58 protein-coding genes, 1 tRNA gene and 2 pseudogenes (2 of these 61 only partly in view) are annotated in these 56,856 nt (G+C 43.0%); 51 read left to right on the top strand and 10 right to left on the bottom strand.

The features are described from left to right. Together HMPREF9378_RS09960 and gloA2 are read left to right on the top strand one after the other, a co-directional pair. A protein-coding gene (locus HMPREF9378_RS09960) for a DNA translocase FtsK (protein ID WP_002913320.1) crosses the window boundary here: on the top strand, positions 1–514 show its 3' portion. It extends 1,793 nt beyond the left edge of the window; 514 of the gene's 2,307 nt are visible here — the last part of the coding sequence; the start codon falls outside the window, past its left edge; it ends in the stop codon at positions 512–514. Between the two features lie 113 nt (positions 515–627). Further along, positions 628–1,014, top strand: a complete 387-nt coding sequence (gloA2, locus tag HMPREF9378_RS09955) for an SMU1112c/YaeR family gloxylase I-like metalloprotein (protein ID WP_032908113.1) — start codon at positions 628–630, stop codon at positions 1,012–1,014. A gap of 109 nt (positions 1,015–1,123) precedes the next feature. On the opposite strand, the gene HMPREF9378_RS09950 is transcribed toward gloA2, so the two are convergent. Then, complete coding sequence (locus tag HMPREF9378_RS09950; RefSeq protein WP_002897148.1) at positions 1,124–1,471, bottom strand: DUF3397 domain-containing protein; 348 nt, start codon at positions 1,469–1,471, stop codon at positions 1,124–1,126. 151 nt (positions 1,472–1,622) lie between these two features. Here HMPREF9378_RS09950 and rplK point away from each other — a divergent pair, with 151 nt between their 5' ends. The 8 genes from rplK to HMPREF9378_RS09910 all read left to right on the top strand — a co-directional run bounded on the left by rplK (position 1,623) and on the right by HMPREF9378_RS09910 (position 8,234). Continuing rightward, a complete protein-coding gene (rplK, locus tag HMPREF9378_RS09945) occupies positions 1,623–2,048 on the top strand; it encodes a 50S ribosomal protein L11 (protein WP_002894851.1) in 426 nt (141 codons plus the stop codon). A gap of 101 nt (positions 2,049–2,149) precedes the next feature. After that, complete coding sequence (gene rplA, locus HMPREF9378_RS09940) at positions 2,150–2,839, top strand: 50S ribosomal protein L1 (protein ID WP_002894855.1); 690 nt, start codon at positions 2,150–2,152, stop codon at positions 2,837–2,839. 128 nt (positions 2,840–2,967) lie between these two features. Beyond that, a complete protein-coding gene (locus HMPREF9378_RS09935; RefSeq protein WP_002899880.1) occupies positions 2,968–4,419 on the top strand; it encodes an APC family permease in 1,452 nt (483 codons plus the stop codon). Positions 4,420–4,608: 189 nt separating this feature from the next. Beyond that, entirely contained in the window at positions 4,609–5,334 is a 726-nt protein-coding gene (gene pyrH / locus HMPREF9378_RS09930; RefSeq protein ID WP_002894857.1) for a UMP kinase, read from the top strand. A 19-nt stretch (positions 5,335–5,353) separates the two neighbouring features. Beyond that, positions 5,354–5,911: a ribosome recycling factor gene (frr, locus tag HMPREF9378_RS09925; RefSeq protein WP_002894858.1), complete on the top strand. Its 558-nt coding sequence runs from the start codon at positions 5,354–5,356 to the stop codon at positions 5,909–5,911. 104 nt (positions 5,912–6,015) lie between these two features. Beyond that, positions 6,016–6,870: an RNA-binding virulence regulatory protein CvfB gene (cvfB, locus tag HMPREF9378_RS09920; RefSeq protein WP_002899881.1), complete on the top strand. Its 855-nt coding sequence runs from the start codon at positions 6,016–6,018 to the stop codon at positions 6,868–6,870. A 68-nt stretch (positions 6,871–6,938) separates the two neighbouring features. After that, the gene (locus HMPREF9378_RS09915; protein ID WP_002894860.1) at positions 6,939–7,154 is read left to right on the top strand and encodes a YozE family protein; all 216 of its coding nucleotides are present in this window, start codon (positions 6,939–6,941) and stop codon (positions 7,152–7,154) included. Positions 7,155–7,244: 90 nt separating this feature from the next. Then, positions 7,245–8,234, top strand: a complete 990-nt coding sequence (locus HMPREF9378_RS09910) for a PhoH family protein (RefSeq protein ID WP_002913322.1) — start codon at positions 7,245–7,247, stop codon at positions 8,232–8,234. A gap of 67 nt (positions 8,235–8,301) precedes the next feature. Here HMPREF9378_RS09910 and ald read toward each other — a convergent pair whose 3' ends face one another. Continuing rightward, complete coding sequence (gene ald / locus HMPREF9378_RS09905; RefSeq protein ID WP_002899883.1) at positions 8,302–9,414, bottom strand: alanine dehydrogenase; 1,113 nt, start codon at positions 9,412–9,414, stop codon at positions 8,302–8,304. Between the two features lie 130 nt (positions 9,415–9,544). Between ald and HMPREF9378_RS09900 the strand changes: the two genes are divergently transcribed. The 21 genes and pseudogenes from HMPREF9378_RS09900 (at position 9,545) to HMPREF9378_RS09810 (ending at position 29,173) form a co-directional block, all read left to right on the top strand. Beyond that, positions 9,545–10,114, top strand: a complete 570-nt coding sequence (locus HMPREF9378_RS09900) for a GNAT family N-acetyltransferase (protein ID WP_002899884.1) — start codon at positions 9,545–9,547, stop codon at positions 10,112–10,114. A gap of 48 nt (positions 10,115–10,162) precedes the next feature. Further along, positions 10,163–10,235: transfer RNA gene (locus tag HMPREF9378_RS09895), tRNA-Thr, on the top strand. 224 nt (positions 10,236–10,459) lie between these two features. Continuing rightward, entirely contained in the window at positions 10,460–10,957 is a 498-nt protein-coding gene (gene ybeY / locus HMPREF9378_RS09890) for an rRNA maturation RNase YbeY (RefSeq protein WP_002899885.1), read from the top strand. Then, on the top strand, positions 10,938–11,336 hold the full coding sequence (locus tag HMPREF9378_RS09885; protein ID WP_002894866.1) for a diacylglycerol kinase family protein: 399 nt from the start codon (positions 10,938–10,940) through the stop codon (positions 11,334–11,336). Before ybeY ends, HMPREF9378_RS09885 begins: the two co-directional genes overlap by 20 nt. Before the next feature lie 66 nt (positions 11,337–11,402). Beyond that, entirely contained in the window at positions 11,403–12,302 is a 900-nt protein-coding gene (era, locus tag HMPREF9378_RS09880; RefSeq protein WP_002899886.1) for a GTPase Era, read from the top strand. Between the two features lie 26 nt (positions 12,303–12,328). Then, the gene (locus HMPREF9378_RS09875) at positions 12,329–13,111 is read left to right on the top strand and encodes an alpha/beta fold hydrolase (RefSeq protein WP_002899887.1); all 783 of its coding nucleotides are present in this window, start codon (positions 12,329–12,331) and stop codon (positions 13,109–13,111) included. A gap of 1 nt (position 13,112) precedes the next feature. Further along, positions 13,113–13,583 (top strand): NUDIX hydrolase, encoded by a 471-nt coding sequence (locus HMPREF9378_RS09870; protein WP_002899888.1) that lies wholly within the window; start codon positions 13,113–13,115, stop codon positions 13,581–13,583. 27 nt (positions 13,584–13,610) lie between these two features. Then, complete coding sequence (gene mutM, locus HMPREF9378_RS09865) at positions 13,611–14,435, top strand: DNA-formamidopyrimidine glycosylase (protein WP_002913323.1); 825 nt, start codon at positions 13,611–13,613, stop codon at positions 14,433–14,435. A gap of 5 nt (positions 14,436–14,440) precedes the next feature. Beyond that, complete coding sequence (gene coaE / locus HMPREF9378_RS09860; RefSeq protein ID WP_002913324.1) at positions 14,441–15,037, top strand: dephospho-CoA kinase; 597 nt, start codon at positions 14,441–14,443, stop codon at positions 15,035–15,037. Between the two features lie 3 nt (positions 15,038–15,040). Continuing rightward, positions 15,041–16,243, top strand: a complete 1,203-nt coding sequence (locus HMPREF9378_RS09855) for a multidrug efflux MFS transporter (RefSeq protein WP_277612459.1) — start codon at positions 15,041–15,043, stop codon at positions 16,241–16,243. Beyond that, the gene (gene rpmG, locus HMPREF9378_RS11035) at positions 16,243–16,392 is read left to right on the top strand and encodes a 50S ribosomal protein L33 (RefSeq protein WP_072074309.1); all 150 of its coding nucleotides are present in this window, start codon (positions 16,243–16,245) and stop codon (positions 16,390–16,392) included. Before HMPREF9378_RS09855 ends, rpmG begins: the two co-directional genes overlap by 1 nt. A gap of 42 nt (positions 16,393–16,434) precedes the next feature. Further along, positions 16,435–16,668 (top strand): preprotein translocase subunit SecG, encoded by a 234-nt coding sequence (secG, locus tag HMPREF9378_RS09850; RefSeq protein ID WP_002894878.1) that lies wholly within the window; start codon positions 16,435–16,437, stop codon positions 16,666–16,668. A gap of 89 nt (positions 16,669–16,757) precedes the next feature. After that, on the top strand, positions 16,758–19,106 hold the full coding sequence (gene rnr, locus HMPREF9378_RS09845) for a ribonuclease R (protein ID WP_002913326.1): 2,349 nt from the start codon (positions 16,758–16,760) through the stop codon (positions 19,104–19,106). Then, the gene (smpB, locus tag HMPREF9378_RS09840) at positions 19,069–19,536 is read left to right on the top strand and encodes an SsrA-binding protein SmpB (RefSeq protein WP_002894882.1); all 468 of its coding nucleotides are present in this window, start codon (positions 19,069–19,071) and stop codon (positions 19,534–19,536) included. Before rnr ends, smpB begins: the two co-directional genes overlap by 38 nt. 156 nt (positions 19,537–19,692) lie before the next feature. Then, positions 19,693–20,619 (top strand): hypothetical protein, encoded by a 927-nt coding sequence (locus HMPREF9378_RS09835; RefSeq protein WP_002913327.1) that lies wholly within the window; start codon positions 19,693–19,695, stop codon positions 20,617–20,619. A gap of 228 nt (positions 20,620–20,847) precedes the next feature. Next, the gene (locus HMPREF9378_RS09830) at positions 20,848–21,810 is read left to right on the top strand and encodes a hypothetical protein (protein WP_032908935.1); all 963 of its coding nucleotides are present in this window, start codon (positions 20,848–20,850) and stop codon (positions 21,808–21,810) included. 43 nt (positions 21,811–21,853) lie between these two features. Further along, positions 21,854–21,931 (top strand): annotated as a pseudogene (locus HMPREF9378_RS11490) (SsrA-binding protein); the annotation flags it as partial. 143 nt (positions 21,932–22,074) lie between these two features. After that, positions 22,075–23,067 carry a hypothetical protein gene (locus HMPREF9378_RS09825; protein ID WP_002913329.1) on the top strand — a complete coding sequence of 331 codons (993 nt, stop codon included), beginning with the start codon at positions 22,075–22,077 and terminating at the stop codon, positions 23,065–23,067. Positions 23,068–23,443: 376 nt separating this feature from the next. Then, positions 23,444–24,307: an SAM-dependent methyltransferase TehB gene (gene tehB / locus HMPREF9378_RS09820; RefSeq protein ID WP_002913331.1), complete on the top strand. Its 864-nt coding sequence runs from the start codon at positions 23,444–23,446 to the stop codon at positions 24,305–24,307. Positions 24,308–24,732: 425 nt separating this feature from the next. Then, positions 24,733–26,802 carry a M13-type metalloendopeptidase gene (locus HMPREF9378_RS09815; RefSeq protein ID WP_002913332.1) on the top strand — a complete coding sequence of 690 codons (2,070 nt, stop codon included), beginning with the start codon at positions 24,733–24,735 and terminating at the stop codon, positions 26,800–26,802. A gap of 319 nt (positions 26,803–27,121) precedes the next feature. Next, entirely contained in the window at positions 27,122–29,173 is a 2,052-nt protein-coding gene (locus tag HMPREF9378_RS09810; protein ID WP_002913333.1) for a C69 family dipeptidase, read from the top strand. 90 nt (positions 29,174–29,263) lie between these two features. Here HMPREF9378_RS09810 and HMPREF9378_RS09805 read toward each other — a convergent pair whose 3' ends face one another. Continuing rightward, positions 29,264–29,824, bottom strand: a complete 561-nt coding sequence (locus HMPREF9378_RS09805) for a TetR/AcrR family transcriptional regulator (RefSeq protein ID WP_002913334.1) — start codon at positions 29,822–29,824, stop codon at positions 29,264–29,266. A gap of 142 nt (positions 29,825–29,966) precedes the next feature. On the opposite strand from HMPREF9378_RS09805, the gene HMPREF9378_RS09800 reads away from it, so the two are divergent. The 6 genes and pseudogenes from HMPREF9378_RS09800 to HMPREF9378_RS09780 all read left to right on the top strand — a co-directional run bounded on the left by HMPREF9378_RS09800 (position 29,967) and on the right by HMPREF9378_RS09780 (position 36,489). Next, on the top strand, positions 29,967–30,668 hold the full coding sequence (locus HMPREF9378_RS09800; RefSeq protein WP_002913343.1) for an ABC transporter ATP-binding protein: 702 nt from the start codon (positions 29,967–29,969) through the stop codon (positions 30,666–30,668). Position 30,669: 1 nt separating this feature from the next. After that, entirely contained in the window at positions 30,670–33,393 is a 2,724-nt protein-coding gene (locus HMPREF9378_RS09795; protein WP_002913345.1) for an ABC transporter permease, read from the top strand. A 95-nt stretch (positions 33,394–33,488) separates the two neighbouring features. After that, entirely contained in the window at positions 33,489–34,337 is an 849-nt protein-coding gene (locus tag HMPREF9378_RS09790; RefSeq protein WP_002913347.1) for a metallophosphoesterase family protein, read from the top strand. A 55-nt stretch (positions 34,338–34,392) separates the two neighbouring features. Further along, a pseudogene (locus tag HMPREF9378_RS0110825) lies at positions 34,393–34,841 on the top strand (Rrf2 family transcriptional regulator). 230 nt (positions 34,842–35,071) lie between these two features. Further along, positions 35,072–35,929 carry a VOC family protein gene (locus HMPREF9378_RS09785; RefSeq protein WP_002913350.1) on the top strand — a complete coding sequence of 286 codons (858 nt, stop codon included), beginning with the start codon at positions 35,072–35,074 and terminating at the stop codon, positions 35,927–35,929. Between the two features lie 35 nt (positions 35,930–35,964). Next, a complete protein-coding gene (locus tag HMPREF9378_RS09780; RefSeq protein WP_002913351.1) occupies positions 35,965–36,489 on the top strand; it encodes a methylated-DNA--[protein]-cysteine S-methyltransferase in 525 nt (174 codons plus the stop codon). A 22-nt stretch (positions 36,490–36,511) separates the two neighbouring features. Here HMPREF9378_RS09780 and HMPREF9378_RS11730 read toward each other — a convergent pair whose 3' ends face one another. Further along, positions 36,512–36,808 carry a hypothetical protein gene (locus tag HMPREF9378_RS11730; RefSeq protein WP_223330908.1) on the bottom strand — a complete coding sequence of 99 codons (297 nt, stop codon included), beginning with the start codon at positions 36,806–36,808 and terminating at the stop codon, positions 36,512–36,514. Positions 36,809–36,952: 144 nt separating this feature from the next. Between HMPREF9378_RS11730 and HMPREF9378_RS09775 the strand changes: the two genes are divergently transcribed. Genes HMPREF9378_RS09775 through dcm form a run of 3 tightly spaced genes read left to right on the top strand, consistent with a single transcriptional unit; the run spans position 36,953 to position 40,448 of the window. Next, positions 36,953–38,008 (top strand): DNA cytosine methyltransferase, encoded by a 1,056-nt coding sequence (locus HMPREF9378_RS09775; RefSeq protein WP_002913353.1) that lies wholly within the window; start codon positions 36,953–36,955, stop codon positions 38,006–38,008. 2 nt (positions 38,009–38,010) lie between these two features. After that, positions 38,011–39,411 carry a protein NO VEIN domain-containing protein gene (locus HMPREF9378_RS09770; protein WP_002913354.1) on the top strand — a complete coding sequence of 467 codons (1,401 nt, stop codon included), beginning with the start codon at positions 38,011–38,013 and terminating at the stop codon, positions 39,409–39,411. After that, positions 39,408–40,448 carry a DNA (cytosine-5-)-methyltransferase gene (dcm, locus tag HMPREF9378_RS09765; RefSeq protein WP_002913356.1) on the top strand — a complete coding sequence of 347 codons (1,041 nt, stop codon included), beginning with the start codon at positions 39,408–39,410 and terminating at the stop codon, positions 40,446–40,448. Before HMPREF9378_RS09770 ends, dcm begins: the two co-directional genes overlap by 4 nt. Positions 40,449–40,860: 412 nt before the next feature. Here the strand turns inward: dcm and HMPREF9378_RS09760 are convergent, their stop codons facing one another. Continuing rightward, entirely contained in the window at positions 40,861–41,943 is a 1,083-nt protein-coding gene (locus tag HMPREF9378_RS09760; protein ID WP_002913357.1) for a M24 family metallopeptidase, read from the bottom strand. A gap of 162 nt (positions 41,944–42,105) precedes the next feature. On the opposite strand from HMPREF9378_RS09760, the gene ccpA reads away from it, so the two are divergent. The 6 genes from ccpA to thrS all read left to right on the top strand — a co-directional run bounded on the left by ccpA (position 42,106) and on the right by thrS (position 48,944). Then, entirely contained in the window at positions 42,106–43,110 is a 1,005-nt protein-coding gene (gene ccpA / locus HMPREF9378_RS09755; RefSeq protein ID WP_002894913.1) for a catabolite control protein A, read from the top strand. Between the two features lie 246 nt (positions 43,111–43,356). Next, positions 43,357–44,355, top strand: coding sequence for an LTA glycolipid anchor biosynthesis glycosyltransferase, IagA/BgsA family (locus HMPREF9378_RS09750; RefSeq protein WP_002904961.1), 999 nt, complete (start codon positions 43,357–43,359; stop codon positions 44,353–44,355). 1 nt (position 44,356) lies between these two features. Beyond that, positions 44,357–45,679, top strand: a complete 1,323-nt coding sequence (locus HMPREF9378_RS09745) for a glycosyltransferase family 4 protein (RefSeq protein ID WP_002913364.1) — start codon at positions 44,357–44,359, stop codon at positions 45,677–45,679. A 68-nt stretch (positions 45,680–45,747) separates the two neighbouring features. After that, positions 45,748–46,230 (top strand): hypothetical protein, encoded by a 483-nt coding sequence (locus HMPREF9378_RS09740; RefSeq protein WP_002913365.1) that lies wholly within the window; start codon positions 45,748–45,750, stop codon positions 46,228–46,230. A gap of 335 nt (positions 46,231–46,565) precedes the next feature. Beyond that, a complete protein-coding gene (locus tag HMPREF9378_RS09735; protein ID WP_002899927.1) occupies positions 46,566–46,967 on the top strand; it encodes a hypothetical protein in 402 nt (133 codons plus the stop codon). Positions 46,968–47,000: 33 nt separating this feature from the next. Then, positions 47,001–48,944, top strand: coding sequence for a threonine--tRNA ligase (gene thrS, locus HMPREF9378_RS09730; RefSeq protein WP_002913371.1), 1,944 nt, complete (start codon positions 47,001–47,003; stop codon positions 48,942–48,944). A gap of 102 nt (positions 48,945–49,046) precedes the next feature. Here the strand turns inward: thrS and HMPREF9378_RS09725 are convergent, their stop codons facing one another. From HMPREF9378_RS09725 to HMPREF9378_RS09705, 5 genes are all read right to left on the bottom strand, one after another. Beyond that, positions 49,047–49,445 carry a hypothetical protein gene (locus HMPREF9378_RS09725; RefSeq protein ID WP_002913375.1) on the bottom strand — a complete coding sequence of 133 codons (399 nt, stop codon included), beginning with the start codon at positions 49,443–49,445 and terminating at the stop codon, positions 49,047–49,049. A 108-nt stretch (positions 49,446–49,553) separates the two neighbouring features. After that, positions 49,554–50,213 carry an amino acid ABC transporter permease gene (locus tag HMPREF9378_RS09720; RefSeq protein ID WP_002906089.1) on the bottom strand — a complete coding sequence of 220 codons (660 nt, stop codon included), beginning with the start codon at positions 50,211–50,213 and terminating at the stop codon, positions 49,554–49,556. Positions 50,214–50,223: 10 nt separating this feature from the next. After that, positions 50,224–50,904 carry an amino acid ABC transporter permease gene (locus tag HMPREF9378_RS09715; protein WP_002913378.1) on the bottom strand — a complete coding sequence of 227 codons (681 nt, stop codon included), beginning with the start codon at positions 50,902–50,904 and terminating at the stop codon, positions 50,224–50,226. 12 nt (positions 50,905–50,916) lie between these two features. Further along, entirely contained in the window at positions 50,917–51,729 is an 813-nt protein-coding gene (locus HMPREF9378_RS09710) for a transporter substrate-binding domain-containing protein (protein WP_002913380.1), read from the bottom strand. A gap of 14 nt (positions 51,730–51,743) precedes the next feature. After that, positions 51,744–52,505: an amino acid ABC transporter ATP-binding protein gene (locus tag HMPREF9378_RS09705; protein ID WP_002913381.1), complete on the bottom strand. Its 762-nt coding sequence runs from the start codon at positions 52,503–52,505 to the stop codon at positions 51,744–51,746. 336 nt (positions 52,506–52,841) lie between these two features. Here HMPREF9378_RS09705 and yycF point away from each other — a divergent pair, with 336 nt between their 5' ends. The 5 genes from yycF to rnc all read left to right on the top strand — a co-directional run. Further along, complete coding sequence (gene yycF, locus HMPREF9378_RS09700; protein ID WP_002894937.1) at positions 52,842–53,543, top strand: response regulator YycF; 702 nt, start codon at positions 52,842–52,844, stop codon at positions 53,541–53,543. After that, positions 53,536–54,885 (top strand): cell wall metabolism sensor histidine kinase VicK, encoded by a 1,350-nt coding sequence (gene vicK / locus HMPREF9378_RS09695; RefSeq protein ID WP_002899938.1) that lies wholly within the window; start codon positions 53,536–53,538, stop codon positions 54,883–54,885. Before yycF ends, vicK begins: the two co-directional genes overlap by 8 nt. Positions 54,886–54,894: 9 nt before the next feature. Then, the gene (locus HMPREF9378_RS09690; RefSeq protein ID WP_002913382.1) at positions 54,895–55,695 is read left to right on the top strand and encodes an MBL fold metallo-hydrolase; all 801 of its coding nucleotides are present in this window, start codon (positions 54,895–54,897) and stop codon (positions 55,693–55,695) included. A 91-nt stretch (positions 55,696–55,786) separates the two neighbouring features. Then, complete coding sequence (locus HMPREF9378_RS09685; protein ID WP_002906095.1) at positions 55,787–56,146, top strand: YbaN family protein; 360 nt, start codon at positions 55,787–55,789, stop codon at positions 56,144–56,146. A 121-nt stretch (positions 56,147–56,267) separates the two neighbouring features. Further along, on the top strand, positions 56,268–56,856 hold the 5' portion of the coding sequence (gene rnc / locus HMPREF9378_RS09680; RefSeq protein ID WP_002913383.1) for a ribonuclease III. It continues 110 nt past the right edge of the window; 589 of the gene's 699 nt are visible here — the first part of the coding sequence; the start codon lies at positions 56,268–56,270; its stop codon lies off the right edge, out of view.

Below are 56,856 nucleotides of genomic sequence, written 5' to 3' on the forward strand. Positions count from 1 at the left end.
CCAGCGACCATCAGTAGATGTTATCTCCGGTCTGATCAAGGCCAATGTGCCATCTCGGATTGCCTTTGCCGTGTCCAGCGGGACAGATAGTCGTACCATTCTAGATGAAAATGGAGCAGAGAAGCTCTTGGGGCGTGGGGATATGCTCTTTAAGCCCATTGATGAAAACCATCCGGTTCGTCTGCAGGGCTCCTTTATCTCAGATGAAGATGTTGAGCGAATCGTAGCCTTTGTCAAAAATCAAGCTGAAGCTGATTATGATGATAGCTTTGATCCTGGTGAAGTATCTGAAAGTGATTTAGATACTGGTGGGGGCGATGATGAAGGCGATCCTCTCTTTGAAGAAGCCAAGGCCTTGGTTATCGAGACTCAGAAAGCCAGCGCATCTATGATTCAGCGGCGACTCTCGGTCGGCTTTAACCGGGCTACTCGTCTTATGGAAGAACTTGAAGCGGCAGGCGTTATCGGACCAGCCGAGGGAACCAAGCCGAGAAAGGTTTTGCAGACGAATTGATCCTAATTTCACTAGTCTGCTAGCAAGATAATCATTTGATAAAAACAAATCTGCCAGCAGTCAGCCGGCAGATTTTCTCTACTTACACATTGCCAAGGAAAGGAAAAGAAGGTATGAAACTAGATACCATTCACCATATAGCCATCATTGGCCATGATTATGCCAAGACTAGGGAGTTTTATGTGGACAAGCTGGGCTTTGAGCAGCTGGATGAGCACCATCGGCTGGACAAGCAGGATATTCTCTTTAATGTTCGCAAGGGAAATCTAACTCTGGAAATTTTTATCAAGGAAGAAGCTCCCAAGCGGCCAGCCCTGCCTGCTCCAGAGCATACGGGTCTGCGGCATCTGGCCTTCCGAGTGACAAATGTCGAAGAAACGCTAGCGGAATTTGACCGTTTGGAGATTCCTCATACCGAGCTGCGCTATGACGACTTTGACGGCCGTAAGATGGCTTTCTTCTTTGATCCGGATGGCCTGCCTCTGGAGATTCATGAATAAGACTAGGAGCATCGTAAGGTTCTTCTTTCACGGCAAAAGAACGACTTGTAAGTCCCGCATATGAAAACCCATCGGCTATCTTATAACCGATGGGTTTTATTTTACATTGTTACAAAAAGAGTCCGATGACCATGGCTAGGTACATGAAGAAGGTCAGAAGAAAACCTGCCCGCCAGAAGAACTTAAAGAACTTAGGATAGTAGAAACTCCTTTTTTTCTTTAGAAAATAGATGGTTATTGCGATAGCGAGAACTGAGAGAGCTAGGGTCAGCTGGGGCAGCAAGCTGTGGTAGTAGGCCTTGTCTGAAATGATATAAAATTCCACAACAAAAAGCGGAAAAGCCAAGTCCGCAAAGTTTAAACCGTATTTTCTTAATTGAAAAACTCGCACAGTAATAGTGGTTAAAATCAAAGTTAAAAAGATAAATAAAATCGAAGCAATCTTTAATAGTGTCATAAGATTATTTTACCACAAAAAATTCAAAAAAGAAGATAAAATTCCTTGCATTTAACAAAGTTTAGTGTATAATAGAAAGGTATGCGAAAAGCATACTTGTGGGAGGTAAAAATCTTTATTTACCGCCAAAACCACAAAGGAGGATTTAAAAATGGCTAAAAAAGTCGAAAAACTTGTAAAATTGCAAATCCCTGCTGGTAAAGCTACTCCAGCTCCACCAGTTGGTCCTGCGCTTGGTCAAGCCGGTATCAACATCATGGGATTCACTAAGGAGTTCAACGCTCGTACAGCTGATCAAGCTGGTATGATTATTCCAGTTGTTATCTCAGTATACGAAGACAAATCATTCACTTTCGTGACTAAGACTCCGCCAGCTGCTGTTCTTTTGAAGAAAGCTGCAGGTGTTGAAAAAGGTTCTGGTGAGCCAAACAAAACGAAAGTTGCAACAGTTACTCGTGCGCAAGTACAAGAAATTGCTGAAACTAAGATGCCAGATTTGAACGCTGCAAACATCGAGTCTGCAATGCGTATGATTGAAGGTACTGCTCGTTCTATGGGATTCACTGTTGTTGACTAATCAATAACGCTCGTCCCATTTGCCCGCACTACACTTGATCAGATTGACGAGTGACGTGGGAGATGAAAATCGATTGAACCACTTACAAGGAGAAAGATAAAATGGCTAAAAAAAGCAAACAACTTCGTGCTGCTCTTGAAAAAATCGACAGCACAAAAGCATACAGCGTAGAAGAAGCTGTAGCACTTGCAAAAGAAACTAACTTTGCAAAATTCGACGCAACTGTAGAAGTTGCTTACAACTTGAACATCGACGTTAAAAAAGCTGACCAACAAATCCGTGGCGCAATGGTATTGCCAAACGGAACTGGTAAAACTTCACGCGTTCTTGTTTTCGCACGTGGTGCTAAAGCAGAAGAAGCGAAAGCTGCTGGCGCAGACTTCGTTGGTGAAGATGACCTCGTTGCAAAAATCAACGACGGTTGGTTGGACTTTGACGTAGTAATCGCTACACCTGATATGATGGCACTTGTAGGTCGCCTTGGACGTGTCCTTGGACCTCGTAACTTGATGCCAAACCCTAAGACTGGTACTGTAACAATGGACGTTGCAAAAGCAGTTGAAGAGTCTAAAGGTGGTAAGATTACTTACCGTGCAGACCGTGCAGGTAACGTACAAGCTATCATTGGTAAAGTTTCATTTGAAGCTGACAAGTTGGTTGAAAACTTCAAAGCTTTCAACGACACAATCCAAAAAGCGAAACCAGCTACTGCTAAAGGTACTTACGTAACTAACCTGACTATCACTACTACACAAGGTGTTGGTATCAAGGTTGACGTAAACTCACTTTAAGAATTAATTGAACTGCCTTTGGGTAGTTCTTTTTTTGAAATAAAAACGCTGATAGCGATTACAAACTCATAGAAACATGTTATAATAATATCCAATCAATTTATTTTATAACAAAAGGAGACGGTGTCATGAAAAAAGATCAGAACCAGCTAACCTGGCTGATGGTATCTCTGATTGCTTTTAATATGGTCTGGGGTCTGGGGAATGTGGTTAATAACTACTCTCAGCAGGGCATTTCAGTGATTGTTTCTTGGATTCTTATCCTGGCTATTTACTTTATTCCCTATGCCCTCATCGTGGGACAGTTAGGCTCTACTTTTAAGGAGAGCGGAGGCGGTGTCAGCGACTGGGTGGAGAAAACCTCTACCAAGCGACTGGCTTATTTTGCGGCCTGGACTTACTGGGTGGTGCACATTCCCTATCTGGCTCAGAAGCCGCAGGGAGTTTTGATTCCGCTGGGCTGGGCTATTCAGGGGAATGGTGACTTTTTGAGCAGCCTTGATATTCATTGGATTGTTATTCTTAGCTTGCTGATTTTCGGTGCCTTTCTCTATTTGTCCACCAAGGGGCTGTCCACGCTCAAGGTGATTGGGGGCTTGGCAGGAAGTGCCATGCTGATTATGTCTTTCCTCTTTGTCCTCTTAGCAGTCGGGGCACCTTTTATCAAACCTGACATGCTGTTTGCGACGGCTAATATGGATAAGCTTAGCACTTACATTCCCAACTTTGACTTCTCTTATTTCACGACTATCTCCCTCTTAGTCTTTGCGGTCGGCGGGGCTGAGAAAATCTCGCCTTACGTTAACCAAACACGCAATCCAGCCAAGGAATTTCCAAAGGGGATGATTGTCATGGCTGTCATGGTTGGTGCATCTGCTATTCTAGGCTCTATTGCTATGGGCATGCTTTTTGATGGCAGCAATATTCCTGAGGATCTGATGCGAAACGGTGCTTACCAAGCTTTTCAAATGCTGGGCAACTACTGGGGTGTAGGCAATGTACTAGTAGTCATCTATGCCCTGACCAATATGGTTGGACAGATTGCTGCACTGGCTTTCTCTATTGACGCACCTCTGCAAATCATGCTCAATAATGCAGATGAAGAGTTTGTCCCAAGTTGGCTGCGCAAGCGGACATCAAAAGGAGTCCTAATTAACGGTTACATCCTGACTGGGATTTTGGTTAGCTTACTAATTATTCTGCCTATCTTTGGAATCAAAGAAATTGACGGCCTGGTCAAATGGATGACCAATCTCAATTCCATCGTTATGCCCATGCGTTATCTCTGGGTATTCCTGGCCTACATGATGTTGAACAAGGCCTGGAAGAAGTACAAGGATGCCGAGTACAAGTTTACCAAAAATCCTAAAGTTGGCTTTGCTATCGGAGCTTGGTGCTTCCTCTTTACAGCCTTTGCCTGCATTTTAGGGATGGTTCCGAAAGTGGACTTTGCCAAAGACCCAGCAGGCTGGCAATTCTCTCTCTTGACAAATATCCTGACCCCAATCGTCTTGATCAGTCTGGGTGTCATCCTGCCGCTCTTAGCTAAGCATGAAAGAAAACAGTCGCTCAAGCAGTGAGTAGACCTTGTAAAAGATGATTGAAGTATTTATTCCCAGTTCTATCTGATGATGGGGCTGGTTTTTCTGTGAAATGAGCTTGTCTGCTCTGCTATTTTACAAAAAGGAAAAAGAAAAATTTCAGTGATTTAACTATATAAAAATCACAAAATGTGGTAAAATAGTACAGATAAAATAAGGAGTAAAAAAATGGTAGAACCTAAGTATAAGCGTATTTTGATTAAGTTGTCGGGTGAAGCTCTTGCCGGTGAAAAAGGCGTTGGTATTGATATTCAAACCGTTCAGAAGATGGCGGAAGAAATCAAAGAAGTTCATGATTTGGGAGTTCAGATCGCTCTGGTTATCGGAGGTGGAAACCTATGGCGGGGTGAGCCGGCAGCAGAAGCGGGTATGGATCGTGTGCAGGCCGATTATACTGGTATGTTGGGCACTGTCATGAATGCGCTGGTAATGGCGGATTCGCTGCAGCAAGTCGGTGTAGATACGCGCGTGCAGACTGCGATTGCTATGCAGCAGGTTGCTGAACCTTACATCCGAGGTCGGGCCCTTCGTCATTTGGAAAAAGGCCGTATCGTCATTTTCGGTGCAGGTATTGGTTCTCCTTATTTTTCAACCGATACAACCGCTGCATTGCGCTCAGCAGAGATTGAAGCAGATGCGATTCTCATGGCCAAAAATGGCGTAGATGGTGTTTACAATGCCGATCCTAAGAAAGACAAGACCGCTGTTAAGTTTGATGAGCTGACTCACCGAGATGTCATCAGCAAGGGACTGCGGATTATGGACTCAACGGCTTCGACCCTGTCTATGGACAATGACATTGACTTGGTTGTCTTTAATATGAATGAGCCGGGCAATATCAAACGCGTTGTTATCGGTGAGCAAATCGGAACAACAGTATCAAATAATTTATAAGAACGGAGATTAGAAACTCATGGCAAATGCAATTGTAGAAAAAGCAAAAGAAAGAATGACCCACTCGCACCAAAGTTTGGCTCGTGAATTTGGCAGCATCCGTGCAGGCCGCGCCAATGCCAGCCTTTTGGACCGCATCCATGTGGAGTACTATGGAGTAGAAACTCCGCTCAATCAAATCGCTTCGATTACGATTCCGGAAGCGCGTGTTCTTTTGGTGACACCTTTTGACAAGTCTTCTATCAAGGACATTGAGCGTGCGCTTAATGCTTCTGACCTCGGGATTACTCCAGCCAGCGATGGCTCTGTGATTCGTCTGGTCATTCCAGCCCTGACAGAGGAAACCCGTCGTGACTTGGCTAAAGAAGTGAAAAAGGTCGGTGAAAATGCTAAAGTTGCCATCCGTAACATCCGCCGCGATGCTATGGACGAAGCTAAGAAGCAGGAAAAAGCCAAAGAAATCACTGAAGACGAATTGAAGACCTTGGAAAAGGATATTCAAAAAGTAACGGATGATGCTGTCAAACATATCGACGAGATGACAGCAAATAAAGAAAAAGAACTTTTAGAAGTTTAACATTTTTATCAGAATCAAAACTCAGTTGGCTTTGGCTGACTGAGTTGTTTTAACATCAAAAATCCTTGCCCGGTTTGAAGAAGCAAGGTAGAAAATAGGTCTATATGAATACAAATCTTGCCAGCTTCATCGTGGGTATCATCACGGATGAAAATGATCGCTTTTACTTTGTTCAAAAGGATGGTCAGGTTTACGCTCTTTCTAAGGAAGAGGGGGCGCATGAGCTGGGGCAGTCTGTCAAAGGCTTTGCCTACAGCGATATGAAGCAGAAGCTTCGCCTGACAACTCTTGAAGTTACAGCTACTCAAGACCAGTTTGGCTGGGGAACAGTAACGGAGGTCCGAAAGGATCTAGGTGTCTTTGTCGATACCGGTCTGCCGGATAAACAAATCGTTGTGTCACTTGACATCTTGCCAGAAATCAAGGAACTCTGGCCAAAAAAGGGTGACCTCCTTTATATCCGTCTGGAAGTAGATAAGAAAGACCGCATCTGGGGCCAACTGGCTTATCAGGAGGATTTCCAGCGTCTGGCTCGTCCTGCCTATAATAACATGCAGAACCAAAACTGGCCAGCCATCGTTTATCGGCTCAAGCTTTCTGGTACCTTTGTCTACCTGCCGGAGAATAATATGCTGGGCTTCATTCATCCGAGTGAGCGCTATGCAGAGCCACGTCTTGGTCAGGTCTTGGACGCGCGGGTAATTGGCTTCCGTGAAGTAGACCGCACTCTTAACCTCTCTCTCAAGCCTCGCTCCTTTGAAATGTTGGAAAACGATGCCCAGATGATTCTGACCTATCTGGAGAGCAATGGCGGTTTTATGACTTTGAACGATAAATCTTCACCAGACGACATCAAGGCTACATTTGGCATTTCCAAAGGCCAGTTTAAAAAAGCTCTGGGTGGGCTGATGAAAGCTGGTAAAATCAAGCAGGACCCGACTGGAACGGAGTTGGTGTGAGGATAAAGAATCACGTATCTAGAGCTGATGCTTGGAAGGATACTGTCTTAAAGAAATGAAAGGAACCCATGAGAAAATCTTTTTACAGCTGGCTGATGACAGAGCGCAATCCTAAGAGCAAGGAGCCCAAGGCTATTTTGGCGGATTTGGCTTTTCAGGATACGGCCTTTCCAAAGCATACGGATGATTTTGATGAGGTCAGTCGTTTTCTGGAGGAGCATGCAAATTTTTCCTTTAACTTGGGCGAGTTCGATGCTATTTGGGAAGAATATCAGGCACATTGAGTAGATAGTGGCTAGGGATAGTCATTTTCTGCTTGCTTTGATATAATAAAGATAATTCATTCAAAAAAATAAATTAGAGAGGTTCTTTGTTTGCAGGAACATTCAGTAGAATTGAAACTGGGCCATCCAGATGATGCCTTTCATCTCTTTGGCTCTAATGAACGCCATCTGCGCCTAATGGAGCAGGAATTGAAGGTAACCATTCATGCCCGAACCGAGATTGTGCAGATTTTGGGTACGGAGGCTGCCTGCGAGGAGACTCGACAGGTCATTCAAGCACTGTTGGTCTTGGTCAATCGTGGCATGATTATCGGTACTCCCGATGTTGTGACAGCCATTACCATGGTCAAAAATGACGAAATTGATAAGTTTGTAGCTCTTTACGAAGAAGAGATTATCAAGGACAGTTATGGCAAGCCAATTCGGGTCAAGACACTTGGCCAGAAAATTTATGTGGATAGTGTTAAAAATCATGATATTGTCTTTGGGATTGGTCCAGCCGGGACAGGGAAGACATTTCTGGCGGTGACCTTGGCCGTGACTGCTCTTAAGCGTGGTCAGGTCAAGCGAATTATTCTGACACGGCCAGCGGTTGAAGCTGGTGAGAGTTTGGGCTTTCTGCCTGGTGACCTTAAGGAAAAGGTTGATCCATATCTGCGTCCGGTCTATGATGCCTTGTATCAGATTTTGGGTAAGGACCAGACGACGCGCCTCATGGAGCGAGAAATCATTGAGATTGCACCCTTAGCCTATATGCGGGGGCGGACGCTGGATGATGCCTTTGTGATTCTGGACGAGGCACAGAATACCACCATCATGCAGATGAAGATGTTTCTGACACGCCTTGGTTTTCAGTCCAAGATGATTGTCAATGGAGACATCAGCCAGATTGATCTGCCTCGCAATGTTAAATCAGGACTCATTGATGCTCAGGAGAAATTGAAGAGCATCTCCCAGATCGATTTTGTGCATTTCTCAGCTAAGGATGTCGTTCGTCATCCAGTGGTGGCGCAGATTATCAGGGCTTATGAACCAGCTCCTGTTAAAGAGGCTGCAACTGAGCCAGAAGAAATGGAATAACATACGAAAAGAGCAGATTTATTCCTGCTCTTTTTTGTGAGATTGATTTTAAAGTTGAAATAATCAACTAAACGAGTTCGTCAATAGATGTGTAGTCCTTGTTGAGGCCCTCTGCAACTGGCAGGCTGGTGATATGACCTTGGTAAGTTGTTACACCTTGGCGCAGTCCTTGGTCATCTGTAATGGCTTGCTTGAAGCCTTTCTCTGCCAAGGCTTCAATATAAGGAAGGGTGACATTTGTCAAGGCGATGGTAGAAGTGCGGGCTACGGCACCAGGGATATTAGCAACTGCATAATGGAGGACACCGTGTTTTTCATAGACAGGCTCGGTGTGAGTCGTTACGCGGTCGGCTGTTTCGATGACACCGCCCTGGTCAACGGCTACGTCTACAATGACAGAGCCTGGACGCATTTGCTTAACCATATCATCTGTCACCAGTTTCGGAGCCTTCGCACCTGGAATGAGGACGGCACCGATCACGACATCTGCTTCTCGAACGCTAGCTTCGATATTGAACGGATTAGACATGAGGGTCTGGATTTGATGGCCAAAGACATCTTCTAGGACAGACAGACGCTTAGCGCTGATATCCAGAATAGTCACTTGAGCGCCTAGTCCTAGAGCAATACGAGCGGCATGGGTCCCTACGACACCGCCACCGATGATGGTTACTTTCCCTTTCGGAACGCCCGGTACGCCACCGAGAAGTACGCCAGATCCACCTTCGCGCTTAGTCAGGAAGTGGGCTCCGATTTGGACAGCCATCCGTCCAGCTACCTCACTCATAGGTACCAAGAGTGGCAGTTGTCCATCTTGATCGCGGACAGTTTCATAGGCCAGACCAGTCGTCTTGGCACTGGTCATAGCATCTGCAAGCTCAGGAGCGGCAGCCATGTGCAGGTAGGTAAAGAGCAAGAGGTCATCACGCAGGAATCCATATTCAGCTGCCAGAGGTTCTTTGACCTTGACCACTAGCTCAGCTGCCCAAGCTTCTGCAGCAGTAGGGACGATTTTTGCACCTTGCTTTTCATAGTCTGCATCTGTAAAACCAGATCCCAGCCCTGCATTTGTCTCAATCAGCACTTCATGTCCTTTACCAACGAGGCTTTGAACACCAGCTGGTGTCAGAGCGACACGATTTTCATTGTTTTTGATTTCTTTTGGAATACCGATTAACATAAAAAATATGCTCCTTTTTTAAGATGTTTTTATTGTATATGAAAACGCTTTAAAAATCAAGAAAAAATCGGAGCGGTTTGCTTTCATTAGTGAATTGTGCTATTCTGTTAAGAAAAACTAGGAGGTCCTGATGGAAAATATCTATGTCAAATTGGCTCGTCATACCAGACTGGAAACTGAGCGGTTGATTCTGCGTCCAGTGACCTTGGAAGATGCCCCAGCGATGTTTGAGTACGCTTCGGATGAGGAAAATACTCGCTATACCTTTGAGACTAACAAAAGCCTGGAAGAAACACGCAATAATATCGCTCTCTTTTATCTGGCCAATCCTCTGGGGCGCTGGGGAATAGAAGTGAAGGAAAGCGGCAAATTCATTGGGACTATTGACCTGCATAAGATCAGGCTGGACTTGAAAACAGCGGCTATCGGCTATGTAATCAATAAAAAATACTGGAATCAGGGTTATACGACAGAGGCCAATCGCGCAGTCATCAAGCTGGCTTTTGAGGAAATCGGGATGAACAAACTTGTAGCGCTGCACGATGTCGATAATCCAGCATCTGGCCGGGTTATGGTCAAGTCTGGTATGAAATATTCCCACGAAGAGCCTTATGCATCACTAGACAAGCATGAGCAAGGCCGCATTGTGACACGGGTTCATTACTATCTGACTAGGGAAGATTATTTTGCAAAAAAATGAGAAAGGATATTGACAAGCACCTATCTACATGATATATTAGATAGGTACGCTGATTTAGCTCAGTTGGCAGAGCGCATCCATGGTAAGGATGAGGTCGCCGGTTCGATCCCGGCAATTAGCATCTTGTAGGACAAGGTTGGGTTTTCCCAGCCTTTTCTTTTTGTCAATGATAGTAGGTAGTGAAAGGCAAAGTTTCGGGAAAGAACATAATAAAAATAGCTGCTTTTGTCTTTACAGTGAGAGGTTGACAAATCTGCTCTGCTATTTTCCAAAACCCTGCCCTCGGCTCCCTAAAGTGAGTCAAAATATGATATAATAAGGTAATACTAGCAAAGCGGGTAAGATATGTATATCGAAATGGTAGATGAGACGGGTCAGGTTTCGGAAGAGATTCTTAAACAGACTCAGGAAATTTTGGAGTTTGCGGCCCAGAAAACGGGCAAGGAAAAGAAGGAAATGGCTGTGACTTTTGTCAGCAATGAGCGCAGTCATGAACTCAACTTAGAATATAGAGATACGGATCGGCCAACGGATGTGATTAGCTTGGAGTATAAGCCTGAGCTGGACGTCTCTGTTGACGAGGAGGATTTGCTGGACCATCCTGAGCTAGCTGAGATGCTGGAGGATTTTGACGCCTATATCGGCGAGCTGTTCATTTCAGTGGACAAGGCGCGTGAGCAGGCAGAGGAATACGGCCACAGCTTTGAGCGGGAGATGGGCTTTTTGGCAGTGCATGGTTTTCTGCATATCAATGGCTATGATCACTATACGCCGGAAGAAGAAGCAGAAATGTTTGGTTTACAGGAAGAAATTTTAACTGCTTATGGACTCACAAGGAAATAACAAACGCAAATGGAAAAATCGAGATGTGGTCTCGAGTCTGGAATTTGCTTTAACCGGTATTTTTACAGCCTTTAAAGAGGAGCGCAATCTGCGCAAGCATGTCCTTTCGGCTTTGGCAGTGATAGTTGCGGGACTGATTTTTGACTTGTCCGCTATAGAATGGCTCTTTCTCTTTTTGAGCATTTTTCTGGTCATTGCCTTTGAGATTGTCAATTCTGCCATTGAAAATGTCGTGGATCTGGCCAGCGATTACCACTTTTCTATGCGGGCCAAGAATGCCAAGGATATGGCAGCGGGAGCTGTTCTGGTCGTGTCTGGCTTTGCTGTTGTGACAGGGCTGATTATTTTTGTTCCCAAAATTTGGGACTGGATTTTTTAAAGATTTGAAAATCGGGGGAGACTGCCGATTTTCTGCTGTTTTAATGGAAATAATAGAGGTGAAAGAATGACTTTTAAATCAGGTTTTGTAGCTATTTTAGGACGTCCTAATGTTGGGAAATCAACCTTTTTGAATCATGTTATGGGGCAAAAGATTGCCATCATGAGTGATAAGGCTCAGACCACACGCAATAAGATTATGGGAATTTACACGACGGATAAGGAGCAGATTGTCTTTATCGATACGCCGGGAATCCACAAGCCAAAGACGGCTCTAGGTGATTTTATGGTTGAAGCGGCCTATAGCACTCTGCGTGAGGTGGATACCGTCCTCTTCATGGTGCCAGCTGATGAGCCGCGTGGCAAGGGCGATGACATGATTATCGAGCGCCTGAAAGCGGCTAAGGTGCCAGTTATTTTGGTGGTTAATAAGATTGATAAAGTCCATCCAGATCAGCTTTTAGCGCAAATTGATGATTTCCGTCAGCAGATGGACTTCAAAGAAATTGTGCCGATTTCAGCCCTGCAGGGCAATAATGTGTCCTATCTTATTGATATTCTCAGTGAGAATCTGGAGGAAGGCTTCCAGTATTTCCCAGAAGACCAGATTACCGACCATCCGGAGCGCTTTCTGGTGTCTGAGATGATTCGGGAGAAAGTGTTGATGTTGACGCGGGAGGAAATTCCCCACTCAGTGGCAGTGGTTGTTGACAGCATGAAGCGAGACGAAGAGACGGACAAGGTCCATATCCGAGCAACTATCATGGTGGAGCGTGACAGCCAAAAAGGCATTATCATCGGTAAAGGTGGATCCATGCTGAAGAAAATCGGATCCATGGCTCGGCGCGATATTGAGCTCATGCTGGGGGACAAGGTCTTCCTAGAAACTTGGGTCAAGGTCAAGAAAAATTGGCGGGACAAGAAGCTGGACTTGGCGGATTTTGGCTATAATAAGAAGGAGTATTGAGGCTTTCTAAGCCAGTAAGTGAGGTGATGGAGATGTCGTCGTTATTCATTGATGAAAGAGGGGAGCAAAATCCAAAAAGTATTATCTTTTTGCATGCTTTAGGCTCTAGCAGTCAGATGTGGCGACACCATGTTGCTGCGCTTGAGCAAGATTTTCATTGCATTCTTGTGGATTTACCTAGTCACGGAGCCAGTCATAATATTGAGTGGACAAACTTTGATGATGTCGTGGAAATGATTGTGGCTGTCATTAAAAGCAAAGCACATGGCAAGCCGCACTTAGTCGGGCTTTCATTAGGCGGTTCACTCATTCTTAAGTTGTTGGAAAAACATTCTAGTCTTATAGATAGAGTCATTGTGGATGGGGCAAGCCCTCAGCCAATTAAGGGCTATCGCAAGATCATTGCCATTGTCTATCTGATGTCTTTCTTGAAAAATACTAAATTTGTAGCCAATCTCCTGACAAAAATGATGCAAGAGGACGGAGCACCTGCCCAAGACGTTCAGCGCTTTGTTGCAGATTTCCAAAGAGCTGAACGGCTCTCATTTCGACGTGCGATGTCACAGGCAAATCTGCTGAGACTTGACTTGCAGTTTGATAATCCTGCTTTCTTTATCTCAGGTGGGAAAGAAGCCGAAACCATTCATGACTGGCACCGCAGGTTGGCGCAGAAAAATGCTAGGTCTGAATGCGCCTATTATCCTGACAAAGGGCATGCTTGGCTTTTTAGTGATGTGGATACGCATATTCAGCTGCTGCGCTATTTCTTTCAAAACGCTGCCTTTCCAGAGAAATTGAAAGGATTTTGATATGGACTATATTTCCTATATTCGCTCCAAGGTGGGGCATGATAAGGTTATTCTGAATTTTGCTGGTGGGATTCTGGCAGACGAGGATGGTCGAGTGCTTCTGCAGTTGCGAGGTGATAAAAAAACATGGGCGATTCCTGGTGGAGCTATGGAGCTTGGGGAAACTTCTATGCAAGCAGCCGTGCGCGAATTTTACGAAGAGACAGGCATTGCTGTTGAAGCCAAGCGCTTGCTGAATGTTTACACTAATTTTGATGAATCTTATCCTAATGGTGACAAAGTGCAGACGGTTGTCTTTCTGTATGAATTGCAGGCACTAGAGAATGTTGATATTTCCAATTTTCACAATGAGGAAACACTGCGGTTAGGCTTTTTTTCTAAAGAAGAAATAGCAGAGCTGGAAAATGTATCGGATAAACACCGCCTGATGCTGGATGAGTATTTTTCGGACAGCTTTGCTATGGGGCTTTGATATTAAGAATAATAAGAAAGGAGCTTTATGCCTGAATTACCTGAAGTGGAGACGGTTCGGCGCGGTTTGGAGCGTCTGGTTGTTGGCAAGACGATTGGGCAGGTGCGGGTCCGCTATGCTAAGATGATTGGTACGGGAGTGGATAGCTTTGTCCATGACTTGCCAAGTCAGACCATTGAAAGGATTGGCCGTCGGGGCAAGTATTTGCTTTTTTACCTGACGGGTGGAGTGCTGATTTCCCATCTGCGAATGGAAGGCAAGTATCTTTTTTATCCTGATGCAGTGCCTGAGCGCAAGCATGCCCATGTCTTTTTCGAGATGACGGATGGTGGGACGCTTGTTTATGAGGATGTCCGCAAGTTTGGAACCATGGAGCTGTTGAATAAGGATCAGCTGGAGTTTTATTTTGCTGCTAGAAAGCTTGGTCCTGAGCCGACAGATGCGGACTTTCTTTTGTCGCCTTTTGCCGCAGCTTTGAGTCGTTCCAAGAAGCTCATCAAACCCTATTTGCTAGAGCAGACCTTGGTCGTTGGTCTAGGCAATATCTATGTAGATGAGGCCCTTTGGCGGGCACGGCTTCATCCGGCCAGGCCATCAGCTAGTCTGAAGCCTGCTGAAGTGAAGCGGCTGCGTGAGCAGATTATAGAAGTTTTGCAGCTTGGGATTGAGAAAAGGGGATCGACCATTCGGACCTATCGCAATGCTTTGGGTGAAGATGGCACGATGCAGGATTTTCTGCAGGTCTATGGAAAGACTGGTCACCCCTGTGCTAGATGCGGCAGCCCGATTGAGAAAATTAAGCTGAGCGGACGCGGTACCCATCTCTGTCCTCGCTGTCAGAAAGCGAGGTAGCTGTCATGGTAAGAATTATTGGTATCACTGGCGGCATTGCCTCAGGTAAGTCAACAGTGACAGAGTTTTTGAGGCAGCAGGGCTACCAAGTCATTGATGCAGATCAAGTGGTGCATGAGCTGCAGGAGCCGGGGGGGCGGCTTTATCAAGCTCTTTTATCTGCTTTTGGCCCAGCTATCTTACAGGAAGATGGGCGCTTGGACCGGCCCAAGCTGGGAGCTATGATTTTTGGGAATACCGAACTTCTGGCGCAGTCCAGTCAAATACAAAACCGTATTATTCGCGAGGAACTGGCTGGCAGGCGAGATATGCTGGCAGAGACGGAAGACATCTTTTTTATGGATCTTCCCTTGCTGTTTGAGTTACAATATGAGGACTGGTTTGACCAGATCTGGCTGGTGGACGTGACGGTGGAAACTCAGCTCAGTCGTCTTATGACTCGAAATGCTCTCAGTCAGGATGAAGCAGAGAAACGCATAGCAGCTCAGTTATCTTTACAAGAAAAACGAAAGAGGGCGGACGTGCTCATTGATAATAATGGCTCGCTTGAGGAAACTCGACAGCAGATTCGCAATGCTTTGCAGAAATTAGAAAGAAGATGATTTATCACGACACAAGTAAATTGGAAACATAACCTGAAAGTCGCTTGGTTTGGGAACTTCCTGACAGGTGCCAGCATTTCTCTGGTGACGCCTTTTATGCCACTTTTCGTGGAGCAGCTGGGTGCCAGAGGTCATGAGGTGGAGTATTACGCTGGGCTAGGGATTTCTCTCTCTGCAATCTCAGCGGCCCTGCTTTCTCCAGTTTGGGGAAGTCTGGCCGATCGGTATGGCCGTAAGCCTATGATGATACGTGCAGCTACTGCCATGGTTTTCACGATGGGCGGCATTGCCTTTGTGCCCAATATTTTCTGGCTTTTACTCCTACGCTTTCTAAACGGTGTTTTTGCTGGTTATGTTCCCAACAGCACAGCTCTGATTGCCAGTCAGGCTCCCAAGGAAAAAACGGGTTATGCTCTGGGAACTCTCTCGACCGGTGTTGTTGCGGGTAATCTTATGGGGCCATTTATTGGTGGTCTGATTGCGGAGATGTTCGGCATTCGCAATGTCTTTCTCCTGATTGGCGGCTTCTTTCTAGTGGCAGCCTTAATGACCTTTTATTTGATTCGGGAGGATTTTGTGCCAGTGACCCGACAAGAAGAGGTAGGCTTTAGGGAATTGCTGCGTCAACTCAGGTATCCTAAGATGCTGATGAATCTCTTTCTGACCAGCTTTGTTATCCAGTTTGCAGCTCAATCTATCAGTCCTATCCTTGCCCTCTATGTCAGAGAGCTGGGGCAAAAGGACAATCTGATTTTTGTTTCGGGTCTCATCGTTTCTAGCATGGGACTTTCCAGCATGATGAGCTCCAGTATTCTGGGGCGGTTAGGAGACCGTATCGGCAATCATCGGCTTCTGGTGCTGGCTCAGTTCTATTCAATCCTGATTTATCTGCTCTGTGCCAATGCTGGCTCCCCTATGCAGCTGGGCTTTTATCGCTTTTTATTTGGCCTAGGAACAGGGGCGCTGATACCAGGTGTCAATGCTCTGCTAAGTAAGATAACACCCAAGTTTGGAATCTCTAGAATTTTCAGCTATAATCAGATTTTCTTTTATCTGGGTGGAGTGGTCGGCCCTATGTCTGGTTCGGTCATTGCGGCAGCCTATGGCTATCATTCAGTTTTTTATGCAACAGCAGGGTTGGTTGCTGTTAGTATGCTGGCCAATCTCTTTAGTTTTCGAAATTTATTTAAAAAGAAGGATATCTAGTGCGAGTTAAAATAAATTTAAAATGTTCCAGCTGCGGCAGTCAGAACTATCTGACCAGCAAAAATACTAAAACGCATCCGGAAAAAATTGAGGTTTTAAAGTATTGTCCCAAGGAAAGAAAAGTTACTTTACATCTTGAATCCAAGTAGATTTTATGATAAAATAGATAGGATTTTAAGGAGTTTTTATTTATGTACAACCTATTATTAACCATTTTAGTCATTTTATCAGCTATTATTGTCATTGCAATTTTCATGCAACCAACCAAAAATCAGTCTAGCAACGTCTTTGATGCCAGTGCCAACGATTTGTTTGAACGTCCTAAGGCACGCGGTTTTGAAGCTGTGATGCAGCGTATGACGGGAATCATGATTTTCTTCTGGCTACTGATTGCATTGGTATTAGCAGTATTATCAAGTAAATAAAATGGGCTCTGACTTCGTCTTGGCCTATTTTTTAAGTTTTAAAGAGATTTAAAAGAGATGAAGAAAACGCTCATCAAGAGAAGAGGAATATGAAATCAGAAATCATTGAATATTTAAAAGAAAGACAGCAGGCCAGCGTGGATGAGCTGGCGGCTGCTTTGGGGAAAGGGTCTTCCAAGGACTTTAGTAGCATGGTCAAGACCATCTCCCAGATGGAAAGAAAGCATCAGATTCGCTTTGATGACAAGGGGCGGATTGAGCTTTATGAGAAGAAAAAGCAGGAGCGTCTGACGCTCAAGGGTGTTTTTCATGCCCACAAGAATGGCTTTGGCTTTGTTACCCTGAATGAAGAAGAGGATGATCTCTTTGTCGGCCGTAATGATGTCAATCATGCCATTGATGGCGATACGGTAGAAGTAGTCATTACCAAGGTGGCAGACCGTATCAAGGGAACATCAGCTGAGGCTAAGATTATCGATATTTTAGAGCACAGTCTGACGGCAGCAGTAGGCCAGCTGGTTCTGGATGAGGAAAAGCCCAAGTACGCGGGCTATATCCGCTCGAAAAATCAGAAAATCCGTCAGCCTATTTATATCAAAAAGCCAGCCATGGTTCTTGATGGTACAGAGGTGCTCAAGGTCGCTATTGACAAATATCCGACTAAGAAACACGATTTCTTCGTGGCCAGTCTGGTCGATGTGGTCGGTTATGTCAATGATCCAGGCATTGATGTACTGGAAGTGCTGGAGTCGATGGACATTGTCTCTGAATTTCCAGAAAAGGTCTTGCAAGAGGCCGAGCGAGTTCCAGATGCACCGACAAAGAGTGATTTAGAAGGACGTTTGGACCTGCGCGATGAGATTACCTTTACCATCGATGGAGAGGATGCCAAGGACTTGGACGATGCTGTCCATATCAAGCTCCTGAAAAATGGCAACTTTGAGCTGGGCGTCCACATCGCAGATGTGTCCTACTATGTCAAAGAAGGCTCTGAGCTGGACAAGGAAGCCCTCAATCGGGCGACTTCAGTCTATGTGACCGACCGAGTAGTGCCTATGTTGCCGGAGCGCCTGTCCAACGGTATCTGCTCCCTCAATCCAAATGTGGACCGGCTGACCCAGTCGGCTATCATGGAGATAGATGCTAAGGGGCGCGTGATCAAGCATACCATCACCCAGACTGTTATCAAGACGACCTTTCGCATGACCTACAGTGATGTCAACGACATCATTGCTGGAAATCAGGAAAAAGCTGAGCAGTTCAAGGAAATTGTGCCTAGTATTGACAGTATGGTCCAGCTACATGAGATTCTGGAAAGCATGCGCTTTAAACGCGGTGCGCTTAACTTTGACACCAACGAAGCCAAAATCATGGTCAATAAAGAAGGCCGGCCGGTGAACATTGTCCTGCGTCAGCGAGGAATTGCCGAGCGCATGATTGAGTCCTTTATGCTGGTGGCGAATGAGACGGTGGCTGAGCATTTTGCTAAGCTAAATCTGCCCTTCATCTATCGGATCCACGAGGAGCCTAAGGCGGAGAAGGTGCAGAAGTTTATCGACTACGCCTCTAGCTTTGGGATTCGGATATACGGGACGGCTAACTCTATGAGTCAGCAGGCTCTGCAGGATATTATGGAATCGGTCAAAGACCAGCCTTATGAGGATGTCCTATCCATGATGCTTCTGCGCTCCATGCAGCAGGCTCGCTACTCTGAGCACAATCACGGCCACTATGGTCTGGCAGCGGAGTTTTATACGCATTTCACCAGTCCGATTCGCCGCTATCCAGACCTTCTGGTTCACCGGATGGTACGGGATTATGGACATTCTAAAGAAATAGCAGAGCATTTTGAGCAAGTGATTCCAGAGATTGCCAGTCAGTCTTCCAGCCGAGAGCGTCGGGCTATTGAGGCCGAGCGTGAAGTTGAAGCTATGAAGAAGGCTGAGTACATGGAAGAATTTGTTGGGGAAGAGTTTGACGGCGTGGTTTCAAGCGTGGTCAAGTTTGGACTCTTCGTTGAACTGCCCAATACGGTCGAAGGCTTGATTCATGTTACCAACCTGCCAGAGTTTTACAGCTACAATGAGCGGACGATGACCCTGCAAGGAGAAAAGTCTGGTGTGGTCTTCAAGGTCGGTCAGCAGATTCGTATCAAGCTGGTCCGAGCGGATAAGGCTACAGGCGAGATTGACTTTGAATACCTGCCTAGTGAATTTGACCTGGTAGAAAAGACTAGCAAGAGTGGCAGAGGCAAGTCAGGTAGAAAGAGACGCCGTGAGGATGACAAGCGCAGCCATTCTTCCAAAGAAAAAGGCTACAGAGATAAGAAAGATAAGAAGTCCAAGAAAGGCAAGAGCCAGAAGGCATTTTACAAGGAACTAGTCAAGAAAGGAGCCAAGCATGGCAAAGGGAGAAGGAAAGGTCGTCGCGCAAAATAAAAAGGCCAGACACGACTACACCATCGTGGATACCATCGAGGCCGGCATGGTGCTGACCGGTACGGAAATCAAGAGTGTTCGCGCTGCTCGTATCAATCTCAAAGACGGCTTTGCCCAGATCAAGAACGGTGAGGCTTGGCTCAGCAATGTCCATATCGCTCCTTATGAAGAGGGCAATATCTGGAACCAAGAGCCTGAGCGCCGCAGAAAACTGCTGCTGCATAAGAAGCAGATCCAAAAGCTGGAGCAGGAGACCAAGGGAACTGGCATGACGCTGGTGCCACTCAAGGTCTATCTCAAGGATGGCTATGCCAAGCTGCTCCTAGGCCTAGCCAAAGGGAAGCACGACTACGACAAGCGCGAGTCCATCAAACGCCGCGAGCAAAACCGCGATATCGCAAGACAGATGAAGAACTTTAATACAAGATGAAAGACTGGGCGACCGGTCTTTTTTGGTATCCAACTCTGACTTTTGATTTATGCTATAATGGAAAGGATGAGGAATGTAATTCGGAAGCTATCTTACAGACAGATAGAATATATAAATATGCAATGAATTCTTCAGTAAAATACTTGAGGTTAAGAAATGAAAGTTCTAAAATCAAAAAAGAATATCTTCTTCATTATTATTTTTGTAGCTTTACTTGTAGCTCTGTTTCTCTATCAAAATTCACCGGTGGAAGAGGAGCGTTTTGCATCGGGAAATGCGGTATCTGTTGAAAAACTCAGTTTTGAGCAGTTGGAAGATGAAAAACTTGTATTTGTGACAACTAAGGATTCTGAAAAGAGATTTCAAGGATTAAGAGTTGGACAAAATAAATTTTATATACAAGATTGGAGGTTCGATTATAGTAAAGAAAATGGAGCTGATAGTCGTCAGAATGAAGGAGAGTATTATTTTATTAATGTGTATGATCTAAAGACGAAGAAGTTTGAGAAAAGATTGGATATTTTTGAAATTGTTCGACATTATGATGCTTCGTTGGGGGTTGATTTATCTGGCGATATTCTAAACATTCAAGGTCAGGATTATATTTATATTAGATTAGTAAAAGAAAACAGCTCAAAGAGGTTTAAAGAGATCCTCTTTAATGTAGATACAGAAGAGGTAATTGATTATTCTAAAGAGTTTATTAAATATAAGTTACAGTTTGATGAAGCGTCCATTACAAGTGGCTTGTCGGCTTATCTCACTGACTCATACGGTATTGGCTCACACTTTACTGATCTTGAACCTTCGAAAAGAGAAGGAAAAGAAATACCTAGCAATCTAAATATTTCGCAACTTTACCCTGAGGTTGTTAAAAAAATGAATTCTTTTGAGGGAAAGATTTTTACTCGTCAAGGCAATATTAGCTCAGAGGAATGGTATAATACACTAATGCACTGGTTTGCTCCAGTAGGGCAAGATAAGCTTTCTCTTTCTATAACTGATAAGGAAACTAGTGAAGTAACACCTATTAATTCTTATGAAGATTTTTTAAAGTGGAAAGAGTCTCATCAAAATGATTGAGCTGGGCAAAGAAGTGAATAGTAGCCACAGGGGAAGATGACTAATGACATTAAAAGACTGGGCGACCGGTCTTTTTTAGTATTCAATTCTGACTTTTGATTTATGCTATAATGGAAAGGATGAGGTTTGAGGATGACCACTTTTGGTGAATGATTGATGAAAAAGTGGATTGACTCCGAGGACTATCAAAATAAATGGCTAGATGAATTAAAAAGTGGTGGTAAGCAAATGAAACTCAATAAAAAGCTATTCATATTTATATTCTGTTTGATTCTGACTTCCGTGGCTTCACTGACTTTTTTTCTAGGTGGGAAGAAGAAAGAATATGCTAAGAGTGAATATTGTGTTGAAGGAATACAGCTATTTAATAAAGAAAAATATGTTTTGGTTGGCAGTAAAGAAAATGATTCTTTTCGCTATAGTCAAAATTATATAACGGATTTTAAATACAACAGTTTGGATGAATATGACAGTGTAAGTTCATCTAAAGTAAATAAAGAGGAATATTTCAAAATCAAGATTTATGATTTACACGATTCCACCAAAATAACTAGCAAAGAAGTCGATATCTATAGTTTGTTAGGACGAGAGAATACATATAGGCTCAAGCAGATTCAGGAGCAGTTCTCAAAGGATGGAAAAGAGTATTTATCCTTTAGCATGTATTCGAACGAAGGCGGTAAGATAGAAAAAACTATATACGTAATTCTGTCGTTGGATACGGGAAAAATCGAAAAGAAGATGTCAGAAAATGAGTTCAATGAATTTTTAAGTAAAGAGGATATCACAATTTTTCCTGTGGAGGCTTCTTCGCCTATGGCTACCAATTGGAAAAAAGGAGGTATAGAGAGTCAGATTAGTTCTTCAACATCAAATTATCACTTAGGATATGGACCAGGTTACTTAGTAGCTTCTTATGATAAAGGTAATTTAGAACTTTCAGGTACTAATTTTGCAAAACTTTATCCAGAAATTGGGACAAATATAAAAGAAGGCAATAAAATTTATTTCCGTCCTAATCAGTATAATGAAGAAGAATGGTTTAATGATTTAATTCATTGGTTTGCTCCCGAAGGTCAGGATGTAATGGAACTTTATGCCACAGATGAAACAACTGGAGAGAAAACACAGATTCGATCTTTTAGTGATTTCAAGCAATGGATCGAAAACCATCCACAAAAAGAAAACTAGAGTCTACAGGAAAACGATAAAACTACTGACAAATAACTCTTGCGACAAGCGCGAGTCCATCAAACGCCGCGAGCAAAACCTCGACATCGCAAGACAGATGAAAAATTTTAATACAAGATGAAAGACTGGGCGACCGGTCTTTTTGAGTATTCAACTCTGACTTTTGATTTATGCTATAATGGAAAGGATGAAGTTTGAGGATAAATTTATTTATAAAAAGCAGATCTTTTAAGACAAACTATATACTGGATTAAGGAGCAGAAGATGAAAAAGACAAATAAAAAATGGTTGAACCGATTACTGTTGTTTGTATCTGTTCTCGGATTGATAGGGGGAAGTTTATTCCTCTATCAATGGTATCTGTCGGAGAAATATACAGGCTACCAGTATTACACTGGTAAAGCGAAAATTGACTCTTATCAAATTATTGCGGATGGCAAAGGAGCGATAGTACATTGGGATGTAGTTCAGTCAGAGGAAGCAGAATTGCGCAAGTATAATAAACAATTATTCACTGAATGGCATAATCCCACATCTCAAAACTATATTCTCAGGGATAATATGAAATTACCAAAGCACCCTTCGGCTATCCATGAATCAGTTGGGAAGGATACTTATTGGACTTTATCAATTTACAAGGTAGAAGGGAATAAACTAAAAGAAGAACCTGAAATTGACTTACTGGCTACAGTGGACGAATATAAGAAGGGGTATATTGCGATTTATATTGGCCCAGTCTATTCTTATAAAGGTAATGATTTGTTGGCGCTTTACATTAGACCCTTAGAGGAATCTAGAGCAAAGAAACAGGTATTTTTAAATCTCCAAACAAGAAAAATAGAAGAAGTAAAAGCTATTGAGGACATAAAAACTTCGTTGCCTAAAGCTGAAGTAGATGTTAGGGATTTTCCTCAGTTGGGCATAAAAAAATCTGTGATAGATATCAACCAATTCACAATTAATCGAGAAAGCTTAAAAGTGGCACCTATAAGTAGTGACAAAAAATCGATGTCTATTCTTGAAAAAAAAGATGCTCAAGTTATTGTTTTAAATAATGAAAATAGCATTGATATTGGGGAGCGTCTTATTTCAGTATATTCATTATTTTTCCCTAAAAGTTATACTTTAAAAGAATTATGGTATATTCCTAAAGAGCTTTCGGTGGATGGTCAGGAACATGTCATGGGAAGCAAAGAAGAGTTTGACCAATATTATGATATTGAAAAAGCCAAAAATCTTTATCATCTGAATGATTAGAATGTTGGTAGACGGTTTATTTTCTATCTTCGGCAATATATTATCTGAAAGAGCACACTTTGATTTTGGTTACTGAGCGCGGACCGATAAGGGAAACAGTGATATATTTTTTCTTGATGTTCTCATATTTTTTGAATTGAACGATCAAAGATATGCTGCTGGCTGCAGTATTAGGCTTCTTTGGCTATAAGCAAGTTAGCAAGAAAAAAGAAGAATAGTAGTAAACTTCCTATGTGAGAAAGAACTGGCTGATTGGTCAGTTCTTTCTTTTTACAGGGAAGGCCGTTCAATTTGCCACTTGTCAAGTCGGTTCTTTTCGAGTATGATAAAGACAGTTAGATTATTTGTAGCTTAGCTTTTAGAGAAAGGATTTTTTATGACAGAAGAATTGCTAGCTTATAAACGTATGCCGCTGTGGACGACTGATACAATGCCAGAAGCGGTAAAGAGAAAGCACAATACCAAAGAGGGAACTTGGGGTAAAATCACTGTTCTCAAGGGACGTCTTAAGTTTGTCGAGATGTCAGAGGAGGGTGAGGAGCTGGCTGAGCACATCTTTGGAGCTGGTCAGGACAATCCTTTTGCCCAGCCCCAAGCTTGGCATCGGGTTGAAGCCTTGACAGATGATCTGGAGTGGTATTTGGAGTTTTACTGTCGGCCTGAGGATTATTTCCCTAAGAAATACGGCAGCAATCCAGTGCACTCAGAGGTTTTGGAAGCCATGCAGACAGTCCGACCAGGGCGGGCTTTAGATCTAGGCTGTGGTCAAGGTCGCAATGCTCTCTTTCTAGCTAAGCAGGGCTTTGAAGTGACAGCTGTAGATCAGAATGAGCTGGCGCTGGAGATCTTACGTAGCATTGTGGAGCAGGAGGATTTAGATTTGCCAGTGGGTGCCTACGATATCAACTCAGCTAGTCTGACTCAGACTTATGATTTGATTGTTTCAACCGTTGTCCTTATGTTCCTGCAGGCGGAGCGGATTCCGGATATTATCCGCAATATGCAAGAGCACACAGCGCTTGGTGGCTACAATCTCATCGTCTGTGCTATGGATACAGAAGACTTCCCATGCTCTGTTCCCTTTCCTTTTACTTTTAAGGAAGGCGAGCTTGCCGAGTATTACAAGGACTGGGAGCTGGTTAAGTACAATGAAAATCCTGGTCACCTCCATCGCCGGGATGAAAACGGCAATCGAATTCAGCTGCGCTTTGCGACGATGCTGGCTAAAAAGGTTCAGTAGAAGACAGTAGGACAGAAGTTGATTTTTTAAAATTTAGCTTGGCTCACTTATTTTGAGGTTCTGGTTTAAAAGGTCTGGGAGACAATTTAAATTGTCTCAGATTCAATATTTTTTGAACATAATAAAGCTAGACTGAGGCATTTTTGTCTCAGTCTTTTTTTATTTTAGTAAAAAACTTTAGAAATATTTTAGAATTTCTTTAGAAATATCTGAAGTTTGGAGGCTATACTAGAAAGTGCAAGGAGGAGAGAAAAGAGCTGGAAGCAACAGGACAGCTGATAGAAACTTTAGTTTTTCTTTAAGTGTGACTCTAGACCAAATCACTTTTAAAAGCAGACTAAAAGACCATATTTTCTCCTCTTGCGGCAATTTTTTCCAGACATTCAGTTTTCTGTTGACGAGGAAAAAAGAATATGTTAAAGTAAATGAGTAAAATAAAAAAGTCAATTATATTTTACTTAATATACAAGGAGGAACTCATGAAGAAAAGAACGAAAATCATTCTAACTTCTACGTTGACTGTGACCGGCCTAATCTTGGCTGCCGGTGGCTACTGGGCTTATAAGACCTTTGTCCCTCAGGAGACACCGATCGATAAGAATGCCACAGTGAGAACCAATTACTATCAAGCCATCAATAAAAAATGGCTGGAAAAGGCAGAGATTCCTAGCGACCAGCCGTCTAATGGTGTGTTTTATGAGCTGAACGAGCAGGTCAAGGATAAGATGAAGGCGGATGTCAAAAATCTAGTCTCTGGTAAAGAAGAGTCAACGATTGAAGGTATGCCTGAGTTTATCAAATACTACCAGCAAGCGACTGACTTCAAGCAGCGGGAAAAGGATGGCCTATCCCCTCTCAAGTCCTATCTCAAGGAAATTGAAGACTTGTCCGACCTGAAGGACCTAGCTAGCAAGGCTGTTGACTGGGAAAAGCGTGGTCTAGCACTGCCGTTTACCCTTGAAATTAGTTCTAACCTAGAAAATACCAATCAGAAACAAGTGAATCTGTCCAGTCCAAGTCTTATGCTGCCGGATAAGAGCTACTATGAAGATGAAGGTGCTAAGAAAAGGATGATGGATCCGCTGGAAAAAGCATTCAAAGAAGCCTTGCAAAAGCTGGGATACAGTGAAAAAAACAGCGAAAAGATTGTCAAAGAAGCCTTAGAATTTGATGGAGAACTGGCCAAGTATGCTCAAAGTAATGAAGAAACTTCGGAAATTAAAAATCTTCACCATCCTAAGACGGCAGAAGATATCAATGCTTACTCTGATACCTTTAAGTTTCACGATATTATCAATGACTATCTAGGCCAGGAATCTGGTGATGTCAATGTACCTAACCCTAAGTATTATGAAAATTTTGCCAAGGTAGTCAACGACAAGAACTTTGCCAAGCTCAAATCTTGGATGCTTGTGAAGCAAGCCGCATCAGCATCTAGTTTTCTAACCGATGACTATCGGCTGATTTTTGCAGAGTACCAAAAATCCTTGCAAGGTACTAAGGAAGCAACTTCAAAAGAAGATGCAGCATACAATCTGACAACAGGAACCTTTTCAGATGTCTTTAGTCTTTACTATGGCCGCAAATATTTCGGTGAGGAAGCCAAGCAAGAAGTGACCCAAATGGTCAAGGATATCAAGGAAGTCTATCGGGAACGTATGCTGAAAAACGAATGGCTGTCAGAAGAAACCAAGCAGAAGGCAGTCAAGAAGCTGGATACTATGAAACTCTATATCGGCTATCCTGAAAAAGTTCGCGAAGTGACTAAGGTCTTGAAAGTAGACGATAAAAAATCCTTCTTTGAGAATGCAATTGCTTTGAGTCAAGCAAAACATCAATATGATGTTGAACACTTCTCTGAGCCAGTAGACAAGGACGAGTGGGTCATGCCTTCCTATGATATCAACGCTTATTACTCACAGGAAAATAACAGTATCAACTTCCCAGCCGCAATCCTGCAGAATCCATTCTTTGATGTTAAGCAAGAAATGGAAAAGAACTATGGTGGTATCGGTATGGTTATCGGTCACGAGATTACTCACGCCTTCGACTCAAACGGTGCAAACTTTGATGAAGAGGGGAATTTGAATAATTGGTGGACAGAAGCAGATAAGAAAGCTTTTGACAAGAAAATTGAAGCAGTTACCAAGCAGTGGGATGGTATTGAAATCTACGGCGGCAAGGTCAACGGCAAGCTTACGGTAACAGAAAATGTAGCCGATGCGGGTGGACTTTCAGCTACTCTAGAAGTTGTTAAAAAGAAATATCCAGATGCAGACTTGAAGAATTACTTTGAAAACTATGCCAATATCTGGAGAAGCAAGGCCAGTCTGCAATTTAACCAACTTCTCCTGAAGGTAGATGTCCATGCTCCGTCCGAACTGCGGGTCAACCAGCAACTCAAAAATGTAGAGGCCTTCTATGAAACCTATCCAGAAATTAAAGAAGGTGATGCCATGTATCTGGCTCCAGATAAGCGGGTCAGCGTATGGTAAGATGGCTTGTCTAGAGAAGACGGTAAAATAATCTAAGCTATGAAGCACAACCAGTTTGGAAATAGGAGAGAAGTTTGTCCTTTTTCTCCTATCCATTCTTTCCTGCAATACTTGCGCGGCTACGGTTTGTGCCTCCGCAGCCACGTGTCTTTAAAGTCAGATTTTATCTGGCTTTTTTCTATTTTGAAATGAATTATTTATCTAGTAAATCTTACACGTCAAAAAAATGAAATCGCTTGCAAAACCTAGAGTAAAAGGCTATACTGAATATAGTATTTAATTTTGTAATTTTTCACAAAAAAACAAAGGAGATATTTTTATGAAAAAAATATTGTTTCGTTCCTTGTTAGCTCTTTCGACCATTTTTCTCTTTCCTTTCCAAGTGGTCGAAGCCTGCACAGGATTTATCGTCGGGAAAGACCTGACGGCAGACGGCACAACGCTTTACGGTCGGACAGAGGACTTGGAGCCAAATCACAATAAGGTCTTTCTGGTTCATCCGAGAAAGACTAATGCGAGTGGTGCCAAACTAGTCGATGAAGCCAACGGTTTTGAATGGACCCTGCCGGCAGAAAGCTACAAGTATACTTCGGTATCAGATGTGACCCCATCCCAAGGTATTTTTGATGAGGTTGGCTTCAATGAATACGGTGTTTCCATTTCTGCGACTGTTTCTGCCAAGGCTAATGATGCCATCCAAAAAGTGGATCCTTATGTAGCAAATGGTTTGGCAGAGTCTATCCTGACAACCGTCGTTCTGCCCCATGTTCAGACTGCCCGTCAGGGTGTGGAGCTGATGGCGCAGATTGTCAGAGAGAAGGGAGCAGCAGAGGGTAATATTATCACCATTGCTGACAAGACTGGTGTCTGGTATATGGAAATCCTATCTGGTCACCAATATGTTGCTATTAAATTCCCAGATGACAAGTATGCTGTCTTTCCTAATACTTTCTTCTTGGGTAGTGTTGACTTTGACGATACAGAAAATGTTATTGCCTCAAAGGGTGTTCAGAATGTAGCCAAGCAAGCTAACTCTTATAAAGAAATTGACGGCAAATTCCACATTTCTCAGTCCTACAATCCACCGATGGCAGAGGCAGATCGTTCGCGTGCCTGGGCAGGTATCACCAGTCTAGATCCAAATGCGGCCGTGTCTTATAACGACTCTTACTTTGATCTCATGCACTCCACAGACAGAAAGATCAGTGTAGCAGATGTCATGGCTATGCAGCGCAATCGCTTTGAGGGCACTCAGTTCAAACCTCTGGACCAAATGGAGCTAGATGGTAAGGGGCTGCCACAACGCGGTACGACAGACCCTGTTTACAAATATCCGTTGGGCAACCCAAATGTCATGGAAGCTCATATTTTCCAGCTCAAAGACGGCGTTCCAGCCAATATGGGCGGAGGCACTATGTGGCTGGCGGTAGGCAGTCCGCGCTTCTCACCTTACCTGCCTTATAATGGGAATATCACGGATACTTACGATGCTTATAAGGTCAACACAACTAGCTACAGTCCAGACTCTTGGTACTGGGTAGCATCTCATATCTACGATATGGCGGCCAAGCATCAGGACCTCTTTGGAACTTCTGTCCAAGATAAGTGGAAGGCTTTGGAAACCCGATTTATTGAGGAGCAAAATGCTCTAGATGCAGCCAATGCAGCTCTTCCAGACTCTTCAGCCAAAGTCACAGAGGAAACACAGGCTCGAGCAGCGCAAGTCTTTAAGGAAATGAAAGAGCTAGAAGCTGAAATGGAAGCTAAAATCAAGGAAGCAACAAAAACAACTCCATCTAGCTCCAGCAAAGATTCTAGCAGCTCTTCATCAACTCAAAACTCGTCAAGTTCTTCCTCTTCAGCAACTTCTAGCAGTTCGGATACACGGACGGAAGTCAATGTAGAAGATGACAGCTTGGTAGATGTCACAACTGGCATTCGCTTGAAAAATGCTGACTTGGTCAAGGCTGGTCTTCAGCTGTCAGTGAAAAAAATGGAAAGCAAGATTCAGCCGACAGATACTTATGACATTAGCTTGACCAATCCAAATGGTCAGCCGGTGCATCAGGTTAGTCCAACCCTTGTGACGATTCCAGTACACAAAGACCTGCCAGTGGATGCCGTCTATGCTCTGGATGAAAATGGCAAGCAGGTTGAGAAGTTTGATGTAACAGTTAATCAAAACCAGACCATTAGCTTCACGACCAATCATTTCTCTGTTTATCAAGTGCAGTATCGAAATGAGCAGTCCGTCAAGGCTAAGAAGAAAGACCTACCATCAACAGGTGAGCAAGTCACCATCATTGGCCTTGCAGGCTTGATTATCCTAGCAGGAGTCTTCTTCCTTTTGAAGAAAACAAAGAAAAACTAATCTAAAATAAAAAGAAGGCCGAGCAATATGTTCGGCCTTTCTTAGTGGAAAAAATGACTTTTGTCTAGGCTAGCCTTCAAGCTAGAGCCTTTATCTTAAATAATCATAGTTATAAGTAGTCAAAATGATGTCAGTGAGTTCTTCAGGTTCTTCTTGAGCTCCGCCGGCTATCCAAAGAGAAATAATCCCCTCAACACTGGATAGGAAGATTTCCAAGGCGTATTTCTGAGGGATGTGAAAGTTCTCCTCTAAAAAACGCTGGGTAGCATCCTTTTGCTTATCACTCAGAATGATAGTGGTTATGTACTCCCGAATAGCTTCGCGAAAGTCAATATAATGGCTTCTGGTCAGGGCATTGATAAGACGTTCATTAGCACGGAGTATATGAAATTTTGCTATCATTAACTTTTTGGGATATTCGTTCTCCGCTTCAAACATGCTATAACTAGAAAGTTGAGAAATAATTTCTTTTTTGAGACTATCAACCATCTGATATTTATCTTGGTAGTGGAGGTAGAAGGTGCCGCGATTAATCCCTGCCCGTTTGCAGAGTTTGCTGATGGAGATAGTATCAAACCTTTCCTCTGATAGTAGTTGAATCAAGGCTTCTTTGATGTCTTCCTTAGTGCTAGTTTTTCGTTTCTGGACCATTTTTTCTTCCTTTTTACTTAAATCAACACTTTGTTGATTTTTGATTATTGCTTTTTATCTAAGCTCATTATATAATATCTGTGATTTAGAATCAACATATTGTTGATTTAAGGAAAAGAGCTTTGAAAAGGAGAGAGACGATATGGCTTACATTGAAATGAAACATAGTTTTAAACGTTATCAGGTAGGTGACACGGAAATTGTTGCCAATCATGATATTTCTTTTGAGATTGAAAAGGGGGAACTAGTCATTATTTTGGGCGCTTCAGGTGCCGGTAAGTCTACGGTGCTTAATATCCTCGGAGGTATGGATACCAATGATGAGGGAGATATCCTGATAGACGGCCAGAATATTGCTGACTACAATTCCCACCAGCTGACGGACTATCGCCGCAATGACGTGGGCTTTGTCTTTCAGTTTTACAATTTGGTGCCCAACCTGACGGCCAAGGAAAATGTCGAATTGGCTTCTGAAATCGTCAAGGATGCTCAAAATCCAGTGGCCGTTCTAACTGCGGTTGGTATGAAAAATCGCCTCAATAATTTTCCTGCACAGCTATCAGGTGGGGAGCAGCAGAGGGTGTCTATCGCTCGGGCTGTGGCCAAGAATCCCAAGATTTTGCTCTGTGATGAGCCGACAGGAGCCTTGGACTACAATACCGGCAAGCAAGTGCTGCAAATCTTACAGGACATGTCTCGCAATCAAGGGGCGACGGTGATTATAGTGACCCACAATGCTGCCTTAGCTCCCATTGCTGACCGGGTTATTCGCATGCACGACGCGAGAGTCAAGAGTATCACAGTCAATGATCAACCACAGGATATAAGTACATTGGAGTATTGATATGAAGAGAAAGATTTATTGGAAAGATATTCTGCGCTCCTTCACTAGCTCTAAAGGACGTTTCCTATCTATTTTAATCCTCATGATGCTGGGCTCTCTGGCTCTTGTGGGGCTCAAGGTCGCTCCTCCCAATATGCGCAGAACAGCAACAGATTACTTGAAAGAGCGGCGAACCATGGACTTGGCTGTTATGGCGGACTATGGTTTGGATGCGGAGGATCAGAAAGAGCTGGAAGCTATCAAGGGAGCTGATGTCGAGTTTGGCTATCTGACAGATGTCACCGTAGACGAGGAGGCCCTCCGAGTATTCTCAGATACCAAGGATATTTCAAACTTTCAAGTGACCTCTGGTCGTCTTCCTAAGAAAGAGCAAGAAATTGCCCTGGCTAGCTTTTGGTCTAAGAAATACAAGCTCGGTCAGGAGATTCATCTGACTGAAAAAGCAGGCAGTCGGTCAGTTCTGAAAAACAAGACCTATAAGATTGTGGGTTTTGTCAACTCGGCGGAGCTATGGTCTGATAGAAATCTGGGCAATGCGACTAGTGGCAGCGGGGCCTTATCTGCCTATGCTGTAGTCAGCCCTAAGGCCTTTGATACAGATGTTTACAGTATTGCCCGCCTGCGCTATCATGATTTAGAAAAGCTGGCTCCCTTCTCTGCAAGGTATCAGGAGCGTTTGGAGCAGCACCAGACAGCTTTGGACAAGAGCCTGGAAGATAACGGAGTGGCCCGGTTTAAGAGATTAGAGGCGGATGCCAAAAGTACCATTCAAAAGGGCCAAGATAAGATTGCTCAGGCTGAGAGTGAGCTGACCCAAGGTAAAAAACAGTTAGAGCAAGCTCAGAATCAGCTGGACCAGCAAAAAACCCAGCTAGAAGCAGCCCAAGCCACTTCTATCCTCCCTCCTGCACAGCTCAGCCAGAGCCAGCAGCAGATTCAGGAAGCTGAGTCTCAACTCAATCAGAAAAAATCTGAGCTGGCACAGGCAGAGAAAGACTTATCAGCTAGCAAGGACAAGATAGCTGACGCTAAGACAGACCTGAATCGTTTGAAAGAGCCGACCTATCATAGCTATGACCGCAAGTTTCTGCCAGGTGGGAATGGCTATCATATGTATAAAAACTCCATGAATAGTATTGCGTCGATTGGTAATATCTTCCCGGTGGTGCTCTATCTGGTGGCAGCTATGGTGACCTTTACCACTATGACGCGCTTTGTCGATGAGGAACGAACAAATGCAGGCGTCTTCAAGGCTCTAGGCTATCATAGCCGCGATATCATTCGCAAGTTTGCTCTTTACGGTTTGGCGGCGGGGAGTCTAGGTACTTTCATAGGGATTCTGCTGGGACATTATTTCTTATCGGGGGTGATTTCTTCTATTATTACCAGAGGGATGGTGCTTTCTGCCCCGCATGCATATTTTTATGTTTCCTATAGTATACTGGCCCTTGGACTTTCCCTTCTATCCAGTGTTCTCCCTGCCTATTTGGTGGCAAGACGGGAGCTGACAGAAGAAGCAGCCCACTTGCTTTTGCCCAAGCCACCGGTCAAAGGCTCCAAGATTTTCTTGGAAAGACTGACCCTTATCTGGCGACGTCTTAGCTTTACTCAGAAGGTCACAGCTCGCAATATCTTTCGCTATAAGCAGCGGATGTTTATGACCATCTTTGGTGTGGCGGGTTCTGTTGCCTTGCTCTTTGCCGGTCTAGGACTCCAATCTTCTATTGGTGGTATTCCCAAGCGTCAGTTTGAGGAGATTCTGCGCTACGACTTGATTGTCGCTGTCAATCCTGGGGAGAATCAAGCTGAGCAAGACAAGCTGAAAAAGATGCTGGCAGATGACTCGATTGCTGACTATCAGGAAATCCATAGTGAAACCCTAACAGAGAAATACAAAGGAAAAAAAGAGACAGAATCAGTCACTTTAATGGTTACGGACAAGGAAAATTTTGAACCTTTTATTTCTCTGGAAAGTCCCGACAACCAGAAAAAGCTGAGTCTCAAGAATGGTGCAGTTGTTTCGGATAAATTGGCCCGTATAGCTGGAGTTAGCCCCGGTGGCAGTATAGAGCTGGGTGGCAAGCCTGTCAAGCTCGCAGCAGTCAATGAGAATCATTTTGGCCATTTTGCTTTTATGAAGGCGACTGACTACCAGAAGATTTACGGGAAAAAGCCTGAGAAAAATGCTTATCTAGTGCGGCTCAAGGACTCTTCTAGTAAAAATATTGTTGATAAGGCCAATGAATTTATGAGCCTCAAGTCTGTCAAGAGTGTCTCCCAAAATGCTAGCATGGTGAAGCAGTTCAACGTTCTAGCTGATTCTCTTAATAATACAATGCTGGTTTTGGTCCTGATTTCCATTCTTTTAGCAGTCGTCATTCTCTACAATCTGACCAATATCAATGTGGCTGAGCGGATTCGCGAGCTGTCCACTATCAAGGTTTTGGGCTTCCATAATAAGGAAGTGACCCTTTATATCTATCGAGAGACCATTATTCTGTCAGTAATTGGGATGACAGTTGGACTTCTAGGCGGTTTCTTCCTGCATCGTTTTTTGATTGAGAAGGTTGCGCCTAGCATTATCAGCTTAAACCCTCAAGTAAGTCCCTCAGTCTATCTGTTTCCTCTAACTGCAGTGACTCTTATCCTGACCTTGCTTGGCTTCTTTGTCAATTACCGCCTCAGACGGGTGGATATGCTGGAAGCACTTAAGTCTGTCGATTGATAAAAAAACACTTCAAAACTTTCACTCACTTGATGGGTGGAAGTTTTTTTGAACTTTGATATAATATTCCTTGTAAAGAAAGAGAAAGACACACGATGACACGAAAAATTGCCTTATTATCCGATGTGCATGGGAATAGCACAGCCTTGGAAGCGGTACTGGCGGATGCGGAAAGCCAGCAGGTGACAGATTATTGGTTTTTGGGGGACTTGCTCCTGCCAGGAACTGGCCGCAGAAATATCTTAGATAGGATGGAGCAGCTGCACATCAGCCTCCAGGTCATAGGGAATTGGGAAGACAGCCTCTGGCATGCCCTGCACCAAAAGTTAGACTTGACACGTCCCAGCCATCTCTACCTGACCCGGCTCTGTCATTTTGTCCTAGAGGAAGTCGGTCCTGAAGAGATTGACCGCATGCAGGAACTTCCTCTACAGGTCTTGACAGAAGTAGAAGGCTTGAAGATTGCGGTCAGCCACCATCTGCCAGATAAGAATTGGGGGCGGGAATTGATTCATATTGGCGAGCAGAGCAATTTCGACCGCCTTTTTGAGGGCAATGACTGTGCTGTTGCTGTTTATGGCCATATTCATCAGCAGTTTCTTCGTTATGGGACTAAGGGTCAGCTGATTATCAATCCCGGCTCTATTGGTCAGCCATTCTTTCTAGATTCGGCTTTGCGTCAGGACTTGCGAGCCCAGTATGCCATTTTAGAGATAGATGAGATGGGTCTGGCTGATGTCGACCTGAGGCGCGTGGCCTACGATGTGGAGCAGGAGCTGAGATTGGCGCGGGAGCTCCACTTGCCTTACTATGAGATTTATCGGGAGAGCTTGGTCAATGGTATCCACCATACTCACAATCACGACCTGCTGCGGGAAATCAGTGAGAGGGAAGGCTATGCAGATGAGATTGCAGCTTTCTTAAAGTCCAGTCGTAACTCTTGAAGTTACACCCTTTTTGGGATATAATAGTGAGAGAGAATGATGAGGGAGGAGAAAAATGCAGATTTCTAGTCGTTTTACCATTGCCACCCATATGCTGATTGTCCTGGCTTTGGAGGGAAAAAACAAAAACTGACAAGTGATATCCTTGCTGGCAGTGTTGGCGTCAATCCAGTTATTATTCGCAAGACCCTGTCCCAGCTCAAGAATGCCGGGATGATTACCGTTGCTCGTGGGACTGGAGGAGCAGAGATTGCCAAAGATTTGAAAGACATTAGCCTGTTGGATGTCTATAGCGCGGTTGAGTGTCTGGGCAAGAGCGGCCAGCTCTTTAGCTTTCATGACAAGCCCAATCCTGACTGTCCTATCGGCAAGAACATTCACAATGTTTTAGATGACCGCTTGGCAGCTATTCAGGCAGCCATGGAAGCTGAATTGGCTCAGACCAGCCTTGCCGAAGTTGTCGCAGCAACCGAAAAAGAAATTAAAGAACAATCTGTTTCCTAGTGAGCAGATTGTTTTTTGTTAAGAATTTTACGAGATGTAATTATTGACATTACATTAAAACCTGCTATACTAATAGATGTAATATAAATAATTACAATATAAAAATAAGACTTCGAAGCAAATGGAGGTATGGAAATCCATATCAAGAAACCTATCTCTGTTTTGGAGAAATAAAAAAAGATGGAGCAGGAGCACTCCTGACATTTAAAATTAAAGAGAGGAGAAAGTACATGACTTTTGAATATCAAAGCAAGATTTATCTAGGAGAGGTGGCACTTTATGTAGCCGATTTAGCAATACAAAAGGACTTTTATCAGCGCGTTTTAGGGCTGGAGCTTTTGGAAGAGCAGGACGGACAGGTGGCTTTGGGAAGGGACGGACAAGTGCTGGTGAGGCTCTTAGCAACCAGTGACCGACAGCCCGTCAAGTCGGCTTACGGTCTTTATCATCTGGCGCTTTTGCTTCCCAGCCGTCAAGCTTTAGCAGATATCCTGAAGCATTTATCCGAAAATAGAGTTCCTATGGTCGGAGGAGCGGACCACGGTTATAGTGAAGCCATTTATCTGGAGGATCCAGAAGGCAATGGCATTGAGCTTTATCGGGACAAACCTCAGGCTGATTGGGATATTCGGGAAGATGGCCGCATTATCGGAGTGACGGAAGCGCTAGCGGCTCAAGAAATCTATGAACTCGGTCAGGAAGTCCAACCGTTTAGTATTGCTGAAGGCACTCGTATGGGCCATGTCCACCTGTCTGTGAAAAATAGCAGAGCTGCCAGTCATTTTTACCAAAAGCTTCTAGACTTGGAGGATAAATTTTCTGTACCTTCTGCTAGCTGGTTGGCATCAGGGAACTACCATCATCATTTAGCAGTCAATGAATGGGGAGGTTCTCATTTGAATCATCGCCAACCTAAGCAACTGGGACTAGCCTATTTTGAGACGCAAGTAGAAGGAAAAGAAGGCTTAGTAGCTATTTATGAAAATGCTCTGGACTTGCAGGCACCAGTCCGATGGATTAGCTCCCAAGAGCTAGAAGTCACAGACCCAGATGGGATTGTGGCAAAAGTTAAGACAAGAGTGGTATAATAAGACATATCAAGAAGCTAAAAGAAAGAAAAAATATGTACAAGACTTATTATGCATCACCGATTGGCCAGATTCTCATCTTGACGAACGCAAATGCCTTGTTGGGACTTTGGCTGGAGAATCAAAAATATTTTGGGACAGGCTATAATCTAGAGCAAGCGCAGCAGGAGGAGACAGAAATCAGCCGACGCGTCTCTGCTTGGTTGGATGCTTATTTCAAGGGAGAAAATCCTGCGACAGATGAGATTCCATTGGCACCTCAAGTAACTGAGTTCAGAAGCAAGGTTCTGACAGTGCTGCAGAAGATTCCTTATGGGCAAACGGCTACCTATTCAGACATTCTACGAGAATTACAAGCCGATTACGGTAAAATTGGCTCGGCTAGAGCAGTCGGTGGCGCTATCGGTCATAATCCGATTTCCCTTCTGATTCCCTGTCACCGGATTGTCGGAAGCGACGGCAAGCTGACCGGTTATGCCAGTGGCCTTGATAGAAAAGCTTTTCTATTGGAGTTGGAGGAGAGCGTCTCCAATCACAAAGCACTTACTTTTGCTAAATGATTTGAGTAGTTAGAACGGCTACTCATTTTTTACATTTTGTCGATAAAATTATAAGAAATTTCAATTCTTCTATTAGCTTCTTTTGACCTTGAGTAGGGTGAACCAAAATCCTGTCTACTAAATCATTTGTAATCTCCACGGTTCGCTTGTGAATAGAATTTCCTTTTTTAACAACCTCTAATCCATAACTATCAATTAATCGGATTAAGTACTCAAGATTTGAAAGGTTAATTCCATATTTTTCTGTAAGTCGATTTAAGCTGAATACTTGTTTGCTTAGTTCATAAATCTGAACTTTGTCCTCATAAGTTAGTTTCATAGTAAACACCCCAAAAGTTAGATTTTTCTGTCTAACTTTGGGAGTGCAGTTCAGAGTGAGTCTTTTCATTTTCCAAAGTATCTTCAAATTGCTTTCTGTGGTATAATTGTAGATAGTAATGAATGATAGTGTGGAGTTTATAAATTGAATAAATATAATATCATAGACTTATTTTCAGGAGCAGGCGGTTTATCTTATGGATTTGAGGCGGCAGGTTTTAATGTATTATTAGGTATTGATAATGATGAAAAAGCCTTAGAAACTTTCCGAAAAAACCACAAAAATTCAAAAGTATTGTGTGGAGACATTACGAATATATCTTATGAGGAAGATATAAAACCAATAATTGGAGAACAAAAAGTGGATCTAATTGTTGGAGGTCCGCCATGTCAGGGAATGTCTCTTTCTGGACCGCGAAAATTTGATGACCCTCGGAACAAACTCTATTTATCCTATATCCGCTTAGTTCGAGAAATACAACCAACCGCTTTTGTTATTGAAAATGTGATTGGTATTGTCAGTTTGTTTAAAGGACATATAAAAGATGCGATCATCGAAGAATTTTCAAAAATGGGCTATAAGGTTCAGTTTAAAGTTTTGTTAGCTTCTGATTATGGTGTTCCGCAAAATCGAAAGCGTGTCATTTTTGTAGGAACAAAAAATGATGGATTTGAATACCCTACTTCATTGGGAACAACTATCACGACCGAGATGGCACTTTCTGATTTACCAACATTAGAAAATGAACTTGGCGATGCAGAGATGGTTTATGTTTCAGAACCTAAAAATAACTATCAAAAACTAATGCGAAAGCAGTCTTCAGTTGTGTTGAATCACATTGCAGCCAAGCATTCTGAAAAAGTAACAAGCACGATTGCTCTTGTTCCTGATGGTGGAAATTATAAAAACCTACCCGAAGAATTACGAGAGTCAAGAAAATTTAATGTTGCTTGGACTCGATTTGCAAGCTGGAAGCCAGCTCCTACGATTGATACGGGGCACAGACATCATTTTCATTATAAATACAACCGTGTTCCAACCGTGAGGGAATCCGCACGATTACAATCGTTTCCTGACGATTTTATCTTTTATGGGAGTAAAACACAGCAATTTAGACAAGTTGGTAATGCTGTTCCGCCTCTAATGGCTCAACAGATTGCGAATAGTTTATTGAAATATTTAAAAAATAACGAAGAGTAACTATGTATCAAGTTCCAGAAAAATATTATTTTAGATTGCATCACCCACGACCTCGTTTTAAAAACGATGTCGAAAACGTTCTTGTTTATATGGCGACCAATATTTCTGATTTAGGGATATTGCCAAAAAAGGAATTTAGTAAGAAACTAAATGAAATTATTAAACACTACGCAGGCAATGCTGATAAAACGGAGAAGACAATTAATAACTGGCGAACGGAGATTTCTTCTTTGTTTGGCTTGATGATTGAGAAAGAAGGATTTGTTTATTCAGGAAATAGAGCTAAGGAGTTGACTGACGACCAAGACCTTATTCGTTTTTTTAAAACATTTTTGTATAATTTCGAATATCCTGGTGGGCATCTAAAAGATAATGAGATTGTTAAGCTGTGTCAAATTGGAGTTCAATTTAAGCCATCTCAGTATTTACTGGAACTACTTACAGAAGCGTCACAGGTTGAAGAAAAAGCTATTTACCTCACTGATGAGGAAGTTGCACATTGTATTTTTAATGACTTAAGGTGCACTCGGGATAAAGAGCCTGTTTTGAAAGTATGGAATCGCATTAAAGATAACAGAGAGTCCAAGATGGTTTACGACACTACAGGTGATGTTATACGCTATGCTAAAGATATTTTAGATTATATGGTTATAGCAAGCCTGCTAAGTGTTCAAGGCGGTAGGTATAAAATAAATTCCATAGAAGAGCAAGCAATAAATGAATTTTTACAATCAGATACTGTATTTGATGGCTATGCTCAATTCATTGGTAAATCTTCAACAAGGATTGAAGAGATTAGAGAATATAGAAGTGCTTGGTTCGAATATGTCAATCGTGATTTGGGAGATATTGATTTTAGAACAAACTTTAATCTTTATATTCCAAGTGATATTGATTTTACTGAAGAGAATTCGGATATTATCGGACATCTAACTGAACATATCGAATATAGCGAGAAAATATCTACTGCTATTGTGGGAAGTTCAGGAGAAGCGATTGTTATTAATCACGAGAAACAAAAATTGCGAGAAAATGGACAAGAGCAATTGCTTCACCTTGTTAACTTTATCCCGACACAATTTGGTGTAGGCTACGATGTTCAATCTTTTGAGTGTGATGATTCTGAATTAAGAAAGTATATTGAGGTAAAGACAACGGTCAGCAATACTTCTATTACTTTTAATTCGTTTCATATCACACCAAATGAATGGCGAACAGCAAAGTCTGTGCGTGATAGATACTATATATATCGTTTGCAGATTTCAAAACATAGCAAAAAGTTGTTTATTATCAAGAATTTGTATGATTTAGTAAAAAATGAGAAGATGCTACTGATTGAGAGAAAGGATGGTTATGATGTTCGCTTTTCATCATCAGTGGGCTTTGAGGAGAATTTAATTTGAAGAAACTAAAAATTGCTTCTCTCTTTAGTGGAGGGGGTGGAACAGATATTGGTTTTGCTGGTGGATTTGATTTTTTAGATCAACATTATGCTGATAATCAAATTGAGATTGTCTATGCGAATGATATTGATGATAGTGCTAATAAAATGTTTGAAAAGAATTTTGGTATTACTCCGGACAATCGAAATGTTCGAGAAGTAAAATCGAATGAAATACCATCTTTCGATATTTTAACAGGTGGATTTCCGTGTCAGTCGTTTTCTGTTAGTGCTCAAAATCCGAAACGTCTAGGGATAAAAGACGAAAAAGGAACGCTATTTTTTGAGATGGTGCGAGTGTTGAAAGCACATCAACCGAAAGCTTTTTTTGCTGAAAATGTTAAGGGAATTTTGTCTGCAAACAACAAAGAAGCCTTTCCATTGATTATTGAGGAGTTCGAAAAAGCTGGCTATAATGTTTCCTATAAACTTTGCGTAGCTACAAAATACGGTGTTCCACAAAAGAGAGAGCGTGTGTTTATTGTTGGTATTCGAAAAGATTTGAATTTTACTTTTGAATTTCCTGAAGAGCCTATTCAGAATGAAGAAGATTACACACCACTAAAAGCAATTCTTCAGAAAAATATTGATGAAAAATATTATTTTAGTGAGAGGGCAGTGAAAGGAATGCTAAATAGCAAGTCTGGCAAAAAAATGAATAAAGGGCGAGCACAGGACATTGAGCGACCAAGTAATACGGTTAGTTCTCACTTAGCGAAAGTTTCTTTAAATAGTACTGATCCTGTTTTGTTGGAAAATGGTCGTTATCGTCGTTACACTCCAAGAGAAGTTGCACGTATTCAATCTTTTCCAGAAAACTATGAACTGATTGGTTCAGAAGGCGCTCAGTATAGAATGCTCGGGAATGCCATTCCTCCTGTTATGATGTGGTATATAGCTGAAAAGTTAGTGTCAGATTTGCGAAATAGCGATGCAGTTGCAAAACAGCACGAACTTGAAGAGAGTTTTGGTCAATTAGATCTATTTGAAGCAAGTTGATAATTTTAGTGTACGTGGCTTGGTATGAAGTTAGATTTTCAAGATAAGACTTCTATACAAGTATTTTTCAATAGTGGAGGCTAGTATAAAATATCACGAAAATTCTCAATTTAAGGGAGAGTGTTATGTTGAGTGCTAGCTACTGTGCTTTAGATGATAAAGTTATAACAAGAGATAGAATAACGTCCCTGTTGATCTATTATGTAGTAAAGACTTTGTAATTTGATTAACCAATAACTCGTTAAACTCAGCAATTTGAAATCACTAGGTTTTTTGTAAAAAAATGCTTGACTTTCTTGGGCTATGAAGTCCAGCCTATTTTTGAGTTTATTTACATCGGTTTTGGACGTTAATTAGGGGAATGTATTGTAATTTAAACTAGAAAAGCACCGTTCGGTGCTTTTCTGCTATTCTATTCAAAATACAGCAAGTCCTTGCTAGTTTCGGTGAAGAGTTCAAAACCATTCTTAGTGACATGGCCGCAGTCCTCGATGCGGACACCGACTTTGCCAGGGATGTAAATACCAGGCTCAACAGAGAAGCACATGCCTTCTTCGATGACCATGTCGTTGCCTTCCATGATAGATGGAAATTCGTGAACATCCATACCGATACCATGGCCGAGGCGGTGATTGAAATACTCACCGTAGCCCGCTTTTTCGATAACTCGCCGAGCAGCACGGTCTACTTCATGAGCTGTGACGCCTGGCTTGATAAAGTCAAGTGCAGCTTGTTGGGCTTCCAATGTCAGATAATAGATATCTTTTTTGAACTGATCCGGCTGGCCAACAGCAACGGTCCTTGTCATATCGCTGGCATAGCCATTGACCATGCAGCCAAGGTCAAAGAGGAGGAGGGCGTTATTTTCGACCTTATTTGCTCCGGGAATACCGTGCGGATTAGCTGCATTATTTCCCGTCAGTACCATAGTTTCAAAGCTCATCTCATAGCCTTCTCGCTTGATGGCAAAGTCAATCTGAGCGATGATATCCGTTTCGGTATTATCCAGTGAAATATTGTCAAAACCGATATTAACAGCCTTGTCAGCATATTGGCCAGCTACCAGCATTTTCTGGATTTCATCGGCAGACTTAATCAGGCGCAAGCGGTTGACGTAAAGAGTCAGGTTGGTAAATTCTGCACTATCAAAAACAGTTTTCAATCCATGATATTTGGTCAAAATCAAGTTATCAAACTCAAGAGCGACGGTCTTGAAGGAGTGACTAGGCAGGGCAACTTTAATCTTCTGCCAAGGATTTTCAGAGTCCATATAGCCAAGGACTGAAAAGGGAACAGAACCTGAAGCACGCTCAACTTCTAAAGCTGGCACGAAGAGCAGGGGCTCATGGTCAGGATAGACAAACAAAAACATCTGCCGCTCATGCGGGTCACTGTAGAAACCAGTCAAATAATTGATAGTGACTGGATTAGACAGGACAGCAGCATCTAGCTTCTCATTTTCGAGATAGTGGGTGATTTGTTGGATTTTTGTCATGGTCACAACCTTCTTTCTATGCCTCTATTTTGGCAAAAAATGTCAAAAAAAGCAAGACTTTTCAAAAATTTATCAAAATACTTGAAAGTGTTTACAAGAAGTGATAAAATGGTGAATGTAGGAAAGTGAAAACGATATTTTCAATAGAAGAAAGGAAACTATATGAACACAGACGACACAGTAACCATTTATGATGTCGCCCGTGAAGCGGGAGTTTCGATGGCGACAGTCAGTCGGGTAGTGAATGGAAACAAGAACGTCAAAGAAAACACACGTAAAAAAGTTTTAGAGGTCATTGATCGTCTTGACTATCGTCCAAATGCAGTGGCACGAGGACTAGCCAGCAAGAAGACTACAACCGTCGGCGTTGTCATTCCAAATATTACCAATAGCTATTTCTCAACCTTGGCAAAAGGGATTGACGATATTGCTGAAATGTATAAATACAACATTGTCTTGGCTAACAGTGATGAGGACGATGATAAGGAAGTCTCCGTTGTCAATACCCTCTTTTCTAAGCAGGTGGATGGCATTATTTTCATGGGCTATCATCTGACAGAGAAAATTCGCTCAGAGTTTTCACGTTCGCGTACACCGGTCGTTTTGGCGGGTACTGTTGATGTGGAGCATCAGCTTCCGAGCGTCAATATTGACTACAAGCAAGCAACGGTTGATGCTGTAGAATTACTGGCTAAGCGCAATAAGAAAATTGCCTTTGTCAGCGGACCGCTTGTTGATGATATCAACGGGAAAATCCGTCTATCAGGCTATAAAGATGGCTTGAAGAACAAGAAACTTTCATACAGCGAAGGCTTGGTTTTTGAATCTAAATATTCTTATGATGATGGCTACCATTTGGCAGAGCGTGTCATTGCTTCCAAAGCAACTGCGGCTTTTGTCACAGGAGATGAGTTGGCAGCAGGCCTCTTAAATGGTCTGTCTGATCAAGGCATCAAGGTTCCAGAAGATTTTGAAATCATTACCAGTGATGATTCACAAGTAGCTCGTTTCACTCGTCCTAACCTTTCCACAATCGGTCAGCCCCTCTATGACATCGGCGCTATCAGTATGCGCATGCTGACTAAGATTATGCATAAGGAAGAATTGGAAGAACGCGAAGTTCTCCTAGCTCACAGCATTAGCGAGCGTAAATCAACTCGGAAATAAGCGGTGATCTGCAAGTCTGATTAGGAACTTCTTTAAACTTGAAAAGCGACTGAAGAGACTGGGTCAATGACTGCTTTAAGAGAGTTTTATGATTATGAAGCGAGGCTGAGGTATAGTACCTCAGCTTTTTTATGTTTCCGTTCAATTAGAGCGATTTTCTAAACCTTATCAGGCTTTGGATGGATTTTTTACCTCATTTGCCCTTGTGGTTTTCCTTTTTATTTTATTTTAGGTATAATAGGAAGTATGAAAGTATTACTGTATCTTGAAGGAAAGTCCGTTTTGGAGAAATCAGGAATCGGCCGAGCCCTCCAGCATCAGATGCATGCCTTGGATTTGGCTGGGATTCCTTATACGACGGACGTTTTAGGAGATTATGATGTGGTCCACATCAATACCTATGGTCCCCGTAGCTTGCTTCTTCTGCATGCTGCCAAGAGGGGCAATAAAAAAGTTATTATGCATGGGCATTCGACCAAGGAGGACTTTGAAAATTCCTTTATTGGATCCAATCTCTTTGCTCCGCTCTTTGGTAAATACCTGACTCACATGTATAAAAAGGCGGATTTCATTATCACGCCATCGGAGTATTCCAAGCAGCTGATCCAGTCTTATGGGGTCACTACACCCATGGTGGCTGTGTCAAACGGTATTGACCTGCCTAAGTATAAGAAAGATGCTCGCAAGGAAGAAGTTTTTAAAAAGTATTTTAAGATTGAAGAAGGGCAGAAGGTTGTCGTCTGTGCTGGACTTTATTTCCGCCGCAAGGGGATTGAGGATTTTGTAGAGGTTGCCCGCAGGATGCCTGATGTACGCTTTATCTGGCTGGGCTCTATTAATCTCTGGTTGATTCCGCGCAAGATTCGCCGTTTGGTTCTCTTTGACCACCCTGATAATGTCGAATTCCCTGGCTATTTTAAGGGAGCTGTTTTCCAGGGAGCCATGTCAGGAGCAGATGCCTTCTTTTTCCCGTCCTATGAGGAAACAGAAGGAATTGTTGTCCTGGAAGCCTTGGCTAGTGAGCAGAATGTTGTGCTGCGTGATATTCCAGTCTATCAGGGCTGGGTGGATGAGCGTTCAGCCGAGCTCTGCCATAATGTAGATGAGTTTGTCCAGTCTCTGAGAAATGTCTTAGATAAAAAGGTGGACAAGCGCGAAGCAGGCTATCAGGTGGCTAAAAGCCGGTCTATTGACGATGTTGCAGATCAGTTAGTTGAGGCTTATCAAACAGTTTTGGAGATGTAAGATGCGTATTGGTCTTTTTACAGATACCTATTTTCCTCAGGTCTCTGGGGTTGCTACTAGTATTCGGACTTTGAAGACGGAGCTGGAAAAATTAGGTCACACGGTATTTATTTTTACGACGACGGACAAGGATGTCAATCGTTATGAGGATTGGCAAATTATTCGGATTCCCAGCGTACCTTTCTTTGCCTTTAAGGATCGAAGAGTGGCTTATCGAGGATTTTCTCATGCCTTAGAAATTGCCCGTCAGTACCAGCTGGACATTATCCATACCCAGACTGAGTTCTCACTAGGGCTGCTGGGGATTTGGATTGCCAAAGAGCTGCGGATTCCGGTAGTACATACCTACCATACCCAGTATGAGGATTATGTGCACTATATTGCCAAGGGGATGGTCATCCGTCCTAGCATGGTCAAATATATCGTCCGTGGTTTTATGAGTGACTTGGATGGGGTTATCTGCCCTAGCGAGATTGTTTATGACCTTTTGGTTGATTATAAAATCGAAGCAGAAAAACGGGTGATTCCGACAGGGATTGAGCTGGCGAAGTTTGAGCGGCCGGAAATTTCGCGTGAGGATATCAAGAAGCTCCGTTTCAAGCTAGGACTGGCTGAAGATGAGATTATGCTGCTCAGTCTGTCCCGTATTTCTTATGAAAAGAATATTCAGGCTATCGTTGAAGCGATGCCTGCCGTCCTTGAAGAAAATGACAAAGTCAAGCTAGTCATTGTCGGTGACGGTCCTTATGCGGAAGACTTGAAAGAACTGGTTGCCAAGCTTCAGATTGAAGAAGCTGTCATCTTTACGGGGATGATTGCTCCCAGTGATACGGCCCTTTACTATAAAGCTGCGGATTTCTTTATCTCTGCCTCAACCAGTGAGACCCAAGGTCTGACCTACTTAGAAAGCTTAGCCAGCGGCACACCGATTATTGCCCATGGCAATCCTTATCTGGATAATGTTATCAGTGACAAGATTTTTGGGACCCTTTATTACCAAGAGCGGGATTTATCAGGTGCTATTTTAGAGGCGATTATTGCGACGCCTGACATGGATGAGCAGAAGTTAGAAGACAAGCTCTACGAGATTTCAGCGGAGAATTTTGGCCGCAGAGTCTATGAGTTTTATCTGGATTTAACCATTTCCAAGGATTTCCATAACGAGCTTAGCCCAGAGGAAAGTGCTGCCAAGCGTCTGGCCAAGACAGTGGCCTATTTGCCTGGCAAGGTCATTTCTCTACCAATCAACGGCTCTGTTCGTATCCTCAAAGCTTCAAGTAAGCAAGTGAAAAAAATCAGGAATATTACTAAATTATTAGAATAGAAACATGCCTTGCATCATTGCGGCAATAGCTATTTATGCAAGGTTTTTAGAAATAGAGGAGAAATCTTATGAAAAAATATCTCAAACAGTTGCCGTGGTTGCTTTTGTTCTATGGCATTGTCGTTGGTTCGGGCTTGATTTGGGAACAAATTTGGCAATATTTTATAAATAATACAGAAAGTATGGGAAGCGATTTGAGCTGGCTTTCTAATCTTAATTTATTTTATTATGCTGTGCTGCTTCCTTTGATTGGCGCAGTGATTGTTTATATAAATACTCGGATGCAAGGTTTTTCACTGCCCTTTCTTCTTTTGATTCCAGGGGTTCAGTATTATTACCTATTCAAAAACTTTTTTGACGGACTTTTTTACTCAGGAGATAAGATTTATAATCCAATCACTTCCACGCTTTATAATGCTAGGGATATTCATGTCTTGTTATTCCTTTCTTTGGGAGGAATGCTGTTGGCAGAGCAATACCGTAAAAAACGTCAAGCTGCGACTTTGAGTCAAGAGGCTCTAAATCGTTTTTCTGGTTTTGATGGTCAATAGCTCTTGCAAATTTTTCCAATCGTGCTATAATGTTTTCTAGAGACAAATCACCTGCAGGAAATCTTTTAGAGAGCGCGTGGAGCTGGAAATCGCGTAGAGGATGCAGTTGAGACTACTCTATCAGCTTTTATGCAAACATAAAACGGTGGCTACGTTAGAGCCGATTCGAGGTGTAAGTCTTTTGACTTACATAAATGAAGGTGGAACCACGTTGCGACGTCCTTTTTGGATGTCGTTTTTTGTTTTCATTTCTCTTGTGTAACTTTTTTAGTAGTGAGAGAAGGCTCTTTCTTTGCTATAATATTAAAAAAATATAATGAATAAAGGAGATCTGTATGGGGTTCAAATTTGAAGAAATTAAGGCTTATTTAATGAAACATGGCTTAGATTCTAGCATAGCTGAGTCACCACTGCATGCGGTTTATGGAACTCAGCGCTTAGGAGGCACTGCAAATGCCTACTTTTTAATTGTTTTTACCGAGACAGGAATCTACATCATTTCTATTACTCCTATGGGGAAATTAGGAGACATTGTAGGAGAATTTTCAGCAGAAGATATCCAAACTTACCAATTCAAGAAACGTCTGTTCTTGGGCTATAAACTTAAGATTTTGATGAATGATAAACAGGGTGTTGAATTCAATGTTAATAAGGTTATGATTGGTGCAGGCTGGCATAAAACTGAACTACAAAAAATACTAGAAACCAACTATTACAATAAAAGAATAGATTCTTAAAATATTTTTGTTATCTGAATAAGGAGAAAACACATGATTAAGATTACTTTCCCAGATGGCGCTGTTCGTGAATTCGAATCTGGCGTGTCAACTTTTGAAATTGCTCAATCTATCAGCAATTCCCTGGCTAAAAAAGCTTTGGCTGGTAAATTCAACGGCAAATTGATTGATACGACTCGTGCCATCACTGAAGATGGTTCCATCGAAATCGTAACACCTGATCACGAAGACGCTTTAGATATCTTGCGTCACTCTGCAGCCCACTTGTTTGCGCAAGCGGCTCGCCGTCTTTTCCCAGATATTCACTTGGGCGTTGGTCCTGCCATTCAGGATGGTTTCTACTACGATACGGACAATGAAGCAGGGCAAATTTCTAATGAAGATCTGCCTCTTATCGAAGAGGAAATGAAGAAAATCGTCAAAGAAAACTTCCCGTCCATCCGTGAGGAAGTGAGCAAGGATGAGGCGCGTGAAATTTTCAAAAACGATCCATACAAGTTGGAATTGATTGAAGAGCACTCAGAAGACGAGGGTGGTTTGACCATCTACCGTCAGGGTGAATATGTGGATCTCTGCCGTGGGCCTCACGTTCCATCTACAGGTAGGATTCAAATCTTCCACCTCTTGAACGTGGCCGGTGCATACTGGCGCGGGAACAGCGACAATGCTATGATGCAGCGGGTCTATGGTACTGCTTGGTTTGACAAGAAAGACCTGAAGAAATATCTGCAAATGCGGGAGGAAGCCAAAGAGCGTGACCATCGTAAGTTAGGGAAAGAGCTGGATCTCTTCATGATTTCTCAAGAGGTGGGGCAAGGTTTGCCATTCTGGCTGCCAAACGGTGCGACGGTCCGTCGCGAGTTAGAGCGCTACATCGTTGATAAAGAGTTGGCTTCCGGCTACCAACACGTCTACACTCCACCTTTGGCTTCTGTGGAGCTTTATAAGACTTCTGGCCACTGGGAGCACTACCAAGAGGATATGTTCCCAACTATGGATATGGGTGATGGGGAAGAGTTTGTTCTTCGTCCCATGAACTGCCCTCACCACATCCAGGTCTACAAACATCATGTTCATTCTTACCGTGAGTTGCCAATCCGTATCGCTGAGATTGGAATGATGCACCGCTATGAGAAATCTGGTGCTTTGACTGGTCTTCAACGTGTACGTGAAATGTCCTTGAATGATGGCCACTTGTTTGTAACGCCAGAACAGATTCAAGAAGAATTCCAGCGTGCGCTGCAGTTGATTATCGACGTTTATGCCGACTTCAACTTGACAGAATATCGTTTCCGTCTGTCTCTTCGTGATCCTCAGGATACGCATAAGTATTTTGATAACGATGAGATGTGGGAAAATGCCCAAACCATGCTGCGAGCAGCCTTGGACGAAATGGGTGTGGACTACTTTGAAGCAGAAGGAGAAGCAGCCTTCTACGGTCCAAAACTTGATATTCAGGTTAAAACAGCCCTAGGAAATGAAGAAACTCTGTCAACTATCCAGCTGGACTTCCTCTTGCCAGAGCGTTTTGACCTCAAGTATGTCGGAGCTGACGGTGAAGAGCATCGCCCAGTTATGATTCACCGTGGAGTTATCTCAACCATGGAGCGCTTCACAGCCATCTTGATTGAAAATTACAAGGGTGCCTTCCCGACTTGGCTGGCTCCGCATCAAGTGACCTTGATTCCAGTTTCCAATGAAGCCCATATTGACTATGCTTGGCAAGTAGCTAAGAAGCTGCGCGACAAGGGTGTCCGTGCTGATGTGGATGAGCGTAATGAAAAGATGCAGTACAAGATTCGTGCCTCACAAACTAGCAAGATTCCTTATCAGCTAATCGTTGGTGACAAGGAAGTAGAAGACGGTACTGTTAATGTCCGCCGCTACGGTCAAAAAGAAACACATACAATACCAGTAGACGAATTTGTAGAGCAGATCTTAGCAGACATTGCCAACAAATCACGTGTTGAAAAGTAGAACTCATTAGAAAACATTAAACCCGAGCAATTAGCTCGGGTTTAATTGTTTTCTATCTGTAGGTAGAAACTTCTTTAACTAATTATGTTAGCAAGTTTAACCTTAATTCAAGTATTTATCCACATAATCATCAAAATCAGGATACTCATTTCGGTTCATGGCATAGAGCATTTCCCCATAGAGAGGGTCGCTAGACGGGTCATCGGGTTCTAGAAGAGTAGCTATTTTCATATCATCATCTGGGAAAAGGATGGTGTAGTGATAGGTGTCGCTGACAGTGATACTGTAATATTTGGTATTATCTTGGTAGCCTGACTTATCTATCTTATAGTGAAATTCTTTATCGCCTAGCTTGCCGGTCTTGTCATTGAAGACAATGTCAATGTCCTCTCCATTTGCTTTCTGAGCCTTCCATTTTCCCTGGAAACTAGTGTGCTGACCGCAGGCGCTGAGAAAGATTAGTGTTAAGACAGTGATAAAAAGCCATGTTAGTTTTTTCATATCGTTCTCCTTGTCTATCCTTTGATATTATTCTACCACAAATATTAAAAATAAAAAAGCTGAGTTGGTAAACTCAACTTTTGCACAGTAGGTCTGTATTTGAGCTATCTATTCTGCAGCTTGAGCCCAGCGTTGGGATAGCTTGCGCGAGAAGCTGGAAATGGCGAAGTTAATCAGGAAATAGATGGCTGCTACTAGTAGGTAGAGTGCGAAGACCTGTTCAGCTTCAAAATAGCGTCCCATTAGAATTTGAGCAGAACCAAAGAGTTCTTGGAGCGCAATAACAGAATAGAGCAGGCTGGTATCCTTTATCACTGTTACAAACTGAGAAATGATGGCTGGCAGCATTTTCCGAATAGCCTGAGGTAGGATGATATAACGCAAAATCTGAAACTGAGTAAATCCTTGAGATAAGCCAGCTTCAGTCTGACCTGGATCAATGGCATTAAGGCCGCCCCGGATAATTTCTGCCAAAGCAGCAGAAGTAAAGACAGTGAAGCTGATGATACCGGCTGGTGTTGACTTAATCTGAAAGACTAAAAAGATGGTGAAAATCCAGAGCAGATTGGGTACATTACGGACAAATTCGATATAAATGCTGGCAATCAGCTTGAGCAGTTTATTTTTTCCGTTTCTCATGACTGCTAGAATGGTTCCAAAAACCGTTGATAGAACAATGGAAATGAAAGAAATTTGCAGTGTCAGCCAGAGTCCCTTAAGGATAAAGAGGAGGTTGTTTGCGGTTAAGACTTTTAAAATATTTTCCATAGAGACCTCCTTAGATGCTGTAAGCTTGTTTATTGGCTTCCTCTACCCTACGTCCCCAGCTAGCGATTGGGAAGCAAAGGAGGAAGTAGAGCAGAGCTGCTCCGGCAAAGGCTGGGATGTAGTTGGAGTTCAGAGCAGACCAGGACTTGGTCACGAACATCAGATCCATACCAGAGATAATAGCGACGGTAGATGTATTTTTTATCAGATTGACGACCTGATTGATTAGCGGTGGCAGGATAATCCTAAAAGCTTGGGGCAGGATGATGTATCGCATGGTTTCTACATAGGTAAAGCCCTGAGAGAGTGCAGCTTCGGTCTGCCCGCGAGGAATGGACTGGATACCTGAGCGGATGACTTCGGCGATATAAGCACCGTGGTAGAGGCCTACACAGAGCACCGCAGTCCAATAGATTGAGGGCATGATGGTGTAATTGCTGACTAGCGGAAGACCGTAAAAGACAATTACAAATTGCACTAATAGTGGTGTATTCTGATAAAACTCAACAAAAACACGAGCAAGACCACGTAGAACTTTATGCTTACCTGTGCTGATAGCTCCGAAGAAAATCCCTAGTAGAAGAGCCAAGGTCAGGGCACCGATAGAAATGGATAAGGTAAAGAGGAATCCTTGGAAAAACTTGCCAAAGTCCGCAAAGTAGGCCTGCCAAGAAGAAATACTAAAACTCATGGGGTCTCCTTTCTAATCATCTGTTGAAGTAGATGGTTTTAAATCATATTTGTCATAAATTTTCTGCAGACTGCCGTTTTCCTTCCATTTAGAGATTAGGCCATCTACATAGTCATTCAATTGAGTATTGGATTTTTTTGTTACCACACCATAATCAGCTTTTTTGAAGCTGTAATCCAGAATGTTTGACTTGGAACTTACATAGCCGGTCAGAATGGACTTGTCAACAGAAATAGCATCAATACGGTGAGCCCGCAAAGAAACAGCAAGTTCAGGGTAGGAGCCTAATTCCACATATTTAAAGTTGAGTTTTTTCTCTTGAGCGATTTCTTCCAACAAGGTTTGGGTGATAGAGCCTTGGACGACGCCGATAGTCTTGTTATTCAAGTCTTTGACGTCTTTAATTTTGCTGGATTTATTAACTAGAAAACCAGAAGCATCGGTGTAGTAAGGAGTTGTGAAATTATAGATTTCCTTACGCTCGTCTGTGATGGTAAAGGTCGCAATTACCATGTCAACTTGTCCGTTGTCCAGAAGTGGTCCGCGAGTTTGTGCGGTAACTGGGACGTAGTTGATTTTGACGCCTAGTTCCTTAGCAATCTTCTTTGCGATATCGATTTCTATACCGCTATATGTATTGCTATCAGGATTGAGATAACCAAAGTTAGGTACATCCTGCTTGACACCGACATTGAGGACTCCGCGTTTCTGGATGTCCTTGACCTGTTGGCTGGTACTGGAATCGGCTTGTGCGGGAGCGGCGTGAATCAAGCCTAGAGTCAGAAGGAGTAAGAGTAGGCTAATGAGTATTTTTTGTAGTTTCATAGGTCTTCTCCTTTTTAAGAAAGCACGTTATCGCTCTCATGGTTGATAATTTTACTGAGAAACTGCTTAGCGCGAGGTTCGGTAGGATTGTCAAAGAAAGCATCAACATCAGTAGTATCCACCAGCACCTCACCGTCTGCCATGAAGATAATGCGGTCAGCTACCTCACGGGCAAAGCCCATTTCGTGTGTAACCACAATCATATTCATGCCGTCTTTGGCTAATTTTTGCATAACAGCAAGAACATCCCCGATTGTCTCAGGGTCCAGGGCAGAAGTCGGTTCATCAAAGAGCAGGAGCTCAGGATGCATGGCTAAACCGCGGGCAATGGCAATCCTTTGCTTTTGTCCACCGGACAGCATGCCTGGGTAAGAGTCTTTCTTGTCCCACATGTTGACAAATTCTAGATATTTTTGAGCGATTTTTTTAGCTTCTTGTTTATCCATTCCTAGGACTTTAATAGGCGCCAAAGTGACATTTTCTAACACCGTTTTGTGGGGGTAAAGATTAAAATGTTGAAAGACCATTCCGACTTCTTTGCGTAAGTTGACCAGATCTTTGGCAGCAGTGTTCGCGACCTCGTGGCCATTGACGATCAAGCTTCCCTGGTCAATACCTTCTAAAGCGTTGATTGTACGGATAAGAGTAGATTTTCCTGAGCCGGATGGTCCCAGCAGTACAACCACTTGCCCTTTTTCAAAACTGAGATTGATATTGCGCAGAGCATGGTAGTCTCCGTAATACTTTTCGACATTTTTAAATTCAACCAAAGCCATATCTTTCTCCTTTGTGTTAGATAATATGACATAGATTTTACCATAGAATAAATAAACTGTCAAATTGAATAAAAATGACTATTTTTATTCTGAGAAAAAATTTTTTTGATGAGAATCGTCCATTTTCTACAAACGTGGAATAAAAATGGTTTGAATTAGTGTTTTTTAAGAAAACTTTGGTATAATAAGACTATATAAATAAAATTGGATTGGGAGTCTAGCTAGGCAAACTAGATTGCCTTTTGCACGTGTTGATGCAGGACGACTTAGCTGACTATGTCACAACTTTTCTATCATGGAGTTGATTCAATCCCAATCTTATGTTAAGGTGAACATATGAAGAAAATATTAGTTGTAGATGATGAGAAACCAATCTCAGATATTATTAAGTTTAATATGGCCAAGGAAGGCTATGAGGTTTTGACTGCCTTTGATGGCAAGGAAGCTTTGGAAATGTTTGAAGCAGAACAGCCGGACATCTTGATTCTGGACTTGATGCTGCCAGAAGTGGACGGACTGGAAGTTGCTCGGACTATTCGCAAGACCAGCAATGTTCCGATTATTGTATTGTCTGCTAAGGACAGTGAGTTTGACAAGGTTATCGGCCTTGAAATTGGTGCTGATGACTATGTGACCAAGCCTTTCTCAAATCGTGAGCTGCAGGCGCGTGTTAAGGCACTTCTTCGTCGGGCAGACCTTGTTGTGGAAAACCAAGTAGAAGAAAGTGGCCCGAACGAGTTGACCATTGGAGAACTGCAGATTTTGCCAGATGCTTTTGTTGCTAAGAAGCATGGCAAGGAGCTGGAGCTGACCCACCGCGAGTTTGAACTTCTTCATCATTTGGCGACACATATCGGTCAGGTGATGACACGTGAGCACTTGCTGGAAACAGTATGGGGCTATGACTATTTTGGCGATGTCCGTACAGTGGATGTGACCATTCGCCGCCTGCGTGAAAAGATTGAAGATACGCCAAGCCGACCTGAGTATATCTTGACTCGCCGCGGAGTTGGCTACTATATGAGAAATAATGATTGAAGCAATTAAACAATTTGTGATTTCTGCGGATTTTGTCTTTGCAATCATTATTATCGGCTTCATTGTAGTTGTTGCCTTGCTTTTATTGGAAAATCGCCGTGATAACCAAAAGCTTGTACAGCTTAATCAAAAGGTTAAAGATTTGATTGCAGGTGACTATTCTGAAGTGCTGGACATGCAAGGGAGTCCAGAAATCACAGATATGACCAACAGTATCAATGATCTTTCAGAGGTCATTCGACTGACACATGAAAACCTTGAGCAAGAAACAAAACGCCTTTCCAGTATCCTGTCCTATATGACAGATGGCGTGCTTGCGACCAACCGTCGGGGGCAGATTATCACTATCAACGATATGGCAACCAAGCAGTTGGGAGTTAAGAGAGATGAGGTCCAAAATATGAGTATTTTGGATCTGCTTTCGATTTCAGACGAGTATGATTTGAGGGACCTGATTACCAATGTTCCTGAGCTGACGATAGATTCTCAGGATGAAAATGGTGAGTACTTGAGCTTGCGGGTTCGCTTTGCCTTGGTAAGGCGGGAGTCGGGCTTCATTTCTGGTTTGGTAGCTGTCTTGCATGATACGACCGAGCAGGACAAGGAAGAGCGGGAGCGTCGCCTCTTTGTCTCCAACGTCAGCCACGAGTTGCGGACTCCGCTGACCAGTGTTAAGTCCTATCTGGAAGCCCTGGATGAGGGAGCCTTGTCTGAGCCAGTAGCGCCAGACTTTGTCAAGGTATCACTCAATGAAACCAATCGCATGATGCGGATGGTGACGGACCTGCTTAGTCTGTCCCGCATTGACAACGAGACTAGTCATCTGGAAGTGGAGCTGACGAATTTCACAGCTTTTATCACCTTTATCCTCAATCGCTTTGACAAGATAAAAAATCAAGACGAAACTAAGAAATATGAGATTATCCGTGATTATCCGATAACACCGATTTGGGTGGAGATTGATACAGATAAGCTGACCCAGGTCATTGATAATATCATGAACAATGCCATCAAGTATTCACCAGATGGTGGAACCATTACTGTTTCCATCAAGACAACAGATGAGCAGTTGATTCTCTCAATTGCAGATGAGGGACTGGGGATTCCCAAACAAGACCTGCCTAAGATCTTTGACCGCTTTTATCGAGTGGACAAGGCACGCAGCCGCGCACAGGGCGGAACGGGTCTGGGGTTGGCCATTGCTAAGGAAATTATCAAGCAGCATCAGGGCTTTATCTGGGCTAAGAGTGAGTATGGTGTGGGCTCGACCTTTACCATTGTCTTGCCTTATGAGAATGATGGTGTCCGGGATGACGACTGGGATAATGAAGATGATATATAGAAAGTAAACATGACTAAAGGATTTCAATACAGTATTCTGGCGTCAGGATCAAGCGGTAACTGTTTCTATCTGGAAACAGATCAAAAGCGGATTCTGGTTGACGCTGGCTTATCAGGCAAGAAAATCACTAGCTTGCTGGGCGAAATTGACCGCAAGCCTGAGGATTTGGATGCCATTTTAGTGACCCATGAGCACAAGGACCACATTCATGGTGTTGGAGTGTTGGCCCGCAAGTATCATCTGGATATTTATGCTAATGAGGCTACTTGGAAGGCTATGGAAAAGGACTTGGGGAAGCTGGATGCTAGTCAAAAGCATATCTTTGAATTGGGCAAGACCAAGACCTTTGGAGACTTGGATGTGGAGAGCTTTGGTGTCAGCCATGACGCAGCCTGTCCACAGTTTTACCGCTTCATGAAAGATGACAAAAGCTTTGTCATGCTTACGGATACGGGCTATGTCAGTGACCGGATGGCTGGGATTATCGAAAATGCCGACGGGTACTTGATTGAGAGCAACCATGATATTGAAATTCTTCGCAGCGGCGCCTATCCTTGGAGTCTCAAGCAGCGAATTCTGTCGGATATGGGTCACCTGTCCAATGAAGATGGAGCAGAGACCATGATTCGGACTCTGGGTAATCGCACCAAGCGAATCTATCTGGGGCATCTCAGTAAGGAAAATAATATCAAGGAATTGGCTCACATGACCATGGTCAATCAACTGGCTCAAGCCGATATGGCAGTCGGCCATGATTTCCAGGTCTATGATACCTCGCCTGATACCGCAACACCTTTGACGAGTATTTAAACACCAGACCGAAAGGTTTGGTTCTCTTGCTCTAGTGCGGTATCCATTAAAGATTTAAAAAGCAACGGTTTTATTTTGCAAAGGAGCTTGTATGCGGCCAATTTACTTTGTGGTAGGTCTATTATCTTTAGGGTTAGGAGTTTTGGGGATTTTTCTGCCTCTCCTGCCGACGACACCATTTCTTCTCTTGTCCATCGCCTGCTTTTCGCGCAGTTCCAAGCGCTTTGAGAATTGGCTCTATCATACCAAGATGTATCAGACCTACGTGGCAGATTTTCGAGAGACGGGAACGATTGCCAAGGAGCGTAAAAAAAAGATCATCGTTTCCATCTATATCTTGATGGGGATTTCCATTTTTCTAGCGCCTATTATTTGGGTTAAGATTGGACTGTTGGGTCTGACCATTTTTATCACCTATTATTTGTTTAAAGTAATTCCGGATAAGGAATAGAAATCACTGTCAGCAGGTGCGTTTGCGCCTGTTTTTTGTTATAATAGAGACTGTATATCTTTGGAAAGGAAAAGGTGTCATGCTACTTATCTGACTGAGGTCAGCATGATGTAAAATAGTAATGGAAAATTTGAAAAAAGCATTGCTGGAGCAGTTTGACTTGGTTTTCTCTGATGAGACCTTGTTGGAAACGGCTTTTACACATACGAGCTATGCCAATGAGCACCGCCTCTTAAAAATTTCACACAATGAGCGCTTGGAATTTTTAGGAGACGCTGTTCTGCAACTGATTATTTCGGAGTATCTTTATACCAAGTATCCTAAGAGACCAGAGGGCGACTTGTCCAAGCTGCGTTCCATGATTGTTCGGGAGGAGAGCTTGGCAGGCTTTGCCCGTGATTGTCAGTTTGATCATTTTATCAAGCTGGGACGCGGTGAGGAGAAGTCTGGCGGCCGGAATCGTGATACGATTTTAGGAGATTTGTTCGAGGCCTTTTTAGGCGCCTTGCTCTTAGATAAGGGTGTGGAAGCAGTCAAAAGCTTTCTCTACCAAGTCATGATTCCCAAGGTGGAAGCGGGAGATTTTGAGCGGGTGACGGACTATAAGACCAAGCTGCAAGAGTTGCTGCAGATTAATGGTGATGTGGAAATTGCCTATCAGGTCGTGTCTGAGACAGGGCCGGCTCATGCCAAAAATTTCGAGGTGGCTG

This window comes from Streptococcus sanguinis SK1 = NCTC 7863, from assembly GCF_000194945.1.
Classification (GTDB): Bacteria; Bacillota; Bacilli; order Lactobacillales; family Streptococcaceae; genus Streptococcus; species Streptococcus sanguinis.

Bases quoted from the DNA above. Each gene is read 5' to 3' on its own strand.
- gloA2 (WP_032908113.1), top strand. From the start codon at position 628: ATGAAACTAGATACCATTCACCATATAGCCATCATTGGCCATGATTAT.
- HMPREF9378_RS09950 (WP_002897148.1), bottom strand. From the start codon at position 1,471: ATGACACTATTAAAGATTGCTTCGATTTTATTTATCTTTTTAACTTTG.
- rplK (WP_002894851.1), top strand. From the start codon at position 1,623: ATGGCTAAAAAAGTCGAAAAACTTGTAAAATTGCAAATCCCTGCTGGT.
- rplA (WP_002894855.1), top strand. From the start codon at position 2,150: ATGGCTAAAAAAAGCAAACAACTTCGTGCTGCTCTTGAAAAAATCGAC.
- HMPREF9378_RS09935 (WP_002899880.1), top strand. From the start codon at position 2,968: ATGAAAAAAGATCAGAACCAGCTAACCTGGCTGATGGTATCTCTGATT.
- pyrH (WP_002894857.1), top strand. From the start codon at position 4,609: ATGGTAGAACCTAAGTATAAGCGTATTTTGATTAAGTTGTCGGGTGAA.
- frr (WP_002894858.1), top strand. From the start codon at position 5,354: ATGGCAAATGCAATTGTAGAAAAAGCAAAAGAAAGAATGACCCACTCG.
- cvfB (WP_002899881.1), top strand. From the start codon at position 6,016: ATGAATACAAATCTTGCCAGCTTCATCGTGGGTATCATCACGGATGAA.
- HMPREF9378_RS09915 (WP_002894860.1), top strand. From the start codon at position 6,939: ATGAGAAAATCTTTTTACAGCTGGCTGATGACAGAGCGCAATCCTAAG.
- ald (WP_002899883.1), bottom strand. From the start codon at position 9,414: ATGTTAATCGGTATTCCAAAAGAAATCAAAAACAATGAAAATCGTGTC.
- HMPREF9378_RS09900 (WP_002899884.1), top strand. From the start codon at position 9,545: ATGGAAAATATCTATGTCAAATTGGCTCGTCATACCAGACTGGAAACT.
- ybeY (WP_002899885.1), top strand. From the start codon at position 10,460: ATGTATATCGAAATGGTAGATGAGACGGGTCAGGTTTCGGAAGAGATT.
- HMPREF9378_RS09885 (WP_002894866.1), top strand. From the start codon at position 10,938: ATGGACTCACAAGGAAATAACAAACGCAAATGGAAAAATCGAGATGTG.
- era (WP_002899886.1), top strand. From the start codon at position 11,403: ATGACTTTTAAATCAGGTTTTGTAGCTATTTTAGGACGTCCTAATGTT.
- HMPREF9378_RS09875 (WP_002899887.1), top strand. From the start codon at position 12,329: ATGGAGATGTCGTCGTTATTCATTGATGAAAGAGGGGAGCAAAATCCA.
- HMPREF9378_RS09870 (WP_002899888.1), top strand. From the start codon at position 13,113: ATGGACTATATTTCCTATATTCGCTCCAAGGTGGGGCATGATAAGGTT.
- mutM (WP_002913323.1), top strand. From the start codon at position 13,611: ATGCCTGAATTACCTGAAGTGGAGACGGTTCGGCGCGGTTTGGAGCGT.
- coaE (WP_002913324.1), top strand. From the start codon at position 14,441: ATGGTAAGAATTATTGGTATCACTGGCGGCATTGCCTCAGGTAAGTCA.
- secG (WP_002894878.1), top strand. From the start codon at position 16,435: ATGTACAACCTATTATTAACCATTTTAGTCATTTTATCAGCTATTATT.
- rnr (WP_002913326.1), top strand. From the start codon at position 16,758: ATGAAATCAGAAATCATTGAATATTTAAAAGAAAGACAGCAGGCCAGC.
- smpB (WP_002894882.1), top strand. From the start codon at position 19,069: ATGGCAAAGGGAGAAGGAAAGGTCGTCGCGCAAAATAAAAAGGCCAGA.
- HMPREF9378_RS09835 (WP_002913327.1), top strand. From the start codon at position 19,693: ATGAAAGTTCTAAAATCAAAAAAGAATATCTTCTTCATTATTATTTTT.
- HMPREF9378_RS09830 (WP_032908935.1), top strand. From the start codon at position 20,848: ATGAAACTCAATAAAAAGCTATTCATATTTATATTCTGTTTGATTCTG.
- HMPREF9378_RS09825 (WP_002913329.1), top strand. From the start codon at position 22,075: ATGAAAAAGACAAATAAAAAATGGTTGAACCGATTACTGTTGTTTGTA.
- tehB (WP_002913331.1), top strand. From the start codon at position 23,444: ATGACAGAAGAATTGCTAGCTTATAAACGTATGCCGCTGTGGACGACT.
- HMPREF9378_RS09815 (WP_002913332.1), top strand. From the start codon at position 24,733: ATGAGTAAAATAAAAAAGTCAATTATATTTTACTTAATATACAAGGAG.
- HMPREF9378_RS09810 (WP_002913333.1), top strand. From the start codon at position 27,122: ATGAAAAAAATATTGTTTCGTTCCTTGTTAGCTCTTTCGACCATTTTT.
- HMPREF9378_RS09805 (WP_002913334.1), bottom strand. From the start codon at position 29,824: ATGGTCCAGAAACGAAAAACTAGCACTAAGGAAGACATCAAAGAAGCC.
- HMPREF9378_RS09800 (WP_002913343.1), top strand. From the start codon at position 29,967: ATGGCTTACATTGAAATGAAACATAGTTTTAAACGTTATCAGGTAGGT.
- HMPREF9378_RS09795 (WP_002913345.1), top strand. From the start codon at position 30,670: ATGAAGAGAAAGATTTATTGGAAAGATATTCTGCGCTCCTTCACTAGC.
- HMPREF9378_RS09790 (WP_002913347.1), top strand. From the start codon at position 33,489: ATGACACGAAAAATTGCCTTATTATCCGATGTGCATGGGAATAGCACA.
- HMPREF9378_RS09785 (WP_002913350.1), top strand. From the start codon at position 35,072: ATGACTTTTGAATATCAAAGCAAGATTTATCTAGGAGAGGTGGCACTT.
- HMPREF9378_RS09780 (WP_002913351.1), top strand. From the start codon at position 35,965: ATGTACAAGACTTATTATGCATCACCGATTGGCCAGATTCTCATCTTG.
- HMPREF9378_RS11730 (WP_223330908.1), bottom strand. From the start codon at position 36,808: ATGAAACTAACTTATGAGGACAAAGTTCAGATTTATGAACTAAGCAAA.
- HMPREF9378_RS09770 (WP_002913354.1), top strand. From the start codon at position 38,011: ATGTATCAAGTTCCAGAAAAATATTATTTTAGATTGCATCACCCACGA.
- HMPREF9378_RS09760 (WP_002913357.1), bottom strand. From the start codon at position 41,943: ATGACAAAAATCCAACAAATCACCCACTATCTCGAAAATGAGAAGCTA.
- ccpA (WP_002894913.1), top strand. From the start codon at position 42,106: ATGAACACAGACGACACAGTAACCATTTATGATGTCGCCCGTGAAGCG.
- HMPREF9378_RS09750 (WP_002904961.1), top strand. From the start codon at position 43,357: ATGAAAGTATTACTGTATCTTGAAGGAAAGTCCGTTTTGGAGAAATCA.
- HMPREF9378_RS09745 (WP_002913364.1), top strand. From the start codon at position 44,357: ATGCGTATTGGTCTTTTTACAGATACCTATTTTCCTCAGGTCTCTGGG.
- HMPREF9378_RS09740 (WP_002913365.1), top strand. From the start codon at position 45,748: ATGAAAAAATATCTCAAACAGTTGCCGTGGTTGCTTTTGTTCTATGGC.
- HMPREF9378_RS09735 (WP_002899927.1), top strand. From the start codon at position 46,566: ATGGGGTTCAAATTTGAAGAAATTAAGGCTTATTTAATGAAACATGGC.
- thrS (WP_002913371.1), top strand. From the start codon at position 47,001: ATGATTAAGATTACTTTCCCAGATGGCGCTGTTCGTGAATTCGAATCT.
- HMPREF9378_RS09725 (WP_002913375.1), bottom strand. From the start codon at position 49,445: ATGAAAAAACTAACATGGCTTTTTATCACTGTCTTAACACTAATCTTT.
- HMPREF9378_RS09720 (WP_002906089.1), bottom strand. From the start codon at position 50,213: ATGGAAAATATTTTAAAAGTCTTAACCGCAAACAACCTCCTCTTTATC.
- HMPREF9378_RS09715 (WP_002913378.1), bottom strand. From the start codon at position 50,904: ATGAGTTTTAGTATTTCTTCTTGGCAGGCCTACTTTGCGGACTTTGGC.
- HMPREF9378_RS09710 (WP_002913380.1), bottom strand. From the start codon at position 51,729: ATGAAACTACAAAAAATACTCATTAGCCTACTCTTACTCCTTCTGACT.
- HMPREF9378_RS09705 (WP_002913381.1), bottom strand. From the start codon at position 52,505: ATGGCTTTGGTTGAATTTAAAAATGTCGAAAAGTATTACGGAGACTAC.
- yycF (WP_002894937.1), top strand. From the start codon at position 52,842: ATGAAGAAAATATTAGTTGTAGATGATGAGAAACCAATCTCAGATATT.
- vicK (WP_002899938.1), top strand. From the start codon at position 53,536: ATGATTGAAGCAATTAAACAATTTGTGATTTCTGCGGATTTTGTCTTT.
- HMPREF9378_RS09690 (WP_002913382.1), top strand. From the start codon at position 54,895: ATGACTAAAGGATTTCAATACAGTATTCTGGCGTCAGGATCAAGCGGT.
- HMPREF9378_RS09685 (WP_002906095.1), top strand. From the start codon at position 55,787: ATGCGGCCAATTTACTTTGTGGTAGGTCTATTATCTTTAGGGTTAGGA.